The organism is Mesorhizobium sp. M7A.F.Ca.US.008.03.1.1 (assembly GCF_003997495.1).
Classification (GTDB): Bacteria; Pseudomonadota; Alphaproteobacteria; order Rhizobiales; family Rhizobiaceae; genus Mesorhizobium.
The window spans coordinates 1-57,671 of sequence record NZ_RZRU01000002.1; the positions used below are offsets into that span (position 1 = coordinate 1).

At 63.6% G+C, this 57,671-nt stretch carries 43 protein-coding genes (1 of these 43 running past the window's edge); 16 read left to right on the top strand and 27 right to left on the bottom strand.

The features are described 5' to 3' along the window. Positions 1-44: 44 nt before the first annotated feature. Complete coding sequence (locus tag EOA16_RS02860; RefSeq protein WP_127255347.1) at positions 45-1,295, bottom strand: Zn-dependent hydrolase; 1,251 nt, start codon at positions 1,293-1,295, stop codon at positions 45-47. Positions 1,296-1,365: 70 nt separating this feature from the next. After that, positions 1,366-2,694: an aspartate aminotransferase family protein gene (locus EOA16_RS02865; protein ID WP_127255349.1), complete on the bottom strand. Its 1,329-nt coding sequence runs from the start codon at positions 2,692-2,694 to the stop codon at positions 1,366-1,368. Between the two features lie 226 nt (positions 2,695-2,920). On the opposite strand from EOA16_RS02865, the gene EOA16_RS02870 reads away from it, so the two are divergent. Beyond that, a complete protein-coding gene (locus EOA16_RS02870) occupies positions 2,921-3,571 on the top strand; it encodes a TetR family transcriptional regulator C-terminal domain-containing protein (protein ID WP_127255351.1) in 651 nt (216 codons plus the stop codon). 57 nt (positions 3,572-3,628) lie between these two features. Here the strand turns inward: EOA16_RS02870 and EOA16_RS02875 are convergent, their stop codons facing one another. Beyond that, positions 3,629-4,504 carry a helix-turn-helix transcriptional regulator gene (locus EOA16_RS02875; protein WP_127255353.1) on the bottom strand — a complete coding sequence of 292 codons (876 nt, stop codon included), beginning with the start codon at positions 4,502-4,504 and terminating at the stop codon, positions 3,629-3,631. 104 nt (positions 4,505-4,608) lie between these two features. Here EOA16_RS02875 and EOA16_RS02880 point away from each other — a divergent pair, with 104 nt between their 5' ends. Beyond that, on the top strand, positions 4,609-5,454 hold the full coding sequence (locus EOA16_RS02880; protein WP_127255355.1) for an SDR family NAD(P)-dependent oxidoreductase: 846 nt from the start codon (positions 4,609-4,611) through the stop codon (positions 5,452-5,454). Then, entirely contained in the window at positions 5,451-6,173 is a 723-nt protein-coding gene (locus tag EOA16_RS02885; RefSeq protein ID WP_127255356.1) for an SDR family oxidoreductase, read from the top strand. Before EOA16_RS02880 ends, EOA16_RS02885 begins: the two co-directional genes overlap by 4 nt. A 30-nt stretch (positions 6,174-6,203) precedes the next feature. Here EOA16_RS02885 and EOA16_RS02890 read toward each other — a convergent pair whose 3' ends face one another. From EOA16_RS02890 to EOA16_RS02940, 11 genes are all read right to left on the bottom strand, one after another. Further along, positions 6,204-6,452 carry a hypothetical protein gene (locus tag EOA16_RS02890; RefSeq protein ID WP_127255358.1) on the bottom strand — a complete coding sequence of 83 codons (249 nt, stop codon included), beginning with the start codon at positions 6,450-6,452 and terminating at the stop codon, positions 6,204-6,206. A 60-nt stretch (positions 6,453-6,512) separates the two neighbouring features. Then, a complete protein-coding gene (otsB, locus tag EOA16_RS02895) occupies positions 6,513-7,295 on the bottom strand; it encodes a trehalose-phosphatase (protein WP_127255360.1) in 783 nt (260 codons plus the stop codon). Then, positions 7,292-9,070: a trehalose-6-phosphate synthase gene (locus EOA16_RS02900; RefSeq protein ID WP_127255362.1), complete on the bottom strand. Its 1,779-nt coding sequence runs from the start codon at positions 9,068-9,070 to the stop codon at positions 7,292-7,294. The genes otsB and EOA16_RS02900 overlap by 4 nt, the downstream gene beginning before the upstream one ends. A 144-nt stretch (positions 9,071-9,214) precedes the next feature. Next, positions 9,215-11,377: an amylo-alpha-1,6-glucosidase gene (locus EOA16_RS02905; protein WP_127255364.1), complete on the bottom strand. Its 2,163-nt coding sequence runs from the start codon at positions 11,375-11,377 to the stop codon at positions 9,215-9,217. A 50-nt stretch (positions 11,378-11,427) separates the two neighbouring features. Further along, entirely contained in the window at positions 11,428-12,489 is a 1,062-nt protein-coding gene (locus EOA16_RS02910; RefSeq protein WP_127255366.1) for a glycosyltransferase family 4 protein, read from the bottom strand. 110 nt (positions 12,490-12,599) lie between these two features. Next, on the bottom strand, positions 12,600-12,977 hold the full coding sequence (locus EOA16_RS02915) for a DoxX family protein (protein ID WP_127255368.1): 378 nt from the start codon (positions 12,975-12,977) through the stop codon (positions 12,600-12,602). 67 nt (positions 12,978-13,044) lie between these two features. Then, complete coding sequence (locus EOA16_RS02920) at positions 13,045-13,503, bottom strand: carboxymuconolactone decarboxylase family protein (RefSeq protein WP_024501510.1); 459 nt, start codon at positions 13,501-13,503, stop codon at positions 13,045-13,047. Positions 13,504-13,545: 42 nt separating this feature from the next. After that, positions 13,546-14,049 carry an Rrf2 family transcriptional regulator gene (locus EOA16_RS02925; protein ID WP_127255370.1) on the bottom strand — a complete coding sequence of 168 codons (504 nt, stop codon included), beginning with the start codon at positions 14,047-14,049 and terminating at the stop codon, positions 13,546-13,548. A 110-nt stretch (positions 14,050-14,159) separates the two neighbouring features. Continuing rightward, the gene (preA, locus tag EOA16_RS02930) at positions 14,160-15,473 is read right to left on the bottom strand and encodes an NAD-dependent dihydropyrimidine dehydrogenase subunit PreA (protein ID WP_127255372.1); all 1,314 of its coding nucleotides are present in this window, start codon (positions 15,471-15,473) and stop codon (positions 14,160-14,162) included. Positions 15,474-15,475: 2 nt separating this feature from the next. After that, positions 15,476-16,840, bottom strand: coding sequence for an NAD(P)-dependent oxidoreductase (locus EOA16_RS02935; RefSeq protein ID WP_127255374.1), 1,365 nt, complete (start codon positions 16,838-16,840; stop codon positions 15,476-15,478). Positions 16,841-16,970: 130 nt separating this feature from the next. After that, the gene (locus EOA16_RS02940) at positions 16,971-17,699 is read right to left on the bottom strand and encodes a gamma-glutamylcyclotransferase (RefSeq protein ID WP_127255376.1); all 729 of its coding nucleotides are present in this window, start codon (positions 17,697-17,699) and stop codon (positions 16,971-16,973) included. 173 nt (positions 17,700-17,872) lie between these two features. Here EOA16_RS02940 and EOA16_RS02945 point away from each other — a divergent pair, with 173 nt between their 5' ends. Next, positions 17,873-18,649, top strand: coding sequence for a VOC family protein (locus tag EOA16_RS02945; protein ID WP_127255378.1), 777 nt, complete (start codon positions 17,873-17,875; stop codon positions 18,647-18,649). An 83-nt stretch (positions 18,650-18,732) separates the two neighbouring features. Here EOA16_RS02945 and EOA16_RS02950 read toward each other — a convergent pair whose 3' ends face one another. Continuing rightward, positions 18,733-19,221 (bottom strand): hypothetical protein, encoded by a 489-nt coding sequence (locus EOA16_RS02950; RefSeq protein ID WP_206517306.1) that lies wholly within the window; start codon positions 19,219-19,221, stop codon positions 18,733-18,735. Between the two features lie 200 nt (positions 19,222-19,421). Between EOA16_RS02950 and EOA16_RS02955 the strand changes: the two genes are divergently transcribed. Next, a complete protein-coding gene (locus EOA16_RS02955; protein ID WP_127255382.1) occupies positions 19,422-19,814 on the top strand; it encodes a DoxX family protein in 393 nt (130 codons plus the stop codon). Between the two features lie 28 nt (positions 19,815-19,842). On the opposite strand, the gene EOA16_RS02960 is transcribed toward EOA16_RS02955, so the two are convergent. Next, positions 19,843-22,269 (bottom strand): FAD-dependent oxidoreductase, encoded by a 2,427-nt coding sequence (locus EOA16_RS02960; protein ID WP_127255384.1) that lies wholly within the window; start codon positions 22,267-22,269, stop codon positions 19,843-19,845. A gap of 57 nt (positions 22,270-22,326) precedes the next feature. After that, positions 22,327-23,865 carry a trimethylamine methyltransferase family protein gene (locus tag EOA16_RS02965; protein ID WP_164754091.1) on the bottom strand — a complete coding sequence of 513 codons (1,539 nt, stop codon included), beginning with the start codon at positions 23,863-23,865 and terminating at the stop codon, positions 22,327-22,329. Between the two features lie 217 nt (positions 23,866-24,082). On the opposite strand from EOA16_RS02965, the gene EOA16_RS02970 reads away from it, so the two are divergent. Then, a complete protein-coding gene (locus EOA16_RS02970) occupies positions 24,083-24,673 on the top strand; it encodes a transglycosylase SLT domain-containing protein (protein WP_127255388.1) in 591 nt (196 codons plus the stop codon). Positions 24,674-24,819: 146 nt separating this feature from the next. On the opposite strand, the gene EOA16_RS02975 is transcribed toward EOA16_RS02970, so the two are convergent. The 6 genes from EOA16_RS02975 to EOA16_RS03000 form a co-directional block, all read right to left on the bottom strand. Continuing rightward, positions 24,820-27,156 (bottom strand): ABC transporter ATP-binding protein, encoded by a 2,337-nt coding sequence (locus tag EOA16_RS02975; RefSeq protein ID WP_127255389.1) that lies wholly within the window; start codon positions 27,154-27,156, stop codon positions 24,820-24,822. A 67-nt stretch (positions 27,157-27,223) separates the two neighbouring features. Continuing rightward, positions 27,224-28,381 (bottom strand): ABC transporter permease, encoded by a 1,158-nt coding sequence (locus EOA16_RS02980; RefSeq protein ID WP_127255391.1) that lies wholly within the window; start codon positions 28,379-28,381, stop codon positions 27,224-27,226. A gap of 12 nt (positions 28,382-28,393) precedes the next feature. Next, the gene (locus EOA16_RS02985) at positions 28,394-29,428 is read right to left on the bottom strand and encodes an ABC transporter permease (protein ID WP_027035014.1); all 1,035 of its coding nucleotides are present in this window, start codon (positions 29,426-29,428) and stop codon (positions 28,394-28,396) included. A gap of 228 nt (positions 29,429-29,656) precedes the next feature. Beyond that, positions 29,657-31,309 carry an ABC transporter substrate-binding protein gene (locus EOA16_RS02990; RefSeq protein ID WP_127255393.1) on the bottom strand — a complete coding sequence of 551 codons (1,653 nt, stop codon included), beginning with the start codon at positions 31,307-31,309 and terminating at the stop codon, positions 29,657-29,659. Positions 31,310-31,575: 266 nt separating this feature from the next. Continuing rightward, positions 31,576-37,629: a translocation/assembly module TamB domain-containing protein gene (locus EOA16_RS02995; protein ID WP_127255395.1), complete on the bottom strand. Its 6,054-nt coding sequence runs from the start codon at positions 37,627-37,629 to the stop codon at positions 31,576-31,578. Positions 37,630-37,632: 3 nt separating this feature from the next. Next, complete coding sequence (locus EOA16_RS03000) at positions 37,633-39,561, bottom strand: autotransporter assembly complex family protein (RefSeq protein ID WP_127255397.1); 1,929 nt, start codon at positions 39,559-39,561, stop codon at positions 37,633-37,635. Between the two features lie 272 nt (positions 39,562-39,833). On the opposite strand from EOA16_RS03000, the gene EOA16_RS03005 reads away from it, so the two are divergent. From EOA16_RS03005 to EOA16_RS03035, 7 genes are all read left to right on the top strand, one after another. Next, positions 39,834-45,332, top strand: coding sequence for an alpha-2-macroglobulin family protein (locus tag EOA16_RS03005; RefSeq protein ID WP_127255399.1), 5,499 nt, complete (start codon positions 39,834-39,836; stop codon positions 45,330-45,332). A 180-nt stretch (positions 45,333-45,512) separates the two neighbouring features. Further along, positions 45,513-47,603, top strand: coding sequence for a penicillin-binding protein 1C (pbpC, locus tag EOA16_RS03010; RefSeq protein ID WP_245455839.1), 2,091 nt, complete (start codon positions 45,513-45,515; stop codon positions 47,601-47,603). 245 nt (positions 47,604-47,848) lie between these two features. Continuing rightward, positions 47,849-48,565: a M15 family metallopeptidase gene (locus tag EOA16_RS03015; RefSeq protein ID WP_245455840.1), complete on the top strand. Its 717-nt coding sequence runs from the start codon at positions 47,849-47,851 to the stop codon at positions 48,563-48,565. Positions 48,566-48,782: 217 nt separating this feature from the next. Beyond that, positions 48,783-49,811 carry a sulfate ABC transporter substrate-binding protein gene (locus tag EOA16_RS03020; protein ID WP_127255403.1) on the top strand — a complete coding sequence of 343 codons (1,029 nt, stop codon included), beginning with the start codon at positions 48,783-48,785 and terminating at the stop codon, positions 49,809-49,811. Between the two features lie 22 nt (positions 49,812-49,833). Continuing rightward, positions 49,834-50,685, top strand: coding sequence for a sulfate ABC transporter permease subunit CysT (gene cysT / locus EOA16_RS03025; protein WP_127255405.1), 852 nt, complete (start codon positions 49,834-49,836; stop codon positions 50,683-50,685). Beyond that, entirely contained in the window at positions 50,678-51,562 is an 885-nt protein-coding gene (gene cysW, locus EOA16_RS03030) for a sulfate ABC transporter permease subunit CysW (protein ID WP_127255407.1), read from the top strand. The genes cysT and cysW overlap by 8 nt, the downstream gene beginning before the upstream one ends. A 13-nt stretch (positions 51,563-51,575) precedes the next feature. Continuing rightward, complete coding sequence (locus tag EOA16_RS03035) at positions 51,576-52,616, top strand: sulfate/molybdate ABC transporter ATP-binding protein (protein ID WP_127255409.1); 1,041 nt, start codon at positions 51,576-51,578, stop codon at positions 52,614-52,616. 15 nt (positions 52,617-52,631) lie between these two features. Here EOA16_RS03035 and EOA16_RS03040 read toward each other — a convergent pair whose 3' ends face one another. Then, positions 52,632-53,030 (bottom strand): type II toxin-antitoxin system VapC family toxin, encoded by a 399-nt coding sequence (locus EOA16_RS03040; RefSeq protein WP_127255411.1) that lies wholly within the window; start codon positions 53,028-53,030, stop codon positions 52,632-52,634. After that, complete coding sequence (locus EOA16_RS03045; RefSeq protein WP_127256198.1) at positions 53,030-53,302, bottom strand: antitoxin; 273 nt, start codon at positions 53,300-53,302, stop codon at positions 53,030-53,032. The genes EOA16_RS03040 and EOA16_RS03045 overlap by 1 nt, the downstream gene beginning before the upstream one ends. 231 nt (positions 53,303-53,533) lie before the next feature. On the opposite strand from EOA16_RS03045, the gene EOA16_RS03050 reads away from it, so the two are divergent. The 3 genes from EOA16_RS03050 (at position 53,534) to EOA16_RS03060 (ending at position 56,467) form a co-directional block, all read left to right on the top strand. Next, positions 53,534-54,520 carry a sulfate ABC transporter substrate-binding protein gene (locus tag EOA16_RS03050; protein ID WP_127255413.1) on the top strand — a complete coding sequence of 329 codons (987 nt, stop codon included), beginning with the start codon at positions 53,534-53,536 and terminating at the stop codon, positions 54,518-54,520. Positions 54,521-54,776: 256 nt separating this feature from the next. Next, on the top strand, positions 54,777-55,226 hold the full coding sequence (locus EOA16_RS03055) for an Rrf2 family transcriptional regulator (RefSeq protein WP_013530871.1): 450 nt from the start codon (positions 54,777-54,779) through the stop codon (positions 55,224-55,226). An 89-nt stretch (positions 55,227-55,315) separates the two neighbouring features. Next, on the top strand, positions 55,316-56,467 hold the full coding sequence (locus EOA16_RS03060) for a hypothetical protein (RefSeq protein ID WP_127255415.1): 1,152 nt from the start codon (positions 55,316-55,318) through the stop codon (positions 56,465-56,467). Here the strand turns inward: EOA16_RS03060 and EOA16_RS03065 are convergent. Together EOA16_RS03065 and EOA16_RS03070 are read right to left on the bottom strand one after the other, a co-directional pair. Further along, positions 56,462-57,007, bottom strand: a complete 546-nt coding sequence (locus tag EOA16_RS03065) for a gluconokinase (protein WP_127255417.1) — start codon at positions 57,005-57,007, stop codon at positions 56,462-56,464. The two genes, EOA16_RS03060 and EOA16_RS03065, sit on opposite strands and share 6 nt — an antisense overlap. Before the next feature lie 2 nt (positions 57,008-57,009). Continuing rightward, on the bottom strand, positions 57,010-57,671 hold the 3' portion of the coding sequence (locus EOA16_RS03070; RefSeq protein WP_127255419.1) for an ABC transporter permease. 325 nt of this gene lie beyond the right edge of the window; the window shows 662 of its 987 coding nt (coding positions 326-987); its start codon lies off the right edge, out of view — the gene reads right to left on this strand; its stop codon occupies positions 57,010-57,012.

Here is a 57,671-nt window from a genome sequence, read left to right on the forward strand (position 1 = left end):
CCCTTGTGGGGAGGGGTTAGGGGTGGGGGTACAGCGCCGACCTCTCACCCGACGATCTCCGCCGTCTCCACCACCGCGTGGAACAGCACGTCGGCGCCCGCCGAAGCCCATTCCTTGGTGATCTCCTCGGCCTCGTTGTGGCTGAGGCCGTCGACGCAGGGGCACATCACCATGGCGGTCGGCGCGACGCGGTTGATCCAGCAGGCGTCGTGGCCGGCGCCGGAGACGATGTTGCGGTGGGAATAGCCGAGGCGTTCGGCGGCATCGCGGATCGCCTTGACGCAGCCGGCATCGAAAGTCACCGGATCGAAAGCGCCGACCTGTTCAATCTCGTAGCGGATGTCGAGTGCATCGCAGATCGTGTCGATGCCTTCGCGGATGCGGCCATCCATCGCGTCCAGCACTTCCTTTTCCGGCGAGCGGATATCGACGGTGAAGACGGTGCGCCCGGCGATGATGTTGCGCGAATTGGGATAAACCTCCATGTGGCCGACCGCGCCGACGGCATCGGGCTGGTAGTCCATGGCGATCTCGTGCACCAACTCGATCACCCGCGCCATGCCGAGCCCGGCATTGCGGCGCTTGGGCATCGGCGTCGAGCCGGTATGCGCTTCCTTGCCGGTCAGCGTCACCTGCAGCCATTTAAGGCCCTGGCCATGGGTGACGACACCGATGTCGATATCTTCGTCCTCGAGGATCGGACCCTGTTCGATATGAAGTTCGAAGAAGGCGTGGATCTTGCGATCGCCGACCTTCTCGGTGCCTTTCCAGCCGATCCGCTCCAGCTCCTCGCCAAACTTCTTGCCGGCCTTGTCGACATGCCCGTACACATCGGCCTGGTCGAGCACGCCGGCGAACACGCCGGATGCCATCATAGCCGGGGCAAAGCGCGAGCCTTCCTCATTCGTCCAGTTGGTGACGACGATCGGATGTTTGGTCTTGATGCCGAGATCATTGAGCGAGCGCACCACTTCAAGCCCGCCCAGCACGCCAAGCACGCCGTCATACTTGCCGCCGGTCGGCTGCGTATCGAGATGGCTGCCGACATAGACCGGCGGCAGGCTGGGGTCGGTGCCTTCGCGACGGGCAAACATCGTGCCCATCTCGTCGATGCCCATTTCGAGCCCGGCCGCATCGCACCAGCGCTTGAACAGATGCCGGCCCTCGCCGTCCTCGTCGGTCACGGTCTGGCGATTGTTGCCGCCGGCAATGCCGGGGCCGATCTTCGCCATCTCCATGATGGAATCCCACAAACGGTCTGAATTGATTCGAAGATTCTCGCCGGGTGCGGCCATTCAAAGTCCTCTCATTTCATACACTGGTCGGGCGGCGGTTCCCGCCGCCACCCATCCAGGCAAAGCAGATTTAGTCTATCGACCTCAGTACATCGCGCACATGGTCGATCAATTCGTTGATCTGGCCCTTGGTGATGATCAGCGGCGGCGACAGCGCGATGATGTCGCCGGTGGTGCGGATCAGCGCGCCGCGCTCGAACGCCTTGACGAAGGCCGAGAAGGCCCGCTTGGTCGGCTGGCCGGCGATCGGCGCCAGCTCGATCGCGCCGATCAGGCCGATGTTCCTGATGTCGATGACGTTCGGCTCGCCTTTCAGCGAATGCAGCGCGTCTTCCCAGTACGGCGCCAGCTCCTCGCCACGGGTCAGCAGGCCCTCTTCCCTGTAGGTGTCGAGCGTGCCGAGTGCGGCCGCGCAGGCGATCGGGTTGCCCGAATAGGTGTAGCCGTGGAAGAACTCGATCATGTGCTCGGGGCCGGTCATGAAGGCGTCGTGGATTTCCTTCTTCACGAACACCGCGCCCATCGGGATGACGCCGTTGGAGACGCCCTTGGCGGTGGTCATGATGTCGGGCGTGACGCCGAAATAATCGGCGGCGAACGGCGTGCCGAGGCGGCCGAAACCGGTGATGACCTCATCGAAGATCAACAGGATGCCGTGCTTGGTGCAGATCTCGCGCAGCTTCTGAAGATAACCCTTCGGCGGCAGGATGACGCCGGTGGAGCCGGCGACCGGCTCGACGATGACAGCGGCGATGGTGGAAGCGTCGTGCAGGGCGACGATACGCTCCAGCTCGTTGGCGAGTTCCGCGCCATACTCCGGCACGCCCTTGGTGAAGGCGTTCTTTTCCGGCAGATGCGTGTGCGGCATGTGGTCGACGCCGCCGAGCAGCGTGCCGAACATCTTGCGGTTGGTGACGATGCCGCCGACCGAGATGCCGCCGAAATTGACGCCGTGATAGCCGCGCTCGCGGCCGATCAGCCGTGTGCGCGAGCCCTCGCCCTTCACACGGTGATAGGCGATCGCCATCTTGAGCGCGGTCTCGACCGATTCCGAGCCGGAATTGGTGAAGAAGACATGGTCCATGCCCTTCGGCGCGAGGTCGACCAGGCGGTTGGCCAGTTCGAACACGATCGGATGGCCCATCTGGAAGGCGGGCGCATAGTCGAGCTCGGCGGCCTGCTGCTGGATCGCCTCGGTGATCTTCGGCCGGCAGTGGCCGGCATTGACGCACCACAGGCCGGCGGTGCCGTCGAGCACCTTGCGGCCGTCGCTGGTCGTGTAATGCATGTCCTTGGCGGACACCATCATGCGCGGCGCCTGCTTGAACTGCCGGTTTGCCGTGAACGGCATCCAGAATGCGCTGAGATCGTTCGGCGTGACTTTCAGCCGGTTGGACATGACCAGGACTTCCCCTTGTAATCTGTTTCGCTGCGCCCAACGCTTGGTCTTTGCCGCGTTTTCATGCTACGCAAATTTTTGACCGATTGGACAAACGTTAGCACCGCCCTGTCGGCGGTCAAGGATTACTAGCGGAAATGCGGCACCTGAAGTGCGTTCCACAGGCTAGGGAAAAACTGGTCCAGAGAATTGGTCCAGATGACCCTCAACACGAGGGCTTGCAACGGTGACCATCGGCACGGCCGCCCCTCGCCGCACCCGCATCCAGCAGGAAAAGCGCGAACTCATCCTGGAAGCGGCGCTCGAGGTCTTCTCCGCCAACGGCTTTCGCGGCTCGACCATCGACCAGATCGCCGAAGCCGCCGGCATGTCGAAGCCGAACCTGCTCTATTATTTCCGCCGCAAGGAAGACATCCACGAGACGCTGATGCAGCGCCTGCTCGACACCTGGCTGGCGCCGCTGCGCGAACTCGACGACATTGGCGATCCTCTCACCGAACTGCGCAGCTACATCAGGCGCAAGCTGGAGATGGCGCGCGACTTTCCACGCGAGAGCCGGCTGTTCGCCAACGAGATCCTGCAAGGCGCGCCGCGCATCATGCCGCTGCTTGCGGGCGAACTGAAAACGCTGGTTGACGAGAAGGCCGCCGTCATCAAGGGCTGGATGCGCGCCGGCAAGATCGCCAAGACCGATCCGTGGCACCTGATCTTCTCGATCTGGGCGACGACGCAGCATTATGCCGATTTTGACGTCCAGGTCCGCGCCGTGCTCGGGCCGAACCGCGGCGGCGACGGCCGCTTCGAGGATGCGGCAAGATTTCTCGAGCAATTGTTCTTGGATGGGCTGAAGCCGAAGGGTAGCGCCTCGTCGAAATAGACTAAAGTTGCAGACCGTGGGGATTAGCCGAAACGCCCATCACTTCGTCAGTCAACCTCAGGCGCTGCGCCGCTCGGCCGGCAGCGCGTCCAGCAATGTCTGCAGCTTGGCGACCGAGTTCTGCTCGGCGAGCGGCGTGTAGACGATCAGCTTCATGTCCGAGCCGTCGCTGATCGACAGGCTCATATGCTCGAAGGTCATGGCGCCCGCGCTCGGGTGCCGGACATGTTTCACCCCCGACAGCCGGTGCGCGACGTCGCGCTGCGGCCACCAGGCCCGAAATTCGGGGCTCGAACGCGTCATCAACTCGATCAGCCGCTCGAAATCCGGATCGCCGACATAGCGGGCGCTCGCGGCCCGGAACGAGGCCAGCACGGTGCGCGCCAGTTGCTCCCAGTCGACCAGCAGGCGCCGGTGGTGCGGGCTCGTGAACACCATGTGGACGATATTGCGGGCATCACCCTCCAGCAAGCCATAGTCGCCGAACACCGCCACCGCCGCCGGGTTCCAGGCCAGCACGTCCCAGCGCCGCCCAACGACATAGGCCGGCTGCAGCACCAGGCTTTGCAGCATGTGCAGCAAGGGGCCATCGACTTTTTCCGGCGCCACGGCACGGCGCTCCGGTTGCTGGCGGTCGGCAAGGATGAACAGATGCTGTTTCTCGGCGGCGTCGAGGCGCAGCGCTTCGGCAAGTGCCGTCAGCACCTCGACCGAGGGCCTGACCTCCCGCCCCTGCTCCAGCCATGTGTACCAGGTCGTGCCGACGCCGGCGATCATCGCCACCTCCTCGCGCCGTAGTCCCGGCGTACGCCGCCTGAGACCGGTGGCGATGCCTGTGGCCGAGGGCGTCAGCCTTTCGCGGCGCGAGCGCAGGAAGGCGCCGAGTTCGCGCCGGCGGCTGTCTTCAGCCGAGTGCGTGGTGGAAGCATCCATGACCCCTACTATAGCAGTATTGATACCAGGATAAAGTTTGAACTGTTTGGCTCGCGCCAACTGTCCCATCTTCCGTTCAGAGCAACAGAACGGAGGCTCTGAACATGGAACTCAAAGACAGGACAATCCTCATCACCGGCTCGACAGATGGCGTTGGCCGCGTCGTCGCGCAAAGGCTCGGCGCCACGGGCGCCCGTGTGCTGGTGCATGGCCGCGATGCAACGCGCGGCAAGGCTGTTGTCACCGAGATCGAAGCTGCCGGCGGCAAAGCGGAACTTCTGGTCGCCGACCTCTCTTCGCTGGCCGAGGTTCGCCGGCTTGCCGAGGCCGTGCGCGCGCGGACGGACCGGCTGGACATCCTCATCAACAATGCGGGCATCGGCACGGCAGGCCAAGGCGCCAAAAGGCAGGTCAGCGCCGACGGCTACGAACTGCGCTTCGCGGTCAACTACCTCGCCGGTTTCCTGCTCACCAGCGAGCTTCTGCCATTGCTGAAGGCGAGCGCCCCGGCACGCATCGTCAACGTCGCCTCGGCCGGGCAGCAAGCGATCGACTTCGGCGATGTCATGCTGACCCGGAGTTACGACGGCGTGCGTGCCTACTGCCAGAGCAAGCTGGCGCAGATCCTGTTCACCGTCGACCTTTTGGAGCGGCTAAAAGGCACCGGCGTCACTGTCAACGCGCTGCATCCGGCCAGCTACATGAACACCACCATGGTCCAGCAGGCAGGCGTGACGCCGTGGAGTTCGGTCGAGACTGGCGCCGACGCTATCCTCAATCTCGCCACGTCGACCGCGCTCGACGGAAAAAGCGGCCTCTATTTCGACGGCCTGCGTGAATCCCGCGCCGATGCCCAGGCCTATGACGCCAAGGCAAGGCAACAGTTGCGAGCCTTGAGCCTCGATCTTGTCGGCCCGGCCTCCCCCACATCGAAGGAAGACCATTCATGACCACAACAATCCAACATGCCGTCATCATCGGCGGCTCGTCCGGCATCGGCCTGGCGACGGCGCGCAAGCTGCTCGGCCCGAGCATGAAGGTGACCATCACCGGGCGCTACGAGGAGAAACTGAAGAGCGCCTGGAAAAGCCTTGGCGGCGCTGCCGACAAGGCTGCGTTCGACGCCGCGAAGCCCGATGAGGTCCGCCAGTTCTTCGAAAGCCTCGGGCCTTTCGACCATCTGGTGCTGGCGGCCAGCGGCGGCAAGGGCCTCGGCCCCTTCCCGACGCTTGACCTGAGCGACATCGGCAGTGGCGTGGAGGAAAAGGTCCGGCCGCAGTTGTCCTGCCTGCAGGCCGCCTTGCCGACGCTGAACAAGGCCGGATCGGTGACCTTCATCTCGGCGGTCTCGGCGCAGCTCGCAACGCCCGGCGTCGCCGGTATCGCCGCCATCAACGGCATGCTGTTGACCGTGGTGCCGATCCTGGCCCTGGAGTTGAAACCGCTGCGCGTCAATGTCGTGGCGCCCGGCGTCATCGACACGCCCTGGTGGGATTTTCTGGCCGAGGAGCAGAAGCACACGATCTTTGCCGGCTATGCCGGCAAAACCCCGGTCGGCCGCGTCGGCCGGGCCGAAGACGTGGCCGACGCAATCGCTTTCCTCGTCTCCAACGGCTTCATGACCGGCCAGGTGCTGACCTGCGACGGCGGTCTGAGATTTGCGGCATAGGAACAGCGACTATCGGGCTCCGGCGGGACCTTAATTGGCCTTCTTTGGACCGCGGTCGTTCTCGTCCGCAGGCCTGTCGCCTGACGGTTTTGCCGAAACAGGCTTTTCCGGCACATGGGAATAATCAGATGTATCCGCCCCATACATCTTGTTGTCGATCGCCTCTTGCCAGCTGTAGTCCGCGTCGGATGGTGAAACCTCGGCGATCTCATGACGGGAGGAGCGAGCGTGAAGCCAGTTCGGGGTGATCTCTCGGACCAATTGTGCAAAGCGTCCCATGGAAACCGTTCCTTTCGTTGTCCTTTCCAGGAGGCGCGATCGCGGTTGCGTCGGCTGGACCTAAAGTTGACCTCTCAGCCAGGCCAGCGTCTCGGCAACGCCGGCAAGCCCGTACTGCGCGGTGGTGTGCGCCGGTGGCTTGACCCGGATCGATATGCCGCCGGTATCATTGATCGTTTCGAAGCCGTTCTCGTCCGAGGTATCGTCGCCCAGGAAGACCGGGCGACGGCCCGTGAATGGCGCGATATCCATGAATCGCCGGATCGCTGCGCCCTTGGCAGCCTCGAGCGGCAGCAGTTCCACACCGGCATTGCCGGGAACCACCCGGTAGCCCTTTGGCAGCGTGGCCAGCGCCTGCTCGACAAGCTGCGTCGCCCGCGGAAGCAGATGCGGGGCGGCGCGCGTGTGGATGGCCAGCACCCGTCCTTTGCGCTCGATATAGGCGCCACGGCCGAGCTCGGCCTCGATCTCGTCGGCAAGCGCTGCAATATCCGCCGGCTCGTCCGCGATCTCGACGTCGTCACCCGGGGATAGCCTGTGTTCCAGGCCGTAGAGTCCGGCCGCGCGCAGCTTCAAAGGCTGAAACAGATGGTCCACGGCGGCAACGGAGCGGCCTGTGATGAAGGCCAATGCCCCGTCCAGCTTCCGGTCCAGGCCTTGCAGCAAAGAGCGAAGCTCGTCGCTGACCGAGACGGCGTCCGGGTGCTCGGCATGTTCCAGAAGGGTGCCGTCGATGTCGAGGAACAACGCCCATTCGCCGGTCAGCACAGCCTGCGGTTTCGGCATGACGGCCTGCGGCTTTTGCGGGCTTTCGCTGATCATCTTTTGCAGGACCTCGTTCATGACATGACTACCCGTTTGCGCTCGAACATGGACACGACATTGTCGACGCTAGGCGGCCGGTCACCGACACCGGTTACCCGGTCGAGGTCACCGCGCTTGCGCAAGCGCGCCGCGTCCAGAAGCATGCTGCCGGCCCAGCGATAGACATTGTTGTTGCGGATCGTCTCGCGCATGGGCCGCATGCGCTCGCGCTGTTCGTCTGAAGTCATGATCAGCGCCTGCAGCAGCGCTTCGCTCATCATGGCGGCGTCGTAAGGGTTGACGATCAGCGCCTCCAGCAATTCGCGCGAGGCGCCGGCGAAGGTGCTGAGCATCAGGACGCCCTGTTCGTCGTCGCGCGCCGCGACGAATTCCTTGGCGACCAGGTTCATACCGTCATGCAGGCTGGTGACCATGCATATGTCGGCGGCGCGATAGATCTCGTAGACCTGTTCCTGTGAGTGATGCTCGGCCACCATAACCACCGGCCTGTAACCCTCGCTGCCATAGCGTTGGTTGAGTTCCTCGGCATAGCGGTGGCATTCGTCGTGGAGCAGCTTGTAAGCCGGGAGCGTGCCGCGGCTGGGGGCCGCGATCTGCAGGAAAACCAGCTTTCCGATCCATTCGGGGTATCGCTTGAACAATTCGTCCAGTGCCTGAAACCGATCCAGAATGCCCTTGGTGTAATCGAGACGCTCGACGCCCACGGCCAGCTTCACATCCGCTTTCAGTCCGAACCTGTTGCGAAGGCGGGCGCGGCAGTCATCGACATCAGGCAATTTTGCCAACAAGCTCGCCGGCCATTCTATCGAAATGGGATAGGCGTGCACCAGCGTCGTCTGGCCACCGTAGGAGATTGCCGCATCGGCCCGCTCGATGCGGCTTTCCAGGAAGCGATCGACGCTTTCGGTGAAATTATTGGCGTGGAACTGAGTGTGGAAACCGATGATTGAACTGCCGAGCAGCCCCTCGAGAATGCGTTCACGCCACGGACAGATGCTGTACACTTCCGAGTTCGGCCATGGGATGTGCCAGAAGGTGATGACGATCGCCTCCGGCAGGCGCTCGCGGATCATGCGCGGCAACAGCGCGAAGTGATAGTCCTGGACCAGCACGATCGGCCGCTCGTTGCGCGCTTCGGCCACCACCGTGTCGGCGAACTTCCGGTTGACGGCCTCATAGGCCTCCCAATCCGAGGCGCGAAAAATCGGTCGGGTGAAGGCGATGTGGCAAAGCGGCCAGAGGCCCTCATTGGCGAAGCCGAGATAGTAGCCCTGATGCTCTTCCTCCGTCAGCCAGACCCGGCGCAGCGTGTAGGACGGATGGCCGGGAGGCACCAGTACCCGGTCGTGGTCGTCGACGGTCAGGCGGTCCGCGGTTCCACCGCCATAGGCGATCCAGGTGCCGCCACAGGCGCGGGTGATAGGCTCGAGCGCCGACACCAGCCCGCTGGCCGGCACCAGCAATTCGACGCCGTCATCCCTGATGTTGTGGATATAGGGTTCGCGGTTGGACACCACGATGACCTGCGCATCGGGCAGATCGTCGGCAAGGATCTTGCGCAATGTCTCGGGCGACCACGTCACCAGCGCCGCATCGGCCGATTGGCCGTTCTTTTCGAACTCACGTATCACCTTGCGCGCCGCCTCCGCGGCCACGTCTTCACCCGGCGTGTGCGCGACCGCAGGAGGATGACTGCGGCGCTGCCGCGATAGGGAGAAGAAAACGGCAAAAGCGGAAAAACCGAGGCTCGCCAGGATCAGAACCCAGAGCAGGTCCGCACCGTAATTTGTCATGGAATGCCAACTCACCTCCGGCCGTTCTGCGGCCGTTTTGTTCGTGTTACCAATTTGAAACTGTCCGCGGTGACATGGTCGCCATACGGACATGTATTTTCGCAACGCACAAAGCCGGGATCGGTTCCGCCAATTTTGTTCGGATCATGTTCTGACGATGAGCGGCACCAGCCCTTCGTGGCGATCGGCGAGGAAAGCGACGACCCGGTCGCCGACGCGCTGGAAGGTGAGATCGACCACTCTCTCGCCGACGCCCAGGTGACGAAGCGTGAGCGTGTCGATGCCGATCGGCAGCCTCGGGCGGGTGACGCGGATTTCGCCATCCCAGCCGTCGATCTCCAAGCCAAGACAGGCTTGCATCAGCATGAAAGCGGAGCCCGCCGACCACGCCTGCGGCAGGCAGGCGACGGGATAGGCGATCGGTGCTTCGCCGGGCGCTCGGGTAAACCCGCAGAACAGTTCGGGCAGCCGCATGTTGAAATGGACCGCAGATTCGAATGTGCCGCTCATCAGGCGAACCACGCTTTCACGCTCGCCGTAGCGCGCCAGGCCGGCACCGCACATGGCGGTGTCGTGCGGCCAGATCGAACCATTGTGGTACGACATCGGATTGAAGAACACGGCATCGTCGGCAAGCGTCCGCAGTCCCCAGCCGGAATGGAAGGAGGCGGAAAGCAGCTGGTCGGCGACCATCTGGGCCCGCGCCGGCTCAGGCAATCCGACAAAGAGCAGATGGCCCGCATTCGAGGTCCGCACCTTGCAGGGCTCGCCTTCACCGTCGATCGCCAGCGCATAGAAGCCGAGATCGTCGAGCCAGAAATCGCGTTCCACGGCCACCCGCATCGCCTCGGCGCGGTCCTCCCAGTGATCGGCTTTGTCGTCCTCGCCACGGCGGCGGGCAAGCTTGGCCAGCCCCCGGAAAGCGGCAAAGACATAGCCCTGCACTTCGACTAGCGCGATCGGGCCCTTGGGAATGCGGCCATCGGCATGAAAGACGGAATCGAAACTGTCCTTCCATCCCTGGTTGGCGAGGCCGGACTCGGCGGCCCGCTGGTAGGTAACGAAGCCGGTCTCGCGGCCCGCCTCCTCCGTCCATTCGGCCGCCGCGCACAGCGACGGCCACAGGCTGTCGATGAACGCCATGTCACCGGTCCGATCGGCATAGGCACAGGCAAGATAGATGTAGAGCGGTGTCGTATCGACGCCACCGTAGTAGCGGCCGAAGGGAAGCTCCCGCAGCGCGACCATTTCGCCCTTGCGGGTCTCGTGCATGATCTTGCCCGGCTGCGAATCGCTGAACGGCGATGTCTCGGTCGCCTGGTGCTGGGCCAGAAAGGCCAGCACGCCCCGCGCCAGGCCCGGATTGAGCCACAGCATCTGCAGTGCCGAGATGACGCCGTCACGGCCGAACGCCGTCGAGAACCAGGGAATACCGGCATAAGGGTAGGGTCCGGTCGCCAGTTCGGTGGTCAGCAGCGCGACATCGGCGCGGGCGCGCTCGACCCAGTCGTTGAAGACACGGCCCGAGCTGCGCACCGTCGCGCCATGGCGACGTTTGGCCCGCATTCCAAAGCGGGCGCGGGCGGCAGCGGCGCGGAACCGGTCGCGGTCGGGCTTATCGGCCACCTCGGGACCGACCTCGACATAAAGCACCTTCCTGCTGCGCTTGGTCACGGCGATCAGGAAATCGGCACGGTTGGCACTCAGTTGGTCCGGCGCCTGCGAGAACGATATCGCAGAGAGGCGGGCCAGGCCATCGAGCCCGTCATAGCGCAGCAGCACCGACGTCGCGTCTGTTTCGGCGGCATGGGCCAGCCCGCGCTTCAGCCGTGTCGAGCCACGCACTTCGAACATATCGCGGAAATCGGCGGAATAGTGCAGGGAAACGCTGATCGTCGAGTGTTCCCGGCTGTAATTGGAAAGGGTGATGCGTTCAAACAGCCTGTCCTGCCAAAGCAGCCTGACGCGTTCGATGTGAATGGCTCCCTGTGGGATGTCGCGTCCACCGGCGCTCTGTATCGGCAGATTGGTCAAATTGGTGGTGAACAGCACATTGTCCTGGCTAAGCGAGGCGCCAAGCAGCGATGTCTGCCTGCCGCCGACGGTCAGCCGGAACTCGGAAAGAACCCGTGTGTCGTCGCGAAAGAAACCGTCGCCGGCGCCACGTATGTCGCCATAGGCGTCGGCAACGGCGAAGCAATCGGCCTGCTTGAGCGCAAACAACCGATGCGGCTCGCGAGGGGCGGTGGCGTCGAGCGATGCAAGCGCGACCGCAGGATCGAGCTGGCGCTCATCGAGTTGGGCCATTCGTCAAAGGTCCCTGTTGTTTCGTTGCCGTGGCTCGAGCACGTCGCTGCTCAAGACGCCTTCGCCGCGCTCGGGACGCCTATCAGGCCCGCATAGGCGGCCAGATAATCGCCAGCCATTCTTCGAGCGGAAAAACGCTTTTCAAAGACGGCCCTTACCTTGCGCCTATCGAGCTGCAGCAAATCAGGTACCGCGGCGACCGCGCCATCCATTGTATCAGCGATAAAACCGGTCACGCCTTGATCGATGATCTCGGGCAGCGCGCCGCAATTCCAGGCGATCACCGGCGTACCGCAGGCCATGGCCTCGATGGCGGCGAGGCCGAACGGCTCCGGCCAGTCGATCGGGAACAGCAGGCCGGCCGCCTTGCCGAGAAATTCCGCCTTCTGGCCCTCCTCGATCTCGCCGACATAGACGATGCGATCGCCGTCGATCAACGGTTCGACCATCTCGTGGAAATAGGCGCGGTCGTCGTCCCCGATCTTTGCCGCGAGCTTGAGCTTGAGCCCCGAACGCAAGGCGATCTCGATGGCGCGATCCGGGCGCTTGTCGCGTGAAAACCGGCCGAGGAAAGCAAGATAGGGTTCTTCCGCCTTCGTCTCGAAAGTCGGCTCGTAGATACCGGTCGGCAATCCGTGATGGATCGTCGCCAACCAGTTGGCGTTGGCAAGGCCTGCCTTCTGGCTGTGCGAAATGGAAATCATGGGAAAGCGCGGGAAACGCTCATAGGCCTGCGCCAGGTCGACATAATCCAGCCTGCCATGCGGCGTTGTCACCGTCCGCTGCGCCATCTCCTCGAAGAAGGAAAAGTGCAGGAAGTGGCTGAGGTGGAAGTGGATGACGTCGAACTCCGACGCCCGTTCCCTCACCTGCGCAAGCATCGAAAGATGCGCCGCGATCTCGGATTTGAGCGGACGCGGATCGAGGCGTAGCGCGCGCTCCCGGCCAGCCACCAGCGTCGCGGATGTGTGGCTGTCGCCACTGGCAAACAGCGTCACCTCATGGCCCAAATCAACCAGCGCTTCGGTCAGATACGAGACGATGCGCTCGGTTCCGCCATAGAGCCGCGGCGGCACCGATTCATAAAGCGGCGCGACATGGGCAATTTTCATATTTCATCCTGGATGCTCGGCATACAGGTGCGAAATGCGTCAACGGCTGGATTGGTTCCGATTTAATGACTGGCGGCGCCACAGTGCCGCAGTCGGCATGGAGCCGCGCGTCAAAGCGACTGCGCGATCAGCGTCAGGAAGCCACCACTCAGCGCGACATTGCCGACGAAGCCGTTGACGCGGGACGCACGGTCCGGACCCTGATGGTCCCAGAAATTGTGAAACATCGGCGTGGCGACGATGAGGAACAGCAGCAGCACCGCTGCGGCGAATGCGGTCCAGAGTCCTGCGATGACCAGCACGCCGGCGGTGATCTGAAGCACGATGCCGAGCCACAGCGCCAATCTTGCCTGCGGCACGCCACGCGCGGCCATCATCTGGGCCAGGAAGGGCGCGTTCTGGATGTTGCGCAGGCCGGCGAAGACGAAGGCGCCGCCGAGCAACAGCCGGCCGAGAAACAACAGCGTCGAAGGCGAATCGGCAGGCATCAAACTCTCCCTTCAGAAACAGTCGGAGCACCGCCTTTCGACGGCGCTCCAAAACACATCCGGACAATCAGGCAGCCTTGGCCGCCGGCATCGGGTGAATGGCCTGGAACGGGATGCACAGCCGGTTCCAGGTATTGATCATGCCGAGCGCAACGGACAGCTTGACCAGCTCCTCTTCCGAGAAATGCTCGAGCGTCCTTGCATAGAGTTCGTCTGGCACGCCATTGTTGGCGATCAGGGTGACGGCCTCGGTCCAGGCCAAGGCGGCGCGTTCGCGCTCGGAAAACAGCGGCGATTCCTTCCACGCCGAAACCAGATAGAGCCGCTGCTCGGTCTCGCCGTCGCGCCTCGCCTCGCGGCTATGCATCTCGACGCAGAACGAGCAGCCATTGATCTGCGACGCCCTGAGCTTGATCAGGTGCAGCAGGCTCACCTCCAGCCCGCATTCGTCTACCGCCTTGTTGAGCGCCGACACCGCCTTCATGATCTCCGGCGCCTTGGCGAAAAATTGCAGCCTCTGTTTCATCGTCTTGTCCTTTCAAATCTGCTTGGGTTTGGGTCTACGGGGTTAACTGGATTTCTGCGGCCGCTGGTGGCGCTCGACGAAGGCGCAGCTCGCGGCAAGCGATCTCGGATCGCCTTCCGCAGCATAGGTGGCCACGATATCGGACAGCTTGGTCTCGGCGAGCGCGGCGCGATAGGCGCGCTCGGCCTTCAGCATCGCGGCGTTGATGCCGCAGGGTTTGACATAGGCCGATGCATCGAGCTTCACCGGACCGCGCTGGCGTATCTCGCCGCAACGGAAGGCCGGCTCGCGGCCCTCGACGGCCAGCACGATGTCGAGCAGCGTGATGCGCTCGGCCGGCCGCGCCAACCGATAGCCACCGGCAGGCCCGGGCACCGATTCCAGGATGCGCTCGGCGCTGAGCATGTTGAGATGCTTGAGCAGATAGCTAGGCGACAGGCCAAAGGCCTCGGCCAGAGCGGCGCCCGGCACCGTACTGTTCCCTGCCACACTCGCCAGCGTGGCAGCGCAATGGATGGCTGCTTCAACGCCCTCGCCCAGCTTCATTGGATCGGCTCCTTGATCATGGATACATGATATCTTGGATAGTTATTATCCGCAATAGGAAAATGAAAAACGGCACTCGAAAGCGCCGCTCTTCTTTCCTGGGGTAGTCCCTATTCCGCAGCCACCTTGGCCATCGGATTGTTCGGGTGCGTCGTCCAGTTGGCATAGATCGGCGACACCGGCCTGCCGGTGCGCTGGTCCATCACGCCGGCCGCCAGCGGCTCCATGGTGATGCAGTTCTCAACCGGACACACATTGACGCAGAGATTGCAGCCGACGCATTCGGCCTCGATGACCTCGAAATGCCTGACGCCATCGACCATGCTGGTGATCGCCTGGTGCGAAGTATCCTCGCAGGCGATGTGGCAGCGGCCGCATTTGATGCAGGCATCCTGATCGATACGCGCCTTGGCGACGTAGTTCAGGTTGAGATACTGCCAATCGGTGACATTGGGCGTAGCCCGGCCGATGATGTCGTCGAGCGAGGCGTGGCCCTTCTCGTCCATCCAGTTTTCGAGCCCGGCGATCATCTCCTGCACGATCTTGAAGCCATAGGTCATCGCCGCCGTGCAGACCTGCACATTACCGGCGCCGAGTGCCATGAATTCGGCCGCATCGCGCCAGGTGGTGATGCCGCCAATGCCGGAGATCGGCAGGCCCTGGGTTTCGGGATCGCGCGCGATCTCGGCCACCATGTTCATGGCGATCGGCTTCACCGCCGGACCGCAATAGCCGCCATGCGAGCCCTTGCCGTCGATGGTCGGCTGCGGCGCAAAACTGTCGAGATCGACGCCAGTGATCGAGTTTATGGTGTTGATCAGCGACACCGCGTCGGTGCCGCCGGCATGTGCTGCACGCGCCGGCTTCCTCACATCGGTGATGTTGGGCGTCAGCTTGGTGATGACAGGCATGCGGGTGTTCTGCTTGCACCAGCGCACCACCATTTCGATATATTCCGGCACCTGGCCGACGGCGGCACCCATGCCGCGTTCCGACATGCCGTGCGGGCAGCCAAAATTGAGTTCGATGCCGTCGGCCTCGGTCTCCTCGACCACCGGCAGGATCGCCTTCCAGGCCTCCTCGACGCAGGGCACCATCAGCGAGACGACGATGGCGCGGTCGGGCCAGTCCTTCTTGACCTGCTTGATCTCGCGCAGATTGACCTGCAGGTCGCGGTCGGTGATCAACTCGATGTTGTTGAGGCCGAGCAGTCGGCGGTCGGCGCCCCAGATCGCGCCATAGCGCGGGCCGTTGACGTTGACCACCGGTGGGCCTTCCTCGCCCAGCGTCTTCCACACCACCCCGCCCCAGCCGGCCTTGAAGGCGCGGATGACATTGTAGGCCTTGTCGGTCGGCGGCGCCGAGGCCAGCCAGAACGGGTTGGGCGATTTGATGCCGACGAAATTGTTTCTGATATCTGCCATGCTCATGCCCTCCCGTTCGAGGTCAGTGCCCGATTGATGCTCTCCGCCGCGTCGCGGCCCTGCGCGACCGCCGAGACGGTGAGGTCGTCGCCCCCGAAGATGCAGTCGCCACCGGCCCAGACCCTGTCGAGCGACGTGCGCCCTTCCGCGTCCACCTTGATGCGGCCGGCTTCGAGGTCGATCGAAGCGCCGCTGCCGTTAAGGGCTGCCGGCACGAAGCTCTGTCCAATCGCCTTGAACACCTGGTCGGCAACGAGCGTCAGTGTCTCGCCGGTGCCGGCAAGCCTGTCGCCGTTGAGGGCGGTGTATTCGAGTTCGACGGCGGTGACCTTGCCGTCTTCGGCGATCACCCGCTTCGGCTGCAGCCAGTGGCGGATGCTGACGCCGTTGGCTGCCGCCAGATCCTGTTCGAATTCGGAAGCGTTCATGTGCTCCTGGCCGCGCCGGTAGCAGATCGTCACCTCCTCGGCACCGAGCAGCTTCGACTGTACCGCGGCGTCGATGGCCGTCATGCCGCCACCGATGACGACGACGCGGCGGCCAACCGGCAGGCCGGAAAGGTCGCTGGCCTGGCGCAGCTCGGCAATGAACTCGACCGCGTTGATGACGCCGTCGGCCTCCTCGCCATCGGCACGCAGCGCATTGACGCCGCCAAGACCCATGCCGAGAAACACCGCATCGTAATTGCGGATCAGATCCGACAGCTGATAGTCGCGGCCGAGCGCCTTGCCGTTCTGGATGTCGATACCGCCGATCGCGGTCACGTAGTCGACTTCGGCCTGGGCGAAATCGTCGACGCTCTTGTAGGCGGCGATGCCGTATTCGTTGAGGCCACCGGCCTTCGCGCGCGCCTCCAGGATGGTCACGTCATGGCCGTGGCGGGCGAGCCGGTGCGCGGCGGCAAGGCCGGCCGGACCGGCGCCGACCACGGCGACCGTCTTCCCGGTCGGCTCGGCGCGCGGATAAAACTGCTTGTTCTCGCCCATGGCGACATCGGTGGCGTAGCGCTGCAGGCGGCCGATCTGCACCGGCTTGCCTTCCGCCACTTCGCGCACGCAGACTTCCTCGCACAGCGTCTCGGTCGGGCAGACGCGGGCGCACATGCCGCCCAATATGTTCTGGTCGAAGATGGTCTTGGCCGAACCGATCGGGTTGCCGGTCGAGATCTGGCGGATGAACAGCGGAATGTCGATCGAGGTCGGGCATGCATTCATGCACGGCGCGTCGTAGCAGAAATAGCAGCGGTCGGATTCAACCAGCGCCTCGTGGTGGTCGAGCGGTGGGTGCAGGTCGGAAAAATTGTCCGCGTACTGGTCGGCCGAGAGCCTGCCGCCCGCAATGCCTTCCCTGAATTGGCCTTCTGGCATCGTCAGTTCCCCATGTTTTCTTTTGGGGAAGGCTAGCACGTTTTATTTTTTTATCAATTGGTCAATTTTCGGCGCAAGCCCCTGAAAAGGCTCGACAATAACATGATTTTTTTACTCATGTTATGGGCAATTACGGCTGCGTTTGCAGCGTGAGCGAATGGCCGGGCTCAAGTCCATGGCCATGGATAGCCCTGACCTGGTCCGCGACCAATTCCTGCAACCGCCACAGATTGCGGTCATGGATGCCGAATGCTTCGAGGTGGCTGACCGTGTTGTAGAGATATTCGGCGCCGGATCCGATATGCCCGCAGGCTCGGGCCAGCACGCTCGCCACTCTGTCCAGCGGCTGGTTCAGCGACGTTCCCCTGCCCTTCACGCCGACCCAGAAGCCAAGCGCACGCAGCGCGCCTTGCGGCGTATGCACCGGCAGCCACCTGACCGTGTCGATACTTTCGTGGTCGCTGATCTCGAGCCGCAGCAGCCTTTCGATCTGGACCGGTTTTTCGCCCTCCGGCAAGCGGTAGATCACCCCGTTGCAGCGTCCGCCCCGTTCGAGCGCCATCATCAAACCCGGCTGCTCGGCGCTGCCGCGCCAACGCACCATGTCGAGGCAGAAAGAGCGGTGCCAGCCAAAAGCGGTGGCGAGCTGTTGCTCGACCGATTCGAATTCCGGCTTCCAGATCAGCGACCCGTAGGCGAACACCCATAGTGGCCCCTCGTCGGCTTCCCCTGACAGCCGCAAGCCAAGGGTGCGGAAATCCTCGTCGTTCAACTCCGTCCAGCTCGGGTCCGGACCGGGATCGGCCTCCTCCCGGTGGCACAGTGCGACAAGCTCGGGCGTGAGCGACATCAAGCGCATGAACGACATTCCCTCATCATCGCAGAGAAATCGAAAACCGCTCGGCGTGCAAGCCTCGGAACGCTTGCCTCGGTTCGACCATTACTGTCCGGGCGGTGTCGGATTTTCGTCGTGAGGATCGTCCTATGATGGATCGGACGACGATCGATGCATGAAAGGTGAGGAGACCGAAAATGCAGAAATTCCCGATGCCCTTCTTCTGGTACGAATTGATGACCACAGATCTCGACGCCGCCGAGGCGTTCTACCCCAAAGTGGTCGGCTGGACGGCGAAGCCTTTCGACGTGGCGCCCGGCATGCCGCGCTATGTCGTCATGAATGTCGGCGAACGTGGCGTCGGCGGCCTGATGACAATGCCCGAGGAAGCCGCCAAGATGGGCATGCCGCCCGCCTGGCTCGGCTACATCCACACCAAGGATGTCGACGCCTCCACGGCTGCCTTGGAGAAAGCCGGCGGCACCGTTCATCGCCAGCCCGACGATATTCCGGGCGTCGGCCGCTTTGCCGTCGTCGCCGATCCGCAGGGCGCGACATTCATGTTCCTGCAGCCGAACGGCCCCGACCAGCCAGTCGTGCCGGCCAGCACGCCGGGCCATATCGGCTGGCACGAGCTTTACACGAGCGACTGGAAAGCCGCGTTCGATTTCTATCGCGACCAGTTCGGCTGGGTCGATGCCGGCGATTTCGACATGGGCCCGATGGGCACCTACCAGACCTTCACGGCCGGCCCCGAATCCGGCGGCGGCATCATGAACAAGCCGGAGCAGATTCCGGTCCCGGTCTGGCAGTTCTACTTCAACGTCCCGGCCATCGATGCGGCGGCCAAGCGGGTGACCGACAATGGCGGCAAGATCCTGATGGGGCCGATGGAGGTCCCCGGCGGCAGTTGGGTCGTGCAGTGCCAGGACCCGCAAGGCGCGCACTTCGCCTTGATGGCGCCGGTCCGCTGACGGCGATAAACACGGCTGGTACAAAGCACCGGCCTTTCGTCGCACCACCGATGAAGGGCCGTATTCATCTGCTTGGCGCCGACCTATTCCGGCGCCAGCACCGCGACCTTCAGCTCAGCTTTTTTCGCGCCGCTGAACTGGACGGTGGCCGGTCCGGGCGCAAGCTTGAAGCGCACACTCTTGCGAATACCAGGGCATGTTTTCACGCCACTATAGCCAGCCGACTTGATGGCCTGGCCATCCTGAATGACATCGATCCAGGCCTCCCCAGAGAGACTTATCTGGATGGCTCCCTCGGATGGCACTTCCACGCTGGCGACGGCCCCAAACGTGTCTGATGCCGGCGCACGTTCGGGCGCCACCGCAAAACCGGCTTTTTCTACCGGCACCAGCGCCAGGTCCGCAGCCGCACCAACCGCCAGCGCCGCTCCGGACGGCGCTGCCGGTGCCGCGGCAAACAGGGTCTGCTCCCGCGTCACCGGCCACTTGAAGGCCTCACAGCCGGCGTCTTCGGCCATGGCGAAGCTGGTGCCTGCGACGATCGCGAACAGGCTGATGACGACTTTTTTCATGGCAAGACCCCCACACATTCAGATTGTTGTACACACATCAATACAACCATAGAGGTACTAATGCAACCATGGCGAGAGAATTTGCAGGGGAATTGGGAACATTCCCAATCACCGATTGTTGATGGCAAGCCATGGGAAGTGAATGGTCCAATGCCGGGCGATAATCTATGGCCGGTCCCGGAAGCTAAAGGGAGTTTTAGATGAAGCTTTTCGACGGCCTTGCCAGATATCAGCCGCAGGCACTCGGCATTCTGCGCATCGTGACCGCGCTGCAGTTCATCGAACACGGCACCCAGAAACTGTTCAATTTCCCGGTCAGCGACCACGCCGGTGCTTTGAGCGGACTGTCACTCACTGCCGGCATTCTCGAATTCACCGGCGGCATACTGCTGGCGCTGGGCCTGTTCACGCGGCCCGTGGCATTCCTTCTGGCCGGCGAAATGGCGATCGCCTATTTCATGGCGCACATGCCGCGCGACTTCTTCCCCGTCAACAATGGCGGCGATTCGGCGATCTCGTTCTGCTTCATTTTCCTCTATCTGGTGTTTGCCGGCGCCGGCGCCTTCGCGCTGGACAACCGCCGCAGCGCGTGACGCCCGTAAGAAGGGGGCATGCCTGATTTCAGGCACGCATCCGTTCGAAATTGGCGTCGAAAAGCGGCACCGCCTGAATGCGCGCCGCATGGCGCTTGCCCAGCAGCTCGATCTCGAAGCCGTCGCTCTCATCGGCGATCTCCTTCGGCACATAGCCGACGGCAACGGATTTCTTGGAATGATGCGCATAGCCGCCCGACGTCACCCAGCCGCGCACCGCACCATCGAACCAGATCGGCTCATCGCCGATGACATCGGCATCGTCGGCATCGACGATAAAGGCGCGCAGGCGCAATTTGCCGCCATGCCTGCGCTCGGCCAGCGCCGCGGCCTTGCCGATGAAATCGGCGTCCTTGCCGTAAGCAACAAAGCGGTCGAGCCCCGCTTCCAGCGGTCCGTAGATCGGCCGGTACTCGCGCCCCCATGAGCCGTAATTCTTGTCCAGCCGCAGCGCATTGAGCGCGCGCGAGCCGAACAGGCCGATGCCGAATTCCTCGCCCGCCGCCATCAGCGCTTGATAGGCGGCGCGCTGGTATTCTGGCGCCACCCAGATCTCGTAGCCGAGATCGCCGGTATAGCTGACGCGGCCGACCAGGCACGGCGCCATGCCGACATCCATCCGGCCAATGGCCATGAAGGAAAAGGCGGCATTGGAGACATCCGAGCGCGTGGCCTTTGCCAGCACATCCCGCGCCTTCGGGCCCGCGATCGACAGACCGGTGAGCTTCGCGCCCAGCGCCTCGATGCGGACCGATCCATCGCCGGGCAGGTGCTGCTCGAACCAGCGCATATGGTACTGCTCGGCGATGCCGGAGCCGGCGAGGAACCAGCCTTCGCTTCCGAGATTGGCGAGGGTGAAATCGCCGATCAGTCTGCCGTCTTCCTTCAGCATCGGCGCCAGCGTCATGCGGCCGGGTTTCGGCAGTTTGCAGGCAAGCATCCGGTCGAGCCAGGCGGCCGCCCCCTCACCCGTCACCTTGTACTTGGCGAAGCTCGAAATCTCGGACAGGCCGACACTGTCGCGTACCGTCGCGACCTCCTTGGCGACCTGCGTGAAGTCGCTCGAGCGGCGCCACGAGAACTCGTCCTTGACGCCTTCCGGCGCGTACCACAGCGGCACTTCCAGCCCATAGGCAACACCCCATTGCGCACCCTTGGCCGACAGCAGATCATAGACCGGTGTCGTCTTCAGCGGCCGCCCGGCGGGCAGCTCCTCATTGGGGAAGCGGATCGAAAAGCGCCGGGAATAATTCTCGCGCACCTTGGCATTGGTATAGGCCATCGTCGCCCAGTCGCCATAGCGCGCGACATCCATCGCCCAGATATCGGCGCCGGGATCGCCCTCGATCATCCAGTTCGACAAAGCGAGGCCGACGCCGCCGCCCTGCGAAAAACCGGCCATGACACCGCAAGCGACCCAGAAGCCGGGCAGGCCACGCACCGGCCCGACCAGCGGGTTGCCGTCCGGCGCAAAGGTGAAAGGCCCGTTGATGATCTGCTTGATGCCGGTGTTCTGGAAGGCCGGGAAATGGCGGAAGCCGACCTCAAGCGACGGCGCGATGCGGTCGATGTCCGGCGCCAGCAATTCATGGCCGAAATTCCACGGCGTCTGGTATTCGGACCAAGGCTTGTTGGCCTTTTCGTAGGTGCCCATCAGCATGCCGCCGCGCTCCTGGCGCAGATAGAGTTCGCCATCGAAGTCGACCGCATGGATGATCTCGGTGCCGGTCTTGGCGTTCCAGGCGGCGACCTCCGGCATGTCCTCGGTGATCAGGTACATGTGCTCCATGGCCAGCACAGGCAGTTCGAGCCCGACCATGCGGCCGACCTCGCGCGCCCACAGGCCGCCGGCATTGACGACATGCTCGGCCACCACCTCGCCCTTGTTGGTGATGACGCGCCATAAGCCGTCGGGCCGCCGCACGATGTCCTCGACCTTGGTGAAGCGCTCGACCTCGGCACCGAGCTTGCGCGCGGCCTTGGCATAGGCATGGGTGACGCCTGAGGGATCGAGATGGCCGTCCTCCTTGTTCCTGACGGCGCCGACGAACTGCTTGGGATCGAGCAGCGGCATCAGTTCGGCCGCTTCGTTGGGCGAGATCTCCTCGAGCTCTATGCCGAGATAACGGCCCTTGGCGACGACGCCGCGCAGCCAGTCCAGCCGCGCCTCGGTCGCCGCCAGAAGCACGCCACCGGTCAGATGCACGCCGGTCGCCTGGCCGGAAAGCTCCTCGATCTCCTTGTAGAGGTTGATCGTGTATTTCTGCAGCTTGGCGACGTTGGGGTCTCCATTGATGGTGTGCATGCCGCCGGCCGCGTGCCAGGTCGAGCCCGATGTCAGCTCGTCGCGCTCCAGCAGGACAACATCGGTCCAGCCGTGGCGGGCGAGATGGAACAGCACGGAGCACCCGACGACGCCACCGCCAATGACCACGACCTTTGCATGCGATTTCATGGATTCTTCTCTGATATCAGTGAGTTGGATGGGTGAGTGGATTCAAGCTGGGAACGATCACGGCTCGCCCTGCCCGATCGCTTCCTTGCGCCTGGCCATGTAGGCCTCCAGCGCCTCGCGCACGGCGATATCCATCACCGGCTCGACATAGTCCTCCAGGGCTTTCTTCCACAGCCGCGTCGCGCGTGCGGTGGCGTCGAGTCCGCCAGCTTCCTGCCAGGCTTCGTAATTCTGCCAGTTGGACAGCATCGGCTGGTAAAAGGCGGTGGCGTAGCGCTCGAGCGTGTGCGGCTCGCCGAAGAAATGCCCGCCGGTCGGCACCGCGCCCAGCGCCTCGACGGCAAGCTCCGCCTCGTTGACCTCGATCGGGCGCAAGAACTCCATCATGTGTTGGATCATCTCGACATCGATGATAAGTTTTTCGAACGACGCCGTCAGTCCGCCCTCCTGCCAGCCGGCGGCGTGGTAGACGAGGTTGCCGTGGCCGAGCACCGCGCCCCACAGCGCCATCAGCGTCTCATAGGCGCCTTGCGCATCGGCGGCGTTGGAGGCCGAGCCCGGTGTCGTGCGGTACGGCAGCCCGTAGCGCCGCGCCAACTGCCCTGACGCAATATTGGCCTTGGTGTTCTCCGGCGTGCCGAAGGCCGGCGCGCCCGACTTCATGTCGACATTGGAGGTGAAGGCGCCATACATGACCGGAGCGCCTGGACGCACCAGCTGCGTCAGCACGACGCCGAACAGCGCCTCGGCGTTCTGCTGCGCCAGCGCGCCTGCCAGCGTCACCGGGCTCATCGCCCCCATCAGCGTGAACGGCGTCACCGCCACCGACTGGCCGAACTCGGCCATGGTCATCAGCCCCTCGGCCATCATCTCGTCGAAGCGGCGCGGCGAGTTGACCGAGATGATCGTGGTAATGCCGGGATCGTCGCGCATCTGGTCGAGCGTAAACCCACGCGCGATGGCCATCATCTCGATGCCGTCAAGCGCCCTGCCTCGGCCGATCGCCGAGACATGGAAACTCTTGTCGGTCAGCGTCAGATTGGTGAAGTAGGTGTCGAGATGGCGGGAGTTAGCCGGCAGTTCCACCGGCGCGCAGACCTGGTTGCCGAGCATGTGGATGCAGTTGAAATGCTGTGCCAGCCGGGTGAGGTCCGCATAGTCGCGCAAATTGCCGGCGCGACGGCCGCGCTCCATGTCGTGCACATTGGGCGGCCCAGCAACGAGCGTGAAATTGATGGTGTTGCCGCCGAGATGAACCGCGTTGGCCGGGTTGCGCGGCGTCAACACATAGCTGGACTGCGTGGTTTTCAGCGCCTCGGCGACCAGGCCACGATCGATACGGACATTCGCCGAGGCGTGGTCGACTTTGGCGCCTGCCTTCTCGAACAGCGACAGCGCGCGCGGGCTCATCACCTCGATGCCGAAATTCTCCAATATGTGCATCGACGCCTGGTGGATCTGCTCGATCTGGTCGGGCGACAGCATGGCCATAGGCGGATAGGGATTTGTCACCCGCCTGAGCGGCAGTTGCGGGATGGCCGACGGCCCCCTGTTGCTGGTGCGCTCGGCGCCGCGTTTGCGTCTTGGTTCGGTCATGCCTGGCATCAAAGCCCCGGCAATCCAGGCAAGCTGTCAGAAATACGCCGTTTGCGGACGTGATTTTAGCCACGGCGGCATTTCTGCGATCTCTGTTTAGAGAAAGCGACAAAATATGTCGGATTGCTGATACGAGATTTCCTCGACGGGCTGCGCCGGCGAAGCATTAACGGACGCTGCAAGATTCCCTTTATGATTTCGGCCTATTGCTCTGCCAATGCGTAGTTCGAGTTTTAGTAAAATTGGTGCGGTTTGCGTGCTGCTGGCGCTTTCGGCCTGCGCCACCGCGCCCAGTCACATCAACAATGTCTGCGCCGTCTTCGACCAGAATGACGGCTGGTTCGACAACTGGCAATCGGCGGCCGAACGCACCCAGCAGAAATACGGCATCCCTGTTCCCGTGCTGATGGCGACGGTTCGCAAGGAATCCGGCTTCAAAAGCAATGCAAGGCCGCCACGCACCAAGCTTCTCGGCTTCATTCCGTGGAAGCATGTCTCTTCGGCCACCGGCTTCTCGCAGGCGCTGGACGGGACCTGGTCGCAATATCAGCGCGAGACCGGCAACTGGGCGGCGCGGCGGACGAAATTCGCCGACGCGGTCGATTTCGTCGGCTGGTATCATTCCAAGACCGCTGACACGTACGGCGTTGCCCGCAACGACACCTACAATCTCTACCTCGCCTATTATCTCGGCTGGACCGCCTATGGCCGCGGCAACCGTGGCGACGCCGGCGTCCAGGGCTATGCCCGCGCGACCGAGAAGATGGCGCGCGATTATGCCCAGCAACTGAGCGAGTGCGGCAACTGATTTCCGCCCACAAGCATTTCAACCGACCGAGTGCGCTGGTGGGCAGTATGCTTGCCGATTAGCGGCAAACGCTCATCGCCTCGTCATCCACAGGCGGAGCGAGGAGCGCCGCGACTTCAAATCGCCGCCGCGGTGCCTGATGCTGGTCAATTCGGTTTCGTGGAATCGCCCGGTTTTGGGGAATCGCCGGTTTCCGAAATCTCATCGCGAAGCTCGTGACGGCGGGCTTTCGAAACGGCTTCCGTCTCCTCGGCAGCCTGCCCGATGATGTCGGCTCGTGCACTGCTCGTCTTACCCCGTGGACGTTTCGGTGGCGTGCCGGCAAAACCGGGACCATCGCCGTTCGGCGCGTCATCCGGAACGCCTTCGTGCGCGGCGTGCTCCTTGTCGAACTTGATTACCGGCTCCATCTTGGCCAGCACGTCGTCGGAGAGCCAGCACAGGCTCATATGGCCGTCGCCGAGATGCTTGACCGGCGGCACCTTGGTTTCGCAGAGATTGTCCGGCACCAGCTTCTTGTAGCCGCAGCGCGTCTGGAACGGACAGCCCGAAGGTGGGTTCATCGCCGAGGGGATGTCACCTTCCAGCACGATGTGACGCTTGACCACGCTGGTATCGGCGATCGGTATCGCCGACAGCAGCGCCTCTGTATAGGGGTGATAGGGCGGCGCGAAGATCTGGTCGGTCGTGCCTTGCTCGACGATGTAGCCGAGATACATGACGACGACGCGGTCGGCGATGTAGCGCACGACCGACAAATCGTGGCTGATGAACAGCATCGTCGTCTTGTTCTTGCGCTGGATGTCCATCAGAAGTTCGGTCACCGCCGCCTGCACCGACACGTCGAGTGCGGAAACCGGCTCGTCGGCCACCACCACCTTGGCGTCACCGGCAAAGGCGCGCGCCACGCCGATACGCTGCTTCTGGCCGCCCGAAAGCTGGCGCGGCTTGCGGGTCTCGAAGGCCCTGGGCAGCTTCACCAGGTCGAGCAGTTCCAGCATGCGCTTGCGGCGATCGGCAACCGTCTTGCCGACATTGAACTTCTCCAGCGTGCGGATGATCTGCGAACCGACCGAATGGCTGGGATTGAGCGTGTCGAACGGGTTCTGGAACACCATTTGGATCGACGACACCGTGTCGACGCTCCGCTTCTCGATGCCCGTCGATTGGATTTCCTTGTTGCCCAGCGTCACCGTGCCGGCACTTGCCGTCTCCAGCCCGAGCAGCACCTTGGCCAGCGTCGACTTTCCGCAGCCGGATTCGCCGACGATGGCGACCGTCTCGGATTCGCGCGCCATGAACGAGATCGTCTCGTTGGCCTTGACGACGCGGCCCTCGCTCGAGCCGAACACTTCGCTGCCGCCGACCCTGTAGTATTTTCTGAGGTCCTCGATCTTGAGCACCGGCGCGCCGGGCACGACCCGCTCATTGACCTTCTTGGCGCCGGGCGGCAGCGCCTCCCAGTCGATCTCGTTGAAGCGCACGCAGCGCGAGAAATGGCCTTCGTGACCAGCGACCTCGATCATCGGGATTTCAGCGGCGTTGCAGACGCCTTCCACGAAATGGTGGCAGCGAGGGCCGAAATTGCAGCCCTTGGGCCGCTCGTGCGGCAGCGGCAGCTGCCCGGGGATGGAAATCAGCGGCCGTGAATTCTTGTCGGCGCCGGGCAGCGGGATCGAGCGGAACAGCCCTTGCGTATAGGGGTGCCGCATCCGGTCGAAGACGTCCTTGATCTTGCCCGTCTCGACCGCTTCGCCCGAATACATAACCGTGATGCGGTCGCAGGTTTCCAGGATCAGGCCGAGATTGTGCGACACGAAAATCATCGACGTGCCGAACTTCTCGCCCAGCCCCTTGACCAGATCGACGATGCCCGCCTCAACCGTCACGTCGAGCGCCGTCGTCGGCTCGTCGAGCAAAAGCAGCGCCGGCTTCGACAGCAGCGCCATGGCGATGACGATGCGCTGTTGCTGGCCGCCCGAAAGCTGGTGCGGATAGGAGCGCATCATGCGCTCGGGATCGGGCAGCTTGACCGAGCGCACCATTTCGAGCGCGCGCTTATACGCCTCTTCCTTCGACACCTTGTCGTGGATCAGCGGCACTTCCATCAACTGCTGGCCGACCTTCATCGCCGGGTTCAGGCTCGCCATCGGCTCCTGGTAGATCATCGCGATCTTGTTGCCGCGAATGGAACGCAACTCCTCGTCGGAGAGCTCGCCCATGTCCTTGCCCTGGAATTTGATCTTGCCGCCGACGATCTTTCCGATGTTGGAGAGGTCGCGCATGATGCCGAGCGACACGGTCGACTTGCCGCAGCCGGATTCGCCGACGATGCCCATCGCCTCGCCCGGCATGACGGTGCAGGAAAAATCCATGACGGCCGGGATCTCGCCCTTGCGGGTGAAGAAGGAGATCGACAGGTTCTCGATCTCGATGATCGGCCCATTGGTTGGCGTGGCGGGATTTCGAACTGCCTCGTTCATGGGTCGCTCCAATCCTGGTTCTTTTAGGCCTGTTTCTCTCAGGCGCATCGGGTCGAAACCCGCGAGATCAGTCTTTCATCGATTGTTCGCGCAGCGAGTCGGCGAGCAGGTTCAAGCCCAGCACGAACGACATCAGTGCGATGGTAGGCGGCAGCGCCGGGTGGATGAAGGAGCGCAGCAGACGGCTGGCGTCCTTGATCGCGGTGCCCCAGTCCGGGCTTTCCGGCGCCAGGCCAAGGCCGAAATAACCGAGCGTGCCGAGCAGGATGGTGGTGTAGCCGATGCGCAGACAGGCGTCGACGATCAGCGGCCCGCGCGCATTGGGGAGGATCTCCCACAGCATGATGTACCAGGGCGATTCACCGCGCGTCTGCGCCGCCGCCACATAGTCGCGCGTTTTGATGTCCATCACCAGGCCACGCACGATGCGGAACACGCCGGGGCTGGACGCGAACACCACCGCCACGAAAATGTTGAGCTGATTAGGATCGATATGCACGATCTTCAGCGGATCGGCGTCGAAGACCAGGCCGAGATAGATCCAGCCGCCGAGGATCAGGGTGATGCCGAGCAGGATGTAGAGCCGGTCGGGCCGGTTCTTGTAGCGGGTCCAGAACAGCACGCTGAAGAAGATGATCGGGAACAGGAAGAAGACGCCGGCCATGCCATAGGGGATTGGCGTGTCCATGATGCCCGGCGTCACCAAGAGATAGAACAGCAGGATGACCGGGAAGGCCAGCACGAGATTGGCCAGGAACGACAGCACGGTGTCGATCTTGCCGCCGTAATAGCCGGCAGGCAGGCCGAGCGTGATGCCGACCATCAGCGCGAAGCCGGTCGCGGCAGGCGCGATGATCAGCACGATCTGGCTGCCATAGACCATGCGCGAAAACACGTCGCGCGCCAGCTTGTCGCCGCCGAACAGATAGGTCAGTCCCGATTGCGGTTCGACGGCGCCCGGCAACACGTCCTTCATGATGGGGATCTGAGCCAGCGGATCGAAGGGCGAGATGGTCGCGGCGAAGATCGCCGTGAACAGCCAGAACAGGCAGATACCGACGCCGACGATGCCGACACCGCTGTCGAACAGCTGGCCGTAGAGCGCCAGCTTCTTCTTGTAGGCGAAGCTCGCGCCCATGACGATGACGAGGGCGATCCAGACCGGCCAGAAGCGCGACAGCACTTCGAGAACGACGGTGAAGCCACTGATGTATTGAACCGGCATCCGCTTCGCTCCCTACTGAACTCTGATACGCGGATTGAGAAATGCGTAGCCGACATCGGAAATGAGCTGCGTGATCAAGACGATGAACACCGAGACCAGCGAGCAGCCGAGCAAAAGGTCGATGTCGTTGTTGCCGGCCGCCTCGACCAGCGTGTAGCCGAAGCCCTGGTAGCGAAACATCACCTCGACGATGACGACGCCGGTGAGCAGCCAGGGGAACTGCAGCATGATGACGGTGAACGGTGCGATCAGCGCGTTGCGCAAGGCATGTTTGACCACGACGCTGCCGAAGGAAAGACCCTTCAACCTGGCGGTACGGATATATTGCTGCGTCATCACTTCGACCATCGAAGCACGCGTCATGCGGGCGATATAGCCGATGCCGTAGATCGCCAGCGTCATCACCGGCAAAGTGAAATTGTAGAAGGTGATGCCCTGGCTGGCCGAAGCCGCCGAGCCGTTCAGCCAGCCTAGCCATGAGGCGAAGATGACGGTGAAGATGACGCCCGACACATATTCCGGCGTCGCCGTCGAGGCGATCGACGCCACGGACAGCACCCGGTCGGTTCGCGACCCCTCGCGCATGCCGGCCAGAATGCCGATCAGCAGCGAGATCGGCACCATCACCACCAGCACCCAGAACATCAGGATGCCCGTAGCGCCGAGTGCCGGAAACAGTTTTGAGGCGACGGTCGCCTTGAACTTGGTCGAGCAGCCGAAATCGCCCTGGAAAACGCCGGCGAAGGTCGGCACGAGTGGATCGTTGCAGAAGGAGAAACGCTGCGCCGGCTTGCCGGTCGCCGGGTCTGTCACAGGTTGCTTGGGCACCACGCCCAGCCACTGCCCATAGCGGACGAAGAAGTTCTGCCGATAGCCATGGTTGACCAGCCAGCTCTCGAGCTGCTCGGCCGACGTATGCATTTCGGTCTGGCTGATCGCCAGCTTCTTCAGATTGGGTTCGAGGTTGATCAGGAAGAAGACGACCATGGTCAGGCACAGCATCGTCAATGCCATGGTGCCAAGACGCCTGATAACGAAGGAAAGCATGGCGGCCCCCTGCCGATGGGTTGGGGTTTGAGCCGGCTATGAAAGCCAACCCTGCCGTGACCGGCGGGGCTGGCTGTCAAAACAGGCCTTCGGATGCGATCAACCCTGTTTTTGTTGCATGGTCCGGCCCGCGAGTCCGTAAGTTTTTTGAGAAAGTGCGGATCAGCAGGGACGGACGATGCAAAGAGCGGGAGAAGGGAGCGAGACCCTTCCCCCATGTCGATGCGGTCAAGCCTGGTCGAGCCAGACCTTGCCGTAGTCGCGCTCGAAGGTCGGATGCATCTTGTAATTCTGCACCGCCTTGACCGAGTGGCTGTAGAGCTTGCGCCAGTACGGCTGGATCATGATGCCGGAATCCTGCAGGATCTGCTCGATGTCCTTCATCATGTCCTTGCGCTTGGCGGCGTCGGCAACGGCCAGCGCCGCATTGAGCTTGGCATCCCAGTCCGGATTCGACCAGCCGGCCTCGTTCCAGGCCTCTCCGGTGCGATAGGCGATGGCCAGAACCTGGACGCCGAGCGGGCGCATGTTCCAGTTGGTCATCGACAGCGGATACTTCGTCCAGTCGTTCCAGAACGTCGAACCCGGCAGAACGGTGCGCTTCACCTTGATGCCGGCGTCACGCAGCTGGGCGGCGATCGCATCGCCGGTGTTCTTGTGCCAGTCTTCGTCGACGGTGATCAGCTCGTGTTCGAAGTCGGCCTGGCCGGCTTCCGCCATCAGCGCCTTTGCCTTGGCCGGATCACGAGCAACCTTGGGCAGCTCGTAATATTCCGGATGGATCGAGCAGACATGATGGTTTTCAGCGACCGAGCCGGCATTGCCGTAGCCGAGCTGCAAGACGACATTGTTGTCGACCGCAAGCTGCAGCGCGTTGCGCACCTTCTGGTCGCCATAGGGCTTGTTGTTGACGTTGGTGCGGCAGACGATGGTCGACGCGGTGACGATCTCCGACTTCACCAGGTCCATGCCGTCGAGGATCGACACGTAGTCGGCCGACGTCTCGAAATTGGTGTGCACTTCGCCGGCTTCAAAAGCGCTGACCATGGCTGCCGGATCGGTGCCGTAGTCGATGAATTCCAGGCCGTCGAGGAACACTTCGCCGTCCCACCACTTGTCGTCGGTGCGGCGCTTGTAGACCACCTTCTGGCCGACATCGTAGGAGACGAGTTCGAACGGACCGGTGCCGATCGGGCAGGCCTTGAAGTCGCCGCCCTTCTCATCGAAGGTCTTGTGGACGATGAGGCCGGGATAGTCGCACATGTTCGGAATCAGCGCGATGTCCGGCTTGGTGAGCTTTAGCACGACCGTGTGGTCGTCCGGCTTGGTCACGGCGCTTTCGTCGAGCTTGTCGTCCTTGACCAGCGAGCCGAGACGGCCGGGCATGGAATTGCCTTCGGCTTTCTTGTCGGCCCAGCGCTTCAGGTTGAAGATGACGTCATCGGCGGTGAAGGCATCGCCATTCGACCAGGTGACGCCCTTGCGCACATGCAGCGTGTACTGCGTGGCATCGTCGTTAACGTCCCAGCTTTCCAGCAGATAAGGGCGGAACGTGTATTCGGAGGTGTACTTGACCAGCGGCTCGAGCGCCTGGCGCTCGGCATTGGCGATTTCCGACCAGTCGGCCTTGCGCGGGTCCTTGGGATCCTTGATCCACTGGGCGATCTTCAGCGTGCCGCCCTTCTTGCCTTTTACCTCTTCGGCCTTCGCTGGCGTCGGATCCGCGAGGCCGAGCAATCCGTAAGCCATTGCCGTCGATGCGCCGAAGACGCTGGCCATGGCCAGGAATTCGCGGCGGTCCACCTTGCCTGCCTTGGCTTCTTCGGCCATGGCCAGGATGTGATCCGGAACGCGATCGCCATTGCTCTTATAAATTGTCATGACTTAACTCCCATTGTTGGCTTTCCGCCTTTTAACATTCCGCATCCAGGCCATGATGTCAAAGACAGCGTGGATTGAGAACATGTTAGGGAATGTGCAACTTTGAAAGGGGAGCGGTTCGCGTGATAACGACAGTCTTGGCGCAAATTTGCTACTGCCCGTCGGATTCGTCTGGAATCTCGATAGTCGATTAAACTGAGACATTTACTGGCGCCCCGACAGCGCCAGAATCGAGCCACCATGAGGCCAAAAGTCCTACGGAAGTATCAGTATTCCTTCTCGTAGAAGATGCCGCCCTTGGCTTCGCCGGCATCGTTGGCCTCACCGCGCAGCTTGACGCCGCGCCCGACATTGAGGTCGATCGTCGCCTTGCCCGAGCCCGGCTTGTCACCTTTCTGGATCGTCACATAGGTGCGGTCGTTGAGATACTTGCCGGCCGAAACCGCGGTGCCGCCCTGGTCGTCGGTGGTGACGTCAAGATCGTCGACGCCGATGGCGCTGCGCAGGTTTTCGAGCAGCGACGTCGAGCCGCCGACGCCGGCCAGTTGCCCGGCGGCCTCGGCGAGCTGGGCGATCTGCAGCGGCGACAGGTTCGACATCGAGCGGCCGAAGATCAATTGCGCCAGCACCTCGTCCTCGGGCAGCGCCGGCACCGAGGAGAAGGTGAATTTCGGATTGGTCGCTTCGCCCGACACGATGATGGTGACCGTGGCGCTGGTCGTCGTCGTGGTCGCCGTCAAATTGAGATAAGGCACCAGCGAACCGGAAAACCCGACCGTGCCTTCGGTGAAGGTCAGCCGCTTGCCGAGGATCGACAGCCGGCCACGCTGCAAGGTGAAGGTGCCTACCGCTTGCGGGGACGAGGCCGGGCCGGTCAGCTTCAGCGAGCCGCCGAGTTCGGCATCGACGCCCCTGCCCTGGATGAAGATCTGATTCGGCGCGTTGACCGTGACATCGAGCGCAAGGCCGCTACCGCCGCCCTTGCCGCTGGTCGTCGGCGGCCGCAGCGCCTTGTCCTGCGCCTTGACCGCACCTGGCGCATTCTTGTGCTTGACGTCGAGCGCCGCCAGCGAGCCCGGCAATTTGTCCGGAACGGTGATCACGGTCTTGGCGAGATTGACGGTGCCGGCGATGACTGGTGCGGAGGTCAGCGGTCCCTTGATCGTCAGGTCGCCGCCGAGATTGGCGGTCACCACCCTTCCGTCCGTATAGCGGCCGTCGACCAGCTTGATCGACAGATCGGCCGGGAACCCCTGCGCGGGGTTGATGCCGACCGTGCCGCTGGCCGACAGGCTGCCGCGCGTCGACAGCGTTCCGGTCAGCCGGTTGATCCTGGCGACCCCGCCGGCAATCGAGACATCGGCGGCGAGATCGTTGACGGCGAGACCCGAGCGCGCATCGACAAGGCGCGCACCGGAGGTGCTGACGCTGCCACCGATGACGGGCGATGTCGCGGGACCGCGCACCTGCACGTTGACATTGGCGGTTCCAGACAGCGACAGGCCCTGCGCGGCAAGCTTCTGGCCGAGCAGGCCGAACGGCACGACGCCATTGAAGTCGAGCACCAGTGCCGGCGTGCCGGCCGTCGTCACGGTGCCGCCGCCCTTGACGCCAAGGCCGGCTCCATCGCTGACATTGGCATTGAAGGTCAGCTTGTTGGCGCCGAAGCTGCCCGACGAGGAAACACTCACCGCACCGACACCGGCACCGCGGGTCTGTGAGGTCTGCACGCCGGCCGCGTCGATGTTGAAGGCAACGGCAGGATTTGCCGGCGCGCCCGTCACCTTGACCGTGCCCGAAATCGAACCGGCGGCGTCCAGTCCCGGCGAAAAACTGTTGGCGAGCGACATCGGCACCCGCGCCAGCGTCGCATTGATGTCGAGCGCGGTGCCGACCTTGCCGGTCACCGTCGCCGTGCCGCCGCCAAGGTTGAGCACCAGCCTGTCCAGCGTCGTCGTGCCATTGGCGATGCTGACGGTCGAGGCCTGGGCAATGGCCGCCTTGATGCCCTGGACGGTCGCCTGGCCGGAGGCAAGCTCGATGGTTGTCGTGCCGTTGGCCACTTTCACCCGGCCGGCGGCCTGTGCCGGAATGCCTTTGACGGTTGCGCCGCCGGAGAAGCCGGTCCAGTCGCCGTCGCGCTTCAAGTCGACATCGATGCCGCTGATCACGGTGCCGCCCGACGTGACGGTGTCGGCGCGGATCTTTCCGGAGATCACGGGCGCCGCCAGATAGTTGGCGACCAGCGCATCGATCGAGACGGCTTTCGCCTGCAGGTCGCCACGCGTAATCGATGCTGTCGCCGCCTTGATGGCGACCTGCGGCGCGGTGCCGTTCTTCGAGAAAGCGATCGTGCCGCGCACATCGCCTTCGGCCTTTTCCAGGGCAAGTGCCGCCAGCGGGCCGATATCGGGCAGGTCGAGCGCGATGGTGCCGACCGGCACGAACTTCTCGTCCAGCGCCAGATCGCCGGAAATCCTGTTCTTGCCCAGCGACAGCAGCAGGCCGTTGATGGCGCTCTTGCCGTCCGCCGTCGCCAGCACCGCGCTGCCTTGCAGCGCCTGGCCGGCGACATTGCCGGTCAGTTGCACATTCGCCGCCGGATTGGCGGCATCGGCCTTGCCGGTGGCGGTCAGCTTCAGCCCGGTGATCTCTCGCGCCGCCACGAGAAGGCGGTCGCTGTCGATGGTCAGCGACAGGTCGGGCGCCGCGGCCGGGCCCTGCGCGTTCAACGAAAAGGCGATGGCGCCCTTGGCGTCTTTCGACAGCAGCGAGATGTCGCTCAGCGCGCCCTTGATGTCGGCGGCCACCTTGTTGTCGGCAAGGCTCGCCTGCCCGTCGGCGGTCAGCGCACCCGAGGCCAGCTTCAATCCGCTTACATTGATACTGCCATTGGGGTCGCGCTTCAGCGTGGCGCTGATCTCAGCGCGTTCGCCAAGCATGCCGCGCGCCGCCGCCGGCAAGGCCGACGATGGGGCATCCGCCTTCAGGTTGAGGTCTATGGCACCGTCACGCAGCGACACCTGGCCGGCAACCTGGCTGTTCAGCGCATCGCTCTTGAGCGAGCCGCTGTCGATGGCAACCGCATCGGCTGTCAGGCGGCCGCTGAGCGCTGCCGTGACCTTGCCGGCGATCAGCGGCGCGATCACCGGATTGTCGAGACCGACCTTGTCCACCGACACGGTGCCGGAAACCGGCCCTGCACGGTTCTTGAGATCGAACGCATCCGAATGCAACGCCAGGGCAAGCCCCTCCACCCTCGCCGGACTGGTGACGATCGAGGGCAGGATCGCAGAGACATCCAGGCGGACCCGCGTGCTCTCGCCCGCCACCTTTGCCGACAGCGACTGGATCTCGATCTTGACCGGGCTCTCGGCGCTGCCGACAGTCAGGGGCAGGCTGGGGCCGGATGATATGAGATCGAGCGCAAAATCGCTGGCGCCGTTGGGGTTGAGGGTGCCGGTCGCCTTGCCGGAAATCTTGTCGCCGGTCAGCGTCGCCTGATCGAGCATCACGCCGCCGGCCATGGTGTAGCTGCCGGCCGCATCGACAGCGAGCGGCCCGAGCCCGGCCTGCCGGGTCTGGCTGGTTTCGATACCGGCCAGTTGCGCATTGAAGCGGACATCGGGAGCGGCCGGCGATCCGGTCACACCAGCCGTGCCGTTGAGCGTGCCCACAGCCTCGAGGCCGGGCGAAAATTCATTGGCGAGCGCCGCGGGCAGTGCCGAAAATTGCGCCGCGAGATCGAGCGTCTGGCCGGCGGTACCCGACAAGGTCACCGAGCCGCCACCGACATCGAGAGCCAGTTTCTCGATGCTGGCCGTGCCGTTGGCGATGCTCAGTGTCGACGCTTGAGCGATTGCCGCCTTGATGCCGCGAACCGTCGCCTCGCCCGAAGCAATCTCGACGCTCGTCGTGCCGTCGGCGATCTTCACCCGGCCGGCAGCGGTTGCCGGAATGCCTGCTATGGTGGCGCCGCCGGTGAAATTGGTCCAATCGCCGTCGCGCTTCAGGTCGACGGCGATGCCGCCGATTTCCGTAGCCCCCGAGGTCACGCTGTCGGCCTTGATTGAACCGGCGATCGCCGGCGCCTTGAGATAATTGGCGATCAGCGCATTGACGGTGATGGCCTTGCCCGTCACCTCGCCGCGCGCGATCGACGTGCTCTTGGCGTCGATGGCGACGGAGGGCGCGTCGCCCTCCTTGGCAAAGCGGATGGTGCCGTCGATGTCGCCCGTCACCGCCTGGCCGGCAAGTGCGGCCAACTGGTCGATAGCAGGCGCGTCGAGCGTCAGCGTGCCGAGCGGCATATAGTTGTCGTCCAGCGCGAGATCGCCCGAGACCTTGTTGTCGCCCAGCGAGACCAGGAATCCGTTGATCGAACGCTTGCCCTCGTTCGTCACCAGCGCTGCCTTGATGTCGAGCGGCTGGTCATTGACGGAGCCGGTCAGCGATACGTTGGCGGCGGGACTGGTGATATCGGCCTTGCCGCTTGCCGTCAGCTTGATGCTCTTCACCGTGCGGCCCGATGCCGTCAGGCTGTCGCTGTCGGCGGTAACGGTGAAGTCCGGCGCCGTCATCGCGCCGCTTGCCGACAGCGCGAAATCGACGCCACCGGCAACCGGCACGCCGACCGTCGGCGACAGCACCGAAACATCGCCCAGTTTGCCCTTGATGTCGGCCTGGATATCGGTGCCTTGCATGCTGGCTGTGCCGGCGGCGCTGAGCGTGCCGGACGTGAACTCGATCGAGTTTGCGGCGAACGATCCCTGCGGATCGCGGGCCGCGCTGGCCGAGAATTTCACCCTGGCGCCTAGCACCGAGGCGATCTGCGGCGGAAAGGCCGTCGCCACGGCATCCGCGTTCACATTCAACTGCATCGACAGGTCGGCAAGCGCCACCGTCGCCGTCAGCGAGGCGTTGAGCGCGTCGGAACGCAATGTGCCCTGGTCGATGGCGATGGCGTCCTTGCTGACCGATCCGGCCAGATCGACATCGATCTTGCCGGTGACCAGCGGCGCCAGCGTCGCCACATCGGTGTTGAGGCCGCCCGCCTCCAGCTTGACGGTGACCGGCCCGGCGCGGTTCTGGATATCGAAGCCGTCGGAATGGATCTGCGCCGCCAGATCATCCAGCCGCGTGCCGCCCGCGACGATGGAGACGAAGGAGGCGCCGATGTCGATGATCGGCGCCTTGCCGTCGCCGAAGGCGCGGGCGGTGGCATTGCTGATCGCCAGCGTGATCGGCTGCGCCTTGCTGCCGACGCTGATCACCACGGGCGGACCCTTGGCGGCGAATTCGACCGAGAGGTCGCTGGCGCCGGCAGGATCGACAATGCCAGTCGCGGTGCCGTGCACCGCATCGCTATCGATGTTGGCGCGGTCGACACTGACCCCACCGGCCGATGTGGCGGTGCCGGCGACGTCGAAACTGGTCTTGCCGGCAAACAGCGGCTTCAAATTCTCAGGGAGGAAGCGAGCGAAATCGCCGTCGCCCTTGGCCTCGATATGATTACCCTTGTCGGTCAGTTGGTGGCGGCCTGTCAGCTGGGTGACGATCTTGCCGTCGACTGAGAACGTGCCGATGCCGTTCCAATTGGCGAGCGGCCCGGTGCCCGAGACATTTATGTCGACCGGCGGCGTATCGGGTAGCTTGAGCAGATTAGCGATGATGCCGCCTGCCGGCTCCGAGGCCTTCAGGTCGAGATCGAGCCTGTTGTCCGCCGGCGCAAAGTGGATCTTGGCGTCGACATTGCCTTGCTTGCCGTCATGGCGGGTTATGTTGAGCACCGTCTCGACCGCCAGCGGTGCGGCATCGGCCTTGACCGATCCCTTGGCCGCAAGCTCGGCGATGCCGCTGCCGGCCAGTTGCCGGCCAAGCGCGATCTCGGGCAGGTCGATCTGCTTGATGTCGATGGAAACCGGCAGCGTCGTCGTGCCGCCGCTTGGCGCTGGCTGCGTGCTGGCCACCGGCAATCGCGCCAGCTCAATACGCTCGGCAGCGATACGGTCGGCGCTGAAGTTTTTCGACAGCAGCGCCAGCGGCGACCAGTCGATGGCTACCTTGCGCGCCACCAGCCAGGCGCCCTCGCTGTCCTCCAGCACGACATGGTCGACACTGAGAGCCCCGGACCAGATGCCATCTATGCCGCTGACCGTGATCTTGCGGTCGTCGCTCGAGGCCAGCCGCGAAATGATGCCGGCGAGATTGTCGCGTCCGCGCTCGGTCTTGGTCAGCACCACCAGCGCGCCGATCGTTCCCGCGACCACGATCAGCAGCGTGTAGAAGACAATGCGAAGGATGCGCTTGAATATCTTCATCGCTCAGAATGCCTGCCCGATGCCGGCATAGATGCCGAAATGCGGGTCACCTGGATCGCGGTTGAGCGGCACGGCGGCATCGATGCGCAGCGGCCCGAACGGCGTAACATAGCGCAGGCCGACGCCGGCGCCGACCTTGACATCGGAGAAATCGGGAACCGATTTGGTCGACACGGTGCCGGCATCGACGAACGGCACGATGCCGATCGTGTCGGTGATGGCGATGCGCATCTCGACCGAGGTTTCGAAGAAGGACAGGCCGCCGATCGGCTGGCCGGTGAAATCCTTCGGACCGATGCCCTGATAGGCATAGCCGCGCACCGAACCGCCGCCGCCGGAATAGAAGCGCCGGTCGGCCGGCACGTGTTCGAGGCTGATGCCGACGATCGAACCGATGGCGACACGCTCGGCCAGCACGAACTTCGAAGCCGAATCCAGCGACTGATAGGCCGACCCTTCGCCCTTCAGCTTCAGGAACGCCGCACCGCTCAGAATGTCGTAGCTGGGCTCGGCATAGGCCAGCACCCGGAAGCCGCTTGTAGGGTTCAGCCGGTTGTCCCGGTTGTCGTAGACATATTGCAGCGGAATACTGGCGATCAGGTATTTGTGCTTGCCGAAAGCATCGTGGATGCGGGAATAGTCGAGCGCCACCTCGGCGGAAACCGTCTGCTTCTTGGTCAGTTCGTAGGACAGGCCGGTGCTGCCCTTGACTGAGAAATGGTCATAGGCATCAGGATGTTCGAGCACCGTTTTGACGCTGGCGAAGAACTTCGATGCCGGCCCGACCACGCCGGGTTTCTCGAACATGATGCCGGCATTGTAGTTGAGCTCGCCGAGATCGTTGCTGCCGATGCCGCTGATCTTGCCCTCGATGCGCAGCTTCTCGGCCCGGCCGAACAAATTGCGGTGGCCCCAATAGCCCTCAAGGCCCAGTCCCTCGGTGTTGGAGAAGGTGCCGCCGACGCCGAAATAGCGTGGCTTGCGCTCGCTGACCTGGACGCCGATCGGGATGTTGCCGTCGGCATCGAGCGTGTCGGCTTCCTTGAACGTCACGCTGTTGAAGACCTCGAGCGCCAGCAGCCGGTCGCGCGCGTCATCGATCTCTTGCGGCGAGTATTGCCGGCCGCGCTTGAGGCCGGTCATGTATTCGGTGAAATCGCGGTCGACCTTTTCGGTGCCTTCCACCGTGGTGTCACCATAGCCGGCGACCGGCCCGGCAGCGACCGTCAGCGTCACGTCGAGCGTCGAAGTAGCGTGGTCGGCGACGATCTGCCGGGCCGTTATCTTGGCCAGCGGCCTGCCCTCTTGCTTGAGCGCCCGCACGATCAGCGCCTCGGCCTTGAGCACGGCGCCGGATCCGGCGTCGCCGCCTGATATCAGGCCATAATCGGCGCTCATCAGGCCCGCCGCGTCGCCTTGCAGCCTGATATTGCCCAAGGTGAATTTCGGCCCGGTAGCAATGTCGATGGCCACGGGGACCGGCTGCGGACCCTTGAATTCGGCATCCGGCGGCAAATCGTCGAGCGGCTTGCCGTCGATGGTGACGTTGACGACGCCTTCGTAGCGGGCATCGGCATAGAGCGCGGCGACAAGCTGTTCGCGGTCGCTGCGCGCCTTGGCCATCAGCCCGAGCGAGCCTGAAACCGGACGCTCCTCGTCACTCTTCAGCGCCGAGGCATTTTCGAGCTTTTTGACCAAATCCTTGTCGGCGTCGGGGGCGTTGATGGTCACCGCGTAGCGCAGAGGATCGACGATATCGGCATCCTCGTCGCTGGACGATCCCCACAGCTTGATGCCGAAAAGCTCGAAAGCGGCCGACGGGCGCGATTCGGCGACGAGCACGGTCGAGCACATCATGGCCAGCAGCAGGGCGCGCGGAAGCGCACGCCCTGGCGCGCGACCTCCTGACATCTGCTCTTCATGCGCCGGCATTAAGACAACCTAGATTACAAAACTAAAATTGGAATGAAGTTCTGAAGCGCTCGTAAAGGGGCCACAATCCAATTGTCTGAAATAGGGCGGGCTTGGAATTCACACCTTTTGCGTCGCCGCAAGAATGCGTGATCCCCTGTCCTATGGAGGTACTACCGGTCATCGGCCGGAAAGGAAACCGTTGGCAGGCGGAACCCTGCCGCGTCCTTGTGTTGACAAGCCTGACTGAAGCTTGATCATGCCCGGACGTCAGCTGTGTCTGGAGGGGTGTTATGGCAATGCGCGCGGCTCGTGGTCTTTCGATTCTGATTCTCCTGTTTTTTGCCTGGGCCAATGTCCTGGCCTGGAGCAGCGTCGCGCAAGCGGCCGAGGCCCGGCGAATCGCGACAACTGACAATTCCGATTATTTCGGCTTTGATCTCAGGTCCGACCAGAATGTGACAATCGACCAGTGCAAGACGACTTGCCTGGGAGACCCGGCCTGCCGCGCCTTCACCTACAACAAAAAAGCCAAATGGTGCTTCCTCAAATCCGACTACAACCAGTTGAAAACCTTCAACGGCGCGGTCGCGGGCAAGGTCGTCAACATCGATGGCGATCCTGATATCGGCGCGCCGCCGGAACTCGCCTTCTTCCCCAACTGGATGTCCGATCAGGCCCAGCAATACCGCAACAAGCTGCTCGGCCCGGCCTATGACAGGCCGACCGAAGGCATGGCTGCCTTGCTGAACGCCGCCGAACAGGCCGTACTGACCGGCGACCACCGCTCGGCCATGCTGAAATACGAGGCCGCGGTCTCGGTGCTGCCCGATGACGGCCAGCTCTGGCTCAACCTGGCGCGTGAAACGCTGGCCGTGCAGCCCGCCGCCAGCACGTCCGAAGCTTCCACTTTGCCGACGAACGGCACTTCGGCCGCATTCAACGCCTATAAATTACTGCGCACCACCAAGACGCGCGCGGAAGTGCTGGCGCTGCTCGGCAACGGCCTCGACAAGCGAGATCTCTACCGGCCGGCGCTGCAGGCCTATGAGGCCAGCCTTGCCCTGAATCCTTCGCCGGCGGTCCAGGCCGACTATGCCGATCTGAAGGCGCGCAAGGGTTTCCGCGTTATCGACCACACCATCGACGCCGACACCAGCGCGCCGCGCATCTGCGCGCAATTCTCCGAGGATCTGGTCAAGACCGGCGTCGACTACGCGCAATTCGTCACCGTCGACAATGCACCGCCCAAGGGCGTCGAGGCCAAGGACAAGCAGATCTGCGTCGAAGGGCTGGAGCACGGCCAGCATTACGACGTCACCTTCCGCGCCGGCCTGCCGGCGGCAATCGGCGAAGTGACCGCGGCACCCGTGGTGCTGTCGATCTATGTGCAGGACCGCGCACCGTCCGCCCGCTTCACCGGTGACAGCTTCGTGCTGCCGGCCGGAGCGCGCCGTGGCATTCCGGTCGTTACCGTCAACATGAACGCCGCCGAGATGAAGCTCTACCGCATCGGCGATCGTTCGCTGGCCCAGCTTCTGTCGGGCTACCAGTTCCTGCACCAGCTCGACGGCTATGATATTTCCAACATTTCCGAGCAGATGGGCGCGCCGGTCTGGCAAGGCCAGCTCGACATCGCCAATGATCTCAACAAGGAGGTCACCACTTCCTTCCCGGTCGACGAGGCGGTGCCGCAGCGCAAGCCCGGCGTCTACGTGCTGACCGCCCAGGCCGTCAACGACAAGAGCGACGACTACAATTCGATGGCCACGCAATGGTTCGTCGTCTCCGACATCGGCCTGTCGACCTATACCGGCCAGGACGGGTTGAATGTCTTTGCCCGTTCGCTGGGCAGCGCCAAGCCGATCGCCGGCGCCGAACTGACGCTGGTTGCCAGGAACAATGAGGTTCTCGGCACGGCGACGTCGGATGCCGACGGCCATGCCGTCTTCAACCCCGGCCTGACGCGCGGCGACGGCGGCATGGTGCCGGCCGTGCTGATGGCCAAGCAGGGCGACAATGACTTCGTCTTCCTCGACATGGGCCGGGCCGGCTTCGACCTGTCCGACCGCGGCGTCACCGGGCGCGCGGCGCCTGGTGCGCTCGACGTCTATGCCTGGACCGAACGCGGCATCTACCGCGCCGGCGAGGATGTTCATGTCGCGGCACTTGCTCGCGACGGCGCCGCCAAGGCGGTCGAGAACCTGCCATTGACCTTCATCTTCTCGCGCCCCGACGGCGTCGAGGACCGCCGCATCGTCAGCGACGGCGCCTCCGCCGGCGGCCATGCCGTCGACCTGCCGCTCGCACCCAACGCCATGCGCGGCACCTGGTCGGTGTCGATCTACACCGATCCCAAGCAGCCGGCGGTGGCCAGCCAGATGTTCCTGGTCGAGGATTTCGTACCGGATCGCATCGAATTCGACATGAAGGCCGACAAGCAGGAGATCGCCCAGGGCGAAACCGCCAACATCGACATTGACGGCCGCTTCCTCTATGGCGCGCCGGCGGCGGGCTTGGCGCTGGAAGGCGAGCTGACGCTGTCGACGTCGCGCGACTGGGACCGTTTCCAGGGCTTTTCCTTCGGCCTCGCCGACGAGCAGTCGGCCGAACCCACGGTCACCCCCCTCGCCGATCTGCCGGTGGTCGGCGATGACGGCAAGGTGACCTTCCCGGTCTCCGTCGACCAACTGCCCTCGACCACCAAGCTGGTCGACGCCAAGGTGACCGTCAGGATGCGCGAAACCGGTGGCCGCGCCATCGAGCGTTCGCTCAACATCGGCATCCGCCCGCAGGGCCACATGATCGGCATCCGTCCGGATTTCGCCGACAATGAAGTGCCGCAGGGCGGCACCGCCAAGTTCAGCCTGATCGCCGTCGATCCCGACGGCAAGCGGGAGGCGCTGAAAGGCGCGCAATGGACCCTGGTCAAGGTCGAACGCAATTACCAGTGGTACCGCTCCAACAATTCCTGGAACTACGAGCCGGTCACCTTCACCAAGTCGATCGCCAACGGCCAGGTCGACCTCAACGCCGACGGCGACGCAACGGTCTCCGTGCCTGTCGACTGGGGCCAGTACCGCCTCGAGGTCGAGACATCGGATCCCGAGGGACCGGCGACCAGCTACGAGTTCGATGCCGGTTGGTATGTCTCCTCGACCACCACAGAAACGCCTGACGGTCTCGAGATCGCCCTCGACAAGGACAATTATGCCGCCGGCGAAGTGGCCAAGCTGAAAGTCTCGCCGCACTTTGCCGGCGAACTTCTCATCAACATCGGTTCCGACAAGCTGTTGAAGACCGTCACGGCGTTCGTGCCAGCCGGCGGCAGCACCGTCGACATTCCGGTCGGCGACGACTGGGGCGCCGGCGCCTATGTCACGGCCACTCTGTTTAGGCCGGGCGATGCGCAGGAATCACGTATGCCGGCGCGCGCCATCGGCGTGAAATGGCTGAAGGTCGATCCGGGCTCGAAGAAGCTCGCCATCACCCTGACGCCGCCGGACAAGACGATGCCGCGCCAACAGCTGTCGATCCCGGTTTCGGTCGCCGGCGTGCAGCCGGGCAGCAACGCCTATGTCATGGTTGCCGCCGTCGATGTCGGCATCCTCAACCTGACCAACTACAAGGCGCCGGATCCGGAGAACTGGTTCTTCGGCCAGCGCATGCTGGGCATGGAAATCCGCGACATCTACGGTCGCCTGATCGACGGCTCGCTTGGCAACACCGGCAAGCTCAGGACGGGTGGCGACGGCGCCAACATGCAGGCGCAAGGCAGTCCGCCCACCGAAAAGCTGGTCGCCTTCTTCTCCGGCATCGTCGAACTCGATGCCGACGGCAAGGCGCGGGTCGACTTCGACATCCCGCAATTCAACGGCACCGTGCGCGTCATGGCTGTCGCCTGGACCAAGGATGCGGTCGGCCATGCCCAGTCCGATGTCATCGTGCGCGATCCCGTGGTGATCACCGCCGGCCTGCCGCGCTTCCTGGCTCCTGGTGACGCCGCCGTCATGCGCCTCGATGTCGCCGACACCGACGGCCCCGCCGGCGACTATGCGCTGTCGATCGAAACGACGGGCGACCTGTCGACCGGCGACAAGCCCCTGCCCCAGAAGCTGACGCTCGCCCAGGGCAAGCGCCAGACGCTGACTGTCCCGCTGATCGCTCAGACGGCCGGCAATGCCTCGCTCACCATCAAGCTCGCCCATGCCGACGGCACCAAGGTCGAGCAGACGCTCTATGTGCCGGTGCGCCCGGCGCAATTGCCGGTCACCACCCGCCTGGTGGTCGACCTCAAGGGCAATGGCGGCGCACTGCGCGTCGACAAGGAACTGCTGGCGGCAAGCCTGCTCGATGGCGCTTCCGTAAGCGTCGGTGTTTCGCAGGCCGCCGCCTTCGACGTACCGTCGCTGCTGATGACGCTCGACCGCTACCCCTATGGTTGCGCCGAGCAGACCACCAGCCGCGCCATGCCGCTTCTCTACGTCAACGAGTTGGCATCCGGCATCGGCATGGCCAGCGATCCTGACATCCATGGCCGCATCCAGGACGCCATCTACAAGGTTCTGAGCTATCAGGCCTCGGCCGGCAGCTTCGGCCTGTGGGGTCCGGGCTCCGGCGATCTGTGGCTCGATGCCTATGTCACCGACTTCCTGACCAGGGCGCGCGAGCAGAAATACGACGTGCCGAGCCTGGCCATGAACCAGGCGCTGAGCAATTTGCAGAACTCGCTCGGCTACGACCAAAGCGTACAGGACCGTGGCAGCGAGATCGCCTACGCCCTCTACGTTTTGGCCCGCAACAAGAAGGCCTCGATCGGCGACCTGCGCTACTACGCGGACACCCAGCTCGAAGCTTTCTCGAGCCCGATGGCCGTTGCCCAGTTGGCGGCGAGCCTGGCACTCTACGGCGATACGCCGCGTGCGGAATCGACGTTCAAGACCGCCCTGCAACTCGCCAAGTCGACCACCGACTATGACTACTACCGCTCCGACTACGGCTCGCGGCTGCGTGACGGCGCGGCAATGCTGGCGCTGGCGGCGGAATCCAAGCCGGTGCCGACGATCGTGCCGGAGCTGATCAAGCTGGTGACCAGGGAACGCGCCGAAGCCCGCTGGACCAGCACCCAGGACGAATCCTGGATGCTGCTGGCGGCACGCGCGCTGAAGGAAGGCAATGATACGATCACGCTGACGGTCAATGGCACTCCGCATTCCGGCGGCTATTCCAACCAGGTCGACGGTTCTGACCTGGTCGACAGCCCGCTGACCATAGCCAACACCGGCAAGACCCCGCTGCAGGCCGTCGTCACCACGGTGGCGTCGCCGGTCCAGCCCTTGCCGGCCGGCGGCGACGGCTTCACCATCAGCCGCACCTACTACAAGCTCGACGGCACCGAAGCCAATGTCACCGAGGCGACGCAGAACGAACGCTATGTCGTCGTGCTCAAGGTCAACGAGCAGAACACATGGCCGTCGCGCCTGCTGGTCACCGACCTGTTGCCGGCCGGCTTCGAGATCGACAATCCCGGCCTGGTCTCCAGCGCCCAGTTGACGAACTTCTCGTGGCTGGCGCAGACCGATGCGGCCCATCTCGAATTCCGCGACGACCGTTTCGTCGCGGCATTCAACCCGGCCGACGGCGACCACGACCACAATTTGACACTCGCCTATGTCGTGCGCGCGGTGACGCCCGGCACCTACGCGCACCCGGCGGCAACGGTGGAGGACATGTACCGGCCGCAATATTCGGCCCGCACCGCCACCGGCATGATGGAGATCAAGGCGCCGTAAGGCGCTGATGGTGACGATCATGAACAAGACGATGGCGCTTACGACAGCCCCCTTCTCCCCGTCACTATACGGGGAGGTGAGGCGTGGTCCGCGCAGCGAACGAAAAACCAATTGCTTGGCTTTTCGAACGACGAACGCCCGAAGGGCCGTCGTGGCGGCAGCCGGATGAGGGGCAGCGCCATGCTCTCCAAAAAATTCCTGCGCCGGACAGCCATCACGGGCGTCTCTCTCGCTGGCGTTGCGGTGATCTCCGCAGCCGCCCTCTGGCAACTCGACCGCGCCTTCCCGCCTCCGCTTCCGGCCGAACTCACGGTCTCCACCGAAGTTCAGGACCGCGACGGCCAGTTGTTGCGTGCCTTCGCCACGCCGGACGGCTACTGGCGGCTGGAGACCCGTCTCGACCAGGTCGACAAGCAGTTCGTCGACATGCTGGTCACCTACGAAGACAAACGTTTCTGGGACCATGAGGGTGTCGACGTGCTGGCGCTGGCGCGCGCCGCCGGCCAGTTCGCCACATCAGGCCACATCGTCTCCGGCGGCTCGACCCTGTCGATGCAGCTCGCCCGGCTGATCGAACCGCGCGAGAGCCGCAGCCTCGGCTCCAAGATCAAGCAGATGCTGCGCGCCATACAGATCGAACGGCGGCTGTCCAAACGCGAAATCCTCGAACGCTACCTGACGCTGGCGCCCTATGGCGGCAATCTGGAAGGCGTGCGCGCCGCCTCGCTCGCCTATTTCGGCAAGGAACCGAAGCGGCTCACCGTTTCCGAATCCGCCCTTCTCGTCGCTCTGCCGCAACTGCCGGAAAAGCGCCGGCCGGATCGCAACCTGAAGATCGCCCACGCTGCCCGCGACCGGGTGCTGACCCGCATGGTCTCCTCCGGCCTGCTCGGCGAGCGCGAGGCCGCACGTGCCGCCCTCGATGATGTGGCGGGCCTGCGCCGCACGCTGCCGGCGCTCGCCGCGCACGCCGCCTATGCGATGCTGCCCAAGGCCGTCCCCGGTCAGCCCTTGCAACTGACGATCCGCAAGAGCGTCCAGGAAGGGCTGGAACAGGTGGCGAGGGACGCTGCCACCAAGCTTGGGCCCCGCCTGTCGGTCGCCATGGTGCTGGCCGACTCCCGCACCGGCGACATTCTTGGTGAAGTCGGCTCGGCCAATTTCTTTGACGCCAGCCGCTCCGGCTGGATCGACATGACCAGGATCGTCCGCTCGCCCGGCTCGACGCTGAAGCCGTTCATCTACGGTCTTGCCTTCGAACAGGGACTGGTGGCGCAAGAAACGCTGATCGACGACAGCCCCGTCGATTTCTCCGGCTACCGGCCGAAGAATTTCGACATGGGCTATCAGGGCGATGTCAGCATCCGGCAAGCGCTGCAACTGTCGCTCAACGTGCCGGCAATCCGTGTGCTCGACGCGGTCGGACCAACGCGGCTGATGGCGCGCTTCCGCCAGGCAGGGGTAAATCCCATACTGCCGGTCAACGAAGCGCCGGGCCTGGCCATCGGCCTTGGCGGTGTCGGCGTGACGCTGCGCGACCTCGTCCAGCTCTACACAGGGCTCGCCAATGGCGGCAAGACGCACACGCTGCATGACGGCACCGAGCCGGCCAATGCCGAGCGCGCCAGCGCCACCATCCTCGACGGTCAGGCCAACTGGCAGATCATCGACATACTGTCGGGCGTCAAGCCGCCCGAGGGTGCCTTACAGCGCGGCATCGCCTACAAGACCGGCACCTCCTATGGCTACCGCGACGCGTGGTCGGTCGGCTTCGACGGTCGCTATGTGCTGGGTGTCTGGGTCGGCCGCCCCGACGCCGGCGCGGTGCCGGGTCTGTCCGGCTATGTCTCGGCCGCTCCCATCCTGTTCGAGGGTTTTGTCCGCTCGGGCCTGGCCACCGTCCCATTGCCGGGCAAGCCGCCCGGCGTGTTCAGCCCCAGGCGCGAGGACCTGCCGGTAACGCTCGCCCGCTTTGGCGCCGGGTCGGACGGCCTGGTGCAGGCGACGGTGACCGAACCCGCGCCGACCATCATCTTCCCGCCCGACGGCGCCCGGGTCGATCTCGGCACCAATTCGGTCGACGCCTCGCCGCTGGTGCTGAAGCTGCAAGGCGGCCGCGCGCCCTTCCGCTGGCTGGCCAACGGCAAGCCGCTGGTCGGCATCGATCGTCGCCGCACCGCGACCTGGCAACCTGACGGCGCCGGCTATTCGACGCTGACCGTGATCGACGCCGCTGGGCGTGCGGCGAGTGTGAAGGTGTTCGTCGAATAGATCGCTGCAAACGATTCATAGGCTTAGCTTTCCAAGGCCAGAGAATAGCAGGACACTTGCCCATGCCGGTTCCAAGGCGCCCCCCTCTGGCCTGCCGGGCATCTCCCCCTCAAGGGGGGAGATTGGGAGCATTGGCGTCCTGCTCCACCATCGACAATTGGCGAAAGCGGCAAGGACATCCGATCTCCCCCCTTGAGGGGGAGATGGCCGGCAGGCCAGAGGGGGGCGCCTCGCGAAGTCCTCGATTGTCGGCAGCCTCGGCGCTGGCTGCGGCAGCGCTCGTTTTGGCAATCACCCTCCCCACCTTCGCCGATGCCCTGCCCGCCAGCTTCGTCCGGCTCGCCGATGTCGACCCCTCGATCCGCCAGGACATCCGCTACGCCGGATCGGACAATTTTCTGCATCGCAAGGTAAACGGCTATGACGCGCCGGTGTGCATCCTCACCGAGCAGGCGGCAAAGGCACTCTCCGAGGTCCAGAAGGCGATCGCGGCCAAAGGCCTGACCCTGGTGGTGTTCGATTGCTACCGCCCTGCCCGCGCCGTCGCCGACATGGGCGAGTGGACGCGTGGGGGCGGCCTGCCCGATCCGCAATGGTATCCGAAGGTCAGGCGCAGCGAGCTGATCGCCAAGAGCTATGTCGGAGAACTATCGACCCATTCACGTGGTTCGACCGTCGACGTCGCCATCGCCCGAACGGACCGCAGGTCCAGCCCGAACCCAGCCTGTGGCGCGGTCAATGCCGACACGCTCGATTTCGGTACCGGCTTCGACTGCTTCGATCCGATGAGCGAAACCGGCCACCGCGGCCTCGCCAGCGAAGCAGCGGCAAACCGCAAGATGCTCGTCGATACCATGCGTGTTGCCGGCTTCAGGAACTATGCGCGGGAATGGTGGCACTTCACGCTGACAAACGAACCGTTCGCCAGGCAGCGTTTCGACTTCCCCATTACCGCCGATTGAGGCACCGGACCAAATACCACCCTTGCCTCGGTACCGCCCATTGCTAGATAGGCTGAGTGGCTGGCAGGGATTCTTCCTTTGGGCGCAAGAGGAAAATATTTCTCCAAACAACGAAACGGCGTCGGATATTTTCTCCAGAGGGGCAAAAAAGGCAAGATTGAATGCATCTAATTTCTACCAATTCGGTAGATTTGGCGCGGGTTCAACGGAGGCAGAAATGACCAAACCTCATTTCAGGAAACTGCTCGGCGCACTGGTCGCCACGTCTGTCCAGTTCGGCACGCTCGGTTTCGCGTTTGCCGATACCACCATTCTCAACGTGTCCTACGATCCGACACGCGAGCTCTACAAGGCCTATGATGAAGCTTTCGTCGCCCACTGGAAGGCCGAGACCGGCGAGACGGTCACCGTCCAGCAATCGCATGGCGGATCGGGCGCCCAGGCCCGCGCGGTGATCGATGGCCTCGACGCCGACGTGGTGACGCTGGCACTCGAAGGCGACATCAACGCCATCGTCTCGAAATCGAAGAAGATCAATCCGGACTGGCGCACCAAATTCGAAAACAATTCAGCGCCTTACACCTCGACCATCATCTTCCTTGTGCGCAAGGGCAATCCCAAGGGCATCCACGACTGGAGCGACCTCGTCAAGGACGGCGTCCAGGTGATCACGCCCAACCCCAAGACCTCCGGCGGCGCACGCTGGAACTATCTCGCCGCATGGGCTTACGCCAACGCTAATGACGGCGGCGACGAGGCCAAGAACAAGGAATTCGTCGGCAAGCTCTACGCCAATGCCCCCGTGCTCGACACGGGTGCGCGCGGCTCGACCGTGACCTTCGCGCAAAAGGGCATCGGCGATGTGCTGATCGGCTGGGAAAACGATGCCTATCTGGCACTCGACGAATTCGGTGCCGACAATTTCGACATTGTCTACCCGCCGACATCGATCCTGGCCGAGCCGCCGGTGGCGATTGTCGACGCCAATGTCGATGCCAAAGGCACGCGCAAGGTCGCCGAAGCCTATCTGGGCTGGCTCTATTCCAAGGAAGCGCAGACGATCATCGCCAAGAACCACTATCGTCCGGCCAAGCCCGAACTCGTGGCTCCGGCGGATCTGCCCAAAACACCTGAAATCAAGCTGATCTCCATCGACGATCCGCTTTTTGGCGGCTGGAAGAAGGCACAGCCTTATCATTTCGGCGATGGTGGTATATTCGACCAGATCTACAAGCCGGCCCAGTGAGCTAAATCTAGATCAGGACGATATGACCACAGCACCCGCGCAGGCGGGGTGGCGGTTCAGACAGCCGAGTGTCATTCCGGGTTTCGGATTGACGCTCGGCTTCTCGCTTGCCTACCTCACCCTCATCATCCTCATCCCACTGTCGGGACTGATCTGGCGCTCGGCCGCCCTTGGCTGGCCCGAGTTCTGGGCGATCGCAACCGACCGCCGCACCATCAATGCGCTTGAGATCAGCTTCGGCACCGCCTTCATCGCGGCTGGCGTCAACGTCGTCTTCGGCACGCTCGTCGCGTGGGTGCTGGTGCGCTACCGCTTTCCCGGCCGCCGCATCGTCGATGCCATGGTCGACCTGCCCTTCGCGCTGCCGACGGCGGTGGCTGGCATCGCGCTGACCACGCTCTATGCGCCGAACGGCTGGATCGGTAAATTGCTGATGCCGCTCGGCATCAAGGTCGCCTATACGCCGCTCGGCATCATCATCGCGCTGATCTTCATCGGCCTGCCTTTCGTCGTGCGCACCGTGCAGCCGATCATGGAGGAGATCGACAAGGAGGTGGAGGAGGCCGCCGCCACGCTTGGCGCCAGCCGCTTCCAGATCATCACCCGCATCCTGTTTCCGGGCCTGGCGCCGGCCATCATCACCGGCTTTTCGCTGGCCTTCGCGCGCGGCGTCGGCGAATACGGCTCGGTCATCTTCATCGCCGGCAATTTGCCCTACAAATCCGAGATCGCGCCGCTTCTGATCGTCATCCGGCTTGAGGAGTACAATTATCCGGCGGCGACCGCGATCGCGGCGATCATGCTGTTCTTGTCGTTCCTGATGCTTTTGATCGTCAATCTCGCACAATCATGGAGCCGCAAGCGCTATGGCTGATCCCGAGATCAAATCCTACGCACCGCATCACGAGAGCCGTTCGGCGGCGGTCACCGAAAGCCGGCCGGCGCAGGCCGTCCTGATGGCAATAGTCTTCGCTTTCCTTGGCATCTTCCTGCTCCTGCCGCTGATCATCGTCTTCCACGAAGCACTGGCAAAAGGCGTCAGTGCCTATACGCAATCGCTGAGTGACGCCGACACGCGCTCGGCGATCCGGCTGACGCTGCTGGTGGCGGCGATCTCGGTGCCGCTCAACATCGTCTTCGGCATCTCCGCCGCCTGGGCGATCGCCAAGTTCGAGTTCAAGGGCAAGGCCTTCCTGACCACGCTGATCGACCTGCCTTTCTCGGTCTCGCCGGTCATATCGGGCCTCGTCTATGTGCTTTTGTTCGGCGCCCAGGGGCTGCTCGGCGGCTGGCTGAAAGCGCATGGCATCGTCATCCTGTTTGCCGTGCCGGGCATCGTGCTGGCCACCGTCTTCGTCACCTTCCCCTTCGTCGCCCGCGAGTTGATCCCGCTGATGCAGGAGCAAGGCAATGGCGACGAGGAGGCAGCACTTTCGCTTGGCGCCAATGGCTGGCAGACTTTCTGGTACGTGACCTTGCCCAACGTCAAATGGGGGCTGCTCTACGGCGTGCTCCTGTGCAATGCGCGTGCCATGGGCGAGTTCGGCGCGGTCTCGGTGGTGTCGGGCCACATACGCGGCCTGACCAACACCATGCCGCTGCATGTCGAAATCCTCTATAACGAATACAACGCCGTCGGCGCCTTCGCCGTCGCTTCATTGCTTGCGGGCCTGGCGCTCGTCACGCTGGTCTTGAAAACACTTCTCGAGATGCGCTACGGCGCCGAGATCGCCGCGACACGCGGACACTGACAGAGGGATTTGCATGGAAGTTCGCGTTGCCAACGTGCGCAAGGAGTTCGACCGGTTTCCGGCCCTCCACGACGTGTCGCTCGATATCAAGTCGGGCGAGCTGATCGCGTTGCTGGGGCCGTCCGGCTCCGGCAAGACGACGCTGCTCAGGCTCATTGCCGGACTGGAGCGGCCGACGCGCGGAAATATCTTCTTCGGCGACGAGGACGCCTCGCACAAGTCGATCCAGGATCGCAACGTCGGCTTTGTCTTCCAGCACTATGCGCTGTTCCGGCACATGACGGTGGCCGACAATATCGGCTTCGGCCTGAAGGTCCGGCACGGGCCGTCGCGCCCGCCGGCGCATGAGATCCGCCGCCGCGCCTCCGAGCTTCTCGACCTTGTCCAGCTTTCCGGGCTGGAGAAGCGCTATCCGGCGCAGCTTTCCGGCGGCCAGCGGCAGCGCGTGGCGCTGGCGCGCGCCATGGCCATCGAACCTAAGGTGCTGCTGCTCGACGAACCGTTCGGCGCGCTTGACGCGCAGGTGCGCCGGGAATTGCGCCGCTGGCTGCGCGAAATCCATGACGCCACCGGCCACACCACCGTCTTCGTCACCCACGATCAGGAAGAGGCGCTGGAGCTTGCCGACCGTGTCGTGGTGATGAGCCAGGGCCGCATCGAACAGGTCGGCACTGCCGACGATATTTACGACACGCCGAACTCGCCCTTCGTCTACGGCTTCATCGGTGAATCGAGCTCGCTTCCCGTCAAGGTCGAGAATGGCGAGATCTGGCTCGCCGACCGTCCGATCGGGATTGCCGCGCCCAACGAGCCCTCGGGCGACGCGACGCTCTACTTCCGCCCGCATGATGTCGAACTGCTGGACGGCTGCAGCGGCTGTATCGCCGGCACGGTCGCTGCCAGCCGCCGCGTCGCCGGCACGCGCCGGGTCGAGCTTGAGATCGGTGGTGAGCGCCAGCGGGTCGAAATCGAACTGCCGGTCGATCACCCCGCGGCCCAGAAAAGCCGGGTGGCGTTCCGCCCCGGACGCTGGAAGCTTTTTCCGGCGGCTTGATCCTCTGGTCGAGGGCTACGCCAGCCAGTTCTCGACCTTCAGGCCCTTGATCCGGTTGAACTCTCCCGCGTTGGCGGTCACCAGCGTGGTGCCCAATGCATAGGCGTGAGCGGCAATAAAAAGATCATTGTGGCCAATGGTCTGGCCCGCGGCTTCAAGCTCGGCACGAAGTGCGCCGTATTCGACATCCACCGGCACATCGAGCGGCAAAACAGGAATCTCGGCCAGCAGTTCCTCGACTTTCTTCAGCAGCCTTGCCGATCCCTTCCTGGCGCAGCCGTATCGCAATTCCGAGGCGACCACGATGCTGGTGCACACGGCATCATCTCCCTCGTGCATCATTGCATTTGCGGCCTTGCCGGCCGGGTTTCGGATCATGTCGCTGATAATGTTCGTATCCAGCATGAACCGCATCAGAAAATGTCCTCGGATTTGACCGGCGTGTCATCGATCTCGGGGAAGTCGTCTTCGGGCCCAAGCGGCTGATCTTTCGCCCATTGGGCGAGCAGCGCGGTAAGGCCAGGTTTGCGAACCGGCTCGATGACAAGACGATCGCCTTCCCGGCTGATCAGGACTTTTTCGCCGGGAAGCTCGAACTCGACGGGAATGCGCACCGCCTGGCTGCGGTTGTTGCGAAACAGCTTCGCCTCCTTGGGCGGCGTTGTTGAACGACGGTTCTGGGGCATGGTCGCAGCTCTTTTGTATATGCCTTTTGTATATGCCATGCAGCACCCCAAAACAAGGCACAGAAAAACTCCAACAAAGGTAGCCATCTTCTGGAACAAATTCCAACAACAGCCAAGTTATGCGATATATTTTCCCACGACGAGGCCGCGAACCTACGGCGCATGCCTCGTCGCACACCACGCACCCCGGCTATGGTCCGACCATAAACGCATTGCATCGGAGCCTGTTTCATGAAACGATTTTTCCTCGGGCTTGCCACCGTCGCCGGCCTGTTCCTTGCACCGTCCCAAGCCTGGTCGGCGGACAAACTGCTCAACGCGTCCTATGATGTCGGCCGCGAGCTGTTCGTGCAGGTCAACAAGGCTTTCATCGCTCAGCATCCGGGCGTCACCGTCGACCAGTCGCATGCCGGCACTTCGGCGCAGGCGCGCGCCATCGCCGAAGGCCTTGGCGCCGACGTTGTTACTTTCAACCAGGTCATCGACATCGACTTCCTGGTCAAGAAGGGCCTCGTCTCGGCCGACTGGCAGAAGGATTTCCCCGACAACGCCTCGCCGTTCTATTCTCTGCCTTCGTTCCTTGTCCGAGCGGGCAACCCCAAGCACATCAAGGACTGGAACGATCTCGTGCGCGACGACGTGCAGGTGATCTTCCCCAACCCGAAAACCTCCGGCAATGCGCGCTACACCTATCTGGCGGCCACCGCCTACGCCAAGGAAGCCTTCAAGGGCGACGACGCCAAGGTGAAAGAGTTCATCACCAAGCTGTTCAACAACGTGCCGATCTTCGATACCGGCGGCCGCGCCGCGACCACCACCTTCGTGCAGCGCGAGATCGGTGATGTGCTGATCACCTTCGAGTCCGAGACGCGCGGCATCCGCAAGGAGTATGGCGACGACAAGTTCGAGCAGGTCACGCCGACGGTCAGCCTGCTGGCCGAATTCCCGATCGCGATCGTCGACAAGGTTGCCGACGAGCACGGCACACGCGATCTGGCCAAGACCTATCTCGACTTCCTCTACACGCCGGAGGGCCAGGACATCGCCGCCCGCAACGGCCTCAGAGCCCGCGACGCCGCTGTTGCGGCGAAATACAAGGCCGATTTCCCCGATATCCGGCTGCTGACGGTGGAAGACGTTTTCGGCGGCTGGGACAAAGTGCAGAAAGAGCATTTCGCCGCCGGCGGCCTGCTCGACCAGACCTACGGCAGCCGTTGAAGGCAGCGATATCTCGGAGCAGACGGGAAAGCCGGCGCCCTGCCGGCTTTTTTCGTTTTTGAACGCCGAAAACCTGGTTGTCAGCGGAATATCCGCGTTCTCAGTGCAAAGCGTTACAAAGAATCAACGCGTTTGTGCCTAACGTGCAATTTGGTGGCTGTTTCGCGAAACATCATCGCGTGGCGAGAACGTCATTATTTGCACACAAACAGTCGCCAGATGCGGGTGGTTGGGGCTTTTATGGGTTGATCTGGGCATGCTGACAAAAAAAGGCAAATACGGCCTCAAGGCCCTCGTGCATTTGTCTGGCCTCCCGGCCGGCCAATTGGCCTTCGTCAATGACATCGCTGTAGCCAACAACATCCCGAAGAAATTCCTCGATGCCATCCTGGGCGAGTTGCGCAACGCCGGCTTCGTCCAGAGCCGCAAGGGCAAGGAAGGCGGCTACCGCCTCGCCCGGCCGGCTTCCGAAATCAAGATCGGCCATGTCGTGCGCGTGCTTGACGGGCCGCTGGCGCCGATCCCTTGCGCCAGCCGCACGCAGTATCAACGCTGCGAGGATTGCGACGAGGCCACCTGCCAGGTCCGCCACATGATGCTGGAGGTGCGGCAGGCAATCGCCGAGGTGCTCGACAATCGCAGCCTCGCCGCCATGCGCGACGCCGACAATGACGATTTTCCGGTCGAGCTGACGTCGCAGATCTAGACCCCGATTGCTGCGCCGCGTTGGCTATCACAACCTTGCACGGCCCAAGCCGACGCAGTAAAGCGGGGTTCGAAGAACGGGCTGGACCGATGAGGCTGTGGTGGTTAGCAAAATCCCGCAAGGCCGCCCGCAAGCTGCCATCGGCAGCCAGTTTCCGCACTGAAATCATCGCCGACGTCTTCGTTCCGGAACGGGCGGAGGACGTGCGCTTCTTCAGCCGCAAGCTGGTTCACCCCGGCCGGCTTCGCCGCTTTTCCAACAAGGATCTCCGCGAAGGCCTGCTGTCCGTCTTCTATCTCCTGGTGGCAGCGGCACTGCCGGTGCGCTGGTGGGCGCCGATCTGCGGCCGCATATCAAGGTTTCGCCTCAAGCGCCATATGCGCAAGGAATTCCCGGCCTACGCTGCCGCCACACGCGCGGTGCTTGGGGAGGGTATCGATGCACGCAAGCTGTTCGAGGGATTGCTGGCGGCGCGCCACCGCCGCCGCTTGCAGCTCGCCGCACATCTGGTGGCCGGCCGCTGGTCGCCGACGATCCGGCTGGAGGGGCTGGAGGGGCTGCGGTCGGCCTTGCAGCGCGGCCACGGCGCCATCCTCTGGTGCGATCAGTTCACCGCCCAGACCATCATCGGCAAGCGCGCCTTGTACGAGGCCGGCATCGAAGCGCATCAGGTGAGCGTCAACACCCACGGTATTTCCGAATCGGCGTTTGGCTTGCGTTTCCTCAACCCGCCGCTGATCAATGTCGAAAACCGGTTCCTGAAAAGCCGGGTCGTCTTTGATCGCGACGACGCCTATCAGGTCACCATCCGCATCCAGAAAATCCTGAAGCAGAATGGCGTGGTGGCGATGACCAACACCGTCCATGCCGGCACGACCTTCACCGAGGCAGCCATGGGCGAAAGCGGCTGGACGCATCTCGCCTCGGCGCCGGCGAATTTTGCCGCCAGGGGCAGAACCGCCCTGTTTGCCATGTCGACCTTCGAAGTGGTTCCCTTCATCGAATACAGGGCCGTGCTCAGCCCCGAACTGACGCCGGAGGCATCTGTCACCCCGGCAACGGACATGGCCAGGGATGGCGCCAAGAACATGACTGTGCAGGCGCACTACATCCTGCTCAAGCGCGACCGCCTGCTGGAAGCGCTGAGGCTCTACCCCGAGCAGATGCTGACGTGGTCCCGCCGGCAGCGGCTGACCGAGGCCCAGGACAGCACCGGCATCGGAATGGATGAAGGCTCATGACCGGGATATCAGGCGGACCGCGGCAGCGACGATCTCACCGACCGGGCGTGTGGCATCGAGTGTCAAGGCGCGCTCTTCCGCAGCCGGCGGCTCGAGGATGGCGAACTGGCTGTCGACCAGGCTCGCCGGCATGAAGTGGCCCTTGCGGTTGCCGACGCGCTGCATGGCCGTGGCTGGGTCGATCTCCAGATAGAGGAAGACGATCCCTGGGCAGAAGCCGCTCAGCCGGTCGCGGTAGCGGCGCTTCAGAGCCGAACAGGCGGCAACCACCCCTTGTCCCTGCCCCACCGACGCCGCGACGCGTTCGCCGATCGCGTTGAGCCAGCCTTCGCGCAGTTGATCGGTGAGCGGCTCGCCGCTTGCCATGCGTGCGACGTTTTCCGGCGGGTGCAGCCTGTCGCCCTCGATAAAGGCAACGCCCAGAGCGGCGGCAAGCCCAATACCCACCGCCGACTTGCCGCAGCCGGCGACGCCCATCACCACGATGGCCGGCACCGAGCCGGCGGCGCTCGTCGGCGCCTGTGCTGCCGCTTCGTCCACTGTCAGCGGCTTGCCGGCGCGCGGCCGTAGAGCAGCAGCATGGCGACGATGACCACACCATAGATGATCTGCCGCCCCGCCTCCGGCATCTGCATGACCGACAGGATGGATTGCAGCAGCGTGATGAGGATGACACCGGCGACAGTGCCGAGATAGGAGCCGCGCCCGCCCAGGATCGAGGTGCCGCCAAGCACCACCGCGGCGATCGACGGCAGCAGATAAGCGTCGCCCATCGACTGGGCGGCCTTGGAGGCATAGCCAGCCAGAAGCACGCCGCCGAAAGCGGAAAGCCCGCCTGAAACTGCGAAGGCGATCATCACCACCCGGCGCGTGTCGATGCCGGAGAGATAAGCGGCGCGCTCACGATTGCCTATGCCGTAGACGCAGCGGCCGAAGCTGGTGCGGGTCAGCACGAAGACCATCGCGGCTCCGATCAGCGCCCAGATGACCACGGCATTGGGCACGCCCGGAATGGTAAAGCCGGTCGCCACATAGCGCATCGCCACGGTTGCCGAATCCTGCGGCGAGAACCCGCCGGTGTAGACCACCATCAGCCCTTGCGCGACGGCGTTGGTGGCAAGCGTGATGATCATCGACGGAATTCTGAGGTAGGCGACACCGAAGCCGTTGACGATACCGATCAGCACCCCGCAGAAAATGCCGA

Coding starts and splice junctions, on each gene's coding strand:
- EOA16_RS02860 (WP_127255347.1), bottom strand. CDS start 1,295: ATGGCCGCACCCGGCGAGAATCTTCGAATCAATTCAGACCGTTTGTGG.
- EOA16_RS02865 (WP_127255349.1), bottom strand. CDS start 2,694: ATGTCCAACCGGCTGAAAGTCACGCCGAACGATCTCAGCGCATTCTGG.
- EOA16_RS02875 (WP_127255353.1), bottom strand. CDS start 4,504: ATGGATGCTTCCACCACGCACTCGGCTGAAGACAGCCGCCGGCGCGAA.
- EOA16_RS02880 (WP_127255355.1), top strand. CDS start 4,609: ATGGAACTCAAAGACAGGACAATCCTCATCACCGGCTCGACAGATGGC.
- EOA16_RS02885 (WP_127255356.1), top strand. CDS start 5,451: ATGACCACAACAATCCAACATGCCGTCATCATCGGCGGCTCGTCCGGC.
- EOA16_RS02890 (WP_127255358.1), bottom strand. CDS start 6,452: ATGGGACGCTTTGCACAATTGGTCCGAGAGATCACCCCGAACTGGCTT.
- otsB (WP_127255360.1), bottom strand. CDS start 7,295: ATGAACGAGGTCCTGCAAAAGATGATCAGCGAAAGCCCGCAAAAGCCG.
- EOA16_RS02900 (WP_127255362.1), bottom strand. CDS start 9,070: ATGACAAATTACGGTGCGGACCTGCTCTGGGTTCTGATCCTGGCGAGC.
- EOA16_RS02905 (WP_127255364.1), bottom strand. CDS start 11,377: ATGGCCCAACTCGATGAGCGCCAGCTCGATCCTGCGGTCGCGCTTGCA.
- EOA16_RS02910 (WP_127255366.1), bottom strand. CDS start 12,489: ATGAAAATTGCCCATGTCGCGCCGCTTTATGAATCGGTGCCGCCGCGG.
- EOA16_RS02915 (WP_127255368.1), bottom strand. CDS start 12,977: ATGCCTGCCGATTCGCCTTCGACGCTGTTGTTTCTCGGCCGGCTGTTG.
- EOA16_RS02920 (WP_024501510.1), bottom strand. CDS start 13,503: ATGAAACAGAGGCTGCAATTTTTCGCCAAGGCGCCGGAGATCATGAAG.
- EOA16_RS02925 (WP_127255370.1), bottom strand. CDS start 14,049: ATGAAGCTGGGCGAGGGCGTTGAAGCAGCCATCCATTGCGCTGCCACG.
- preA (WP_127255372.1), bottom strand. CDS start 15,473: ATGGCAGATATCAGAAACAATTTCGTCGGCATCAAATCGCCCAACCCG.
- EOA16_RS02935 (WP_127255374.1), bottom strand. CDS start 16,840: ATGCCAGAAGGCCAATTCAGGGAAGGCATTGCGGGCGGCAGGCTCTCG.
- EOA16_RS02940 (WP_127255376.1), bottom strand. CDS start 17,699: ATGCGCTTGATGTCGCTCACGCCCGAGCTTGTCGCACTGTGCCACCGG.
- EOA16_RS02945 (WP_127255378.1), top strand. CDS start 17,873: ATGCAGAAATTCCCGATGCCCTTCTTCTGGTACGAATTGATGACCACA.
- EOA16_RS02950 (WP_206517306.1), bottom strand. CDS start 19,221: ATGAAAAAAGTCGTCATCAGCCTGTTCGCGATCGTCGCAGGCACCAGC.
- EOA16_RS02955 (WP_127255382.1), top strand. CDS start 19,422: ATGAAGCTTTTCGACGGCCTTGCCAGATATCAGCCGCAGGCACTCGGC.
- EOA16_RS02960 (WP_127255384.1), bottom strand. CDS start 22,269: ATGAAATCGCATGCAAAGGTCGTGGTCATTGGCGGTGGCGTCGTCGGG.
- EOA16_RS02965 (WP_164754091.1), bottom strand. CDS start 23,865: ATGACCGAACCAAGACGCAAACGCGGCGCCGAGCGCACCAGCAACAGG.
- EOA16_RS02970 (WP_127255388.1), top strand. CDS start 24,083: ATGCGTAGTTCGAGTTTTAGTAAAATTGGTGCGGTTTGCGTGCTGCTG.
- EOA16_RS02975 (WP_127255389.1), bottom strand. CDS start 27,156: ATGAACGAGGCAGTTCGAAATCCCGCCACGCCAACCAATGGGCCGATC.
- EOA16_RS02980 (WP_127255391.1), bottom strand. CDS start 28,381: ATGCCGGTTCAATACATCAGTGGCTTCACCGTCGTTCTCGAAGTGCTG.
- EOA16_RS02985 (WP_027035014.1), bottom strand. CDS start 29,428: ATGCTTTCCTTCGTTATCAGGCGTCTTGGCACCATGGCATTGACGATG.
- EOA16_RS02990 (WP_127255393.1), bottom strand. CDS start 31,309: ATGACAATTTATAAGAGCAATGGCGATCGCGTTCCGGATCACATCCTG.
- EOA16_RS02995 (WP_127255395.1), bottom strand. CDS start 37,629: ATGAAGATATTCAAGCGCATCCTTCGCATTGTCTTCTACACGCTGCTG.
- EOA16_RS03000 (WP_127255397.1), bottom strand. CDS start 39,561: ATGCCGGCGCATGAAGAGCAGATGTCAGGAGGTCGCGCGCCAGGGCGT.
- EOA16_RS03005 (WP_127255399.1), top strand. CDS start 39,834: ATGGCAATGCGCGCGGCTCGTGGTCTTTCGATTCTGATTCTCCTGTTT.
- pbpC (WP_245455839.1), top strand. CDS start 45,513: ATGCTCTCCAAAAAATTCCTGCGCCGGACAGCCATCACGGGCGTCTCT.
- EOA16_RS03020 (WP_127255403.1), top strand. CDS start 48,783: ATGACCAAACCTCATTTCAGGAAACTGCTCGGCGCACTGGTCGCCACG.
- cysT (WP_127255405.1), top strand. CDS start 49,834: ATGACCACAGCACCCGCGCAGGCGGGGTGGCGGTTCAGACAGCCGAGT.
- cysW (WP_127255407.1), top strand. CDS start 50,678: ATGGCTGATCCCGAGATCAAATCCTACGCACCGCATCACGAGAGCCGT.
- EOA16_RS03035 (WP_127255409.1), top strand. CDS start 51,576: ATGGAAGTTCGCGTTGCCAACGTGCGCAAGGAGTTCGACCGGTTTCCG.
- EOA16_RS03040 (WP_127255411.1), bottom strand. CDS start 53,030: ATGCGGTTCATGCTGGATACGAACATTATCAGCGACATGATCCGAAAC.
- EOA16_RS03045 (WP_127256198.1), bottom strand. CDS start 53,302: ATGCCCCAGAACCGTCGTTCAACAACGCCGCCCAAGGAGGCGAAGCTG.
- EOA16_RS03050 (WP_127255413.1), top strand. CDS start 53,534: ATGAAACGATTTTTCCTCGGGCTTGCCACCGTCGCCGGCCTGTTCCTT.
- EOA16_RS03055 (WP_013530871.1), top strand. CDS start 54,777: ATGCTGACAAAAAAAGGCAAATACGGCCTCAAGGCCCTCGTGCATTTG.
- EOA16_RS03060 (WP_127255415.1), top strand. CDS start 55,316: ATGAGGCTGTGGTGGTTAGCAAAATCCCGCAAGGCCGCCCGCAAGCTG.